Below are 46526 nucleotides of genomic sequence, written 5' to 3' on the forward strand. Positions count from 1 at the left end.
GAATAAAAATCCTACTTTTGAGAAAATATTATAATGAAAAAGTAAACCTATCCTTATCTATTATGACAAAAATTGTAATCATCGATGACGAATTTATCGCCCGTTCATTGTTGACAAATATGTTGGAAGAATATTTTCCGGAAAACTACACCATTGTGGGGTCTTATTCTTCTGTAAAAGATGGGGTAAAGGCTATTCAGGAATTTGACGCCGATTTAGTTTTTTTGGACATACAAATGCCCGAAGAATTTGGCTTTGAACTTTTTAAATACTTTTCAAAAATTAATTTCCAAGTAATTTTTGTTACTGCCTATAACCAGTATGCCATAAAGGCCTTCCGTTGTAGCGCTTTAGATTATCTGTTAAAGCCTATCGATACGGATATCTTTCGCGAAGCCATCCACAAATATTTAAAAAACAGACCTACAAAAGGCTCTCAAGGAGAGCAGATGAAGGTATTATTGGAACACCTAGAAAAGGAAAAGAACACCAATCATCACCACAGAATAGCATTCTATACCTGCAACGGCGTAGAATGCATCCATACCAAGGATATTATATACTGTGAATCGGACGGGAATTACACTACGATTCAAATGATCAAAGAAAATAGGGTTCTGGTTACCAAATCCTTAAAATCCGTAGAAGAATTACTTCCCAAAACCTTGTTCAAAAGAGTCCATAAATCTTTTCTGATTAAAATGGATGCCGTAAAACGCTATAATAAATTTGATAAACTTGCAGAGTTAACGGACAATTTCACTATTCCAGTAGCACATAGAAAAGAAGCCGAATTTTTAAAAGAACTGTTTGGAAAAGATTAACCTTATATTCTTCCTTTTATTCCAATGGGTATGTTTAGCACAAACATATCCTTCTATTCATTATTCGGCCGAAGGGGAACTACCAAATAATACGGTACGGGCGCTATTTTTAGACAGTCAGGATATCCTTTGGATTGCTACTAACAATGGGGTGGCAAAAAAACAAAACAATAATTTCAGCTATTTTTTTACCGAAGACGGCTTGGCCATGAACAGTACTTGGGCCATAGCACAAGACAACCAGGACAATATGTGGTTTGGTAGCTATGGCGGCGGCATCAGCAGATTCGATGGCAAAAACTTTACGACCTATAGCAAAAAAGATGGTCTTATCCACGATGAAATAACCAAAATGCTCCATATTAATGGTTTTCTCTATGTGGGAACGAGCGATGGTATTTCTATCATAGATATCAAAACCATGGCCATACATTCTAAAACCCTGGAAAACTCCGATCAATTATTCAGAATCAGTGAATTCTTTGTTTATAAAGACCAAGTGTATGCTGTTTCTTATAGGTCGGGGACCTATAAAATTGAATTGAACAATGACCATATGTCCATGACGCTGGTTAACGATCAGCAATTTCTTTATGGCGCCCATATCGAAAACGATTCCATATTCCTGAGCAACAAAGGTTTTTTTCAAAAACACCATCTTCTAGACTTTCTATCTCCTGCGAATCATCCCGACCCTAGAGCTTTGGGAACTTCTGTTATTTGGGGTTACCAGAAAACAAAAAAAAACCGACTATTTGCTGCCGCTTGGGGCATGTATGAAAATACTGGTGGGGTGTATGAAATAGTGAACGATTCTATGGTATCCATGACTGCTAAAATGGGCATAGAAAGTCAAAAAATTACCACCTTTGCTTATGATCCAGACCTGGAGAAACTCTATGTAGGAACTTTAAACAATGGTTTTTATGAAATTGAGTTAAATGAATCGGTTCTTTTTCATCCCAAAGAAAATGAAACTGTGTTGGGTTTTGCCCATACTGACCAAAGTAGGGCGATATTATATAATGATAAATTAGAGATTGACACCAAGACTATAACGCCCCAGGAATTAAAAAAATGGTCTCAACAATACGTTGCAACCCACAGCAATAAGCTTCCCAAGTACGAAGACTTTTTTTATGAGTTAAAATATGACACTAAAGCAACCGACATTAAACTATATTCCATTAAGAACCATCTGACAGATTATTGGATCAATACTTCTATAGGAATCTACCGTTTTGATAAACAGGGCGTTTTTTTAGCCTATCTCCCCTTACATACCTTAGAGTTTAACTTTAGCCCAGACAACCAACTTATAGAAACCCACCCCTATCATTCCTTGCGAATTTACTCCAATCTAGCCCCTTTAGAATACACCTATTATTCTGAAGAAGATGTCCATACCCCCACCTCAGTGGTAGGTTCTTATAGAAACGAACACAAAACCTATTTGCTTTCCGTGTTCCATGGTCTTTTTAGCTATGAAAAAAGATTCCGGTCTTATTATAAGGACGGCCTTTGGAATGAAAAAAATTTAAGACACATCACAGCAGTTGGGAATAATTTGGCGATATCCAATGAAGAAGGAGACGTCTATATCGTAGAAGATGGAAAGGAAGATTTTAAGGTTATAGAAAAAATACCACGGGCGAAAATTCATGGAAACAACATTACTTTTTTAAAGAGCTACGGGAATAATATATTGATAGGAACAGAAAAAGGATTGAACATTATCAATCATGGAAGTTTAATCTTTTTAGACCATGAACAGGGACTAAAACCACCCTTACTTTCTGCCGAAGTCATAAATAACAAGTTATATGTTGGAAGCAAAAACGGATTTTATTCTGTTCTTCTTGATAGGTTTACGCACATGAACTCCTCAATCACCAATGTTTACCCTACAACCTTAAAGGTCCGCGATAGTAGTTATAAGCTCACGGCCAACAAAACTCTCGAAAAATTCCTTTTTGATCACGACCAGAATTCTATTCGAATAACCTTTAAAACCAATAAGCACCCCTACCCCAATAAATTACGGTATCAATACAGGCTGCACCCATCTGAAGCATGGAGCAGCCCTTCTACAGAACCAGAATTGTTTTTTCCTTATTTGGAGCCTAACACTTACAATATAGCTGTTAAAATCACCGATGCAAGTACCGGTTTCCATACGGAAAAAGCCCTGCTAGGATTTGAAATATCGCCTCCTTATTATAAAAAATGGTGGTTTACATGCCTTCTTGCCTTGTTTTTTATAGGGGTGATTATAGCCTATTTTAAAAATGAAATCCGAAAAAACAATCGTTTTGAACACCAAAAAAGTCTGTTTCAAAAAAGGGTAGAAGAAACTAAAATGGAAGCCCTATTGGCACAGATGAATCCTCATTTTATTTTTAACACCTTAAATTCCATTCAACATTATATAGCTAGTAATGACAAAGAGAAGGCCATCCGATACCTTGGTAAGTTTTCGCAATTAATCCGTACAAATTTGGACAACTCTAGCCTTCCTTTTATTAGTTTGGAAGATGAGTTGGAGTATTTGACTAACTATATTGAAATAGAAAATATTCGGTATCAAAAGCGGGTTAAGGTTTCCATTACTGTTGACGATTCCGTAGACCTGTACGCCACAAAAATACCAACTATGATCTTGCAGCCGTTCGTAGAAAATGTTTTTGTACACGCTTTTCCAGAACGGATAAAAAATCCTACCCTCACCCTGTCGTTTCAGTATACCGATACTAAACTATTAAAATGTAGGGTTAAGGACAACGGTATAGGCAAGCAAAGTAAAAGAGCCACGCCCCTACACACCTCCAAAGGACTGGCTTTGGTAAAGGAACGTTTAAAATTATTAGGTTATGATGTAGATGCGACCCTTAACCTGATCTATACCAATAGCGGGACTGAAGTAACCGTAATCCTAGACCCAGAGCGTTAATCCAAAAAAAACTGACGTTTATATATTAGGACTTTTTAAGAGTAGAATGATCTTTAAATTACGTTCAAATCTTAAAATTACATCATTATGGCAACCTATAAATGTGTGTCCTGTGGTATTACCAGAAACGACTCTTTAATTTCAAAATTTACTACGCCTCCGATATGTGTGATTACCCATCATACTGCAGCGATGACCTCTCATTCCTGGGCTAAAATTGCGAATGAAGATTATTACTAATACAACTACAAATCTATAGTCCATTAGAGAACGACAGCATACCCTTTTATTATGCTCCACCAGATTAATCCGTTTTCATGGCTGCATCATTTTAGCACTTCAACCAACTTAAAAGTTATCAAGTCTTTTGTGATTTTTACAAGTCGATAGCTCCCAAAAATTCAGTTCACACTTATAATCAATAAGCTTCCCGTAAGAATTGCAAATGGCGAGAGTAGCCTTATAATCGTTGGTTTTAATACTGCCGCACATTTTAGTGCATACTGATGGTGCATTTTTCAAGGCACAAAGTACAACACTATAGAAGTTACTACCATTATACCCCCGAAGATTTTAAACGCGATGGGGAAATCTGACATATCTGCGTACACGATCATAGCAATTGCCGGCAGCAATCGTATACTGATCTCGGTATAATGTATCAGATTTGTACTTGCGGCTTTCTTTATGATTTTCCTGGTATTTATAGGAGCTAAAACCATCAAAAAACCAACCCCTATTAGGAATATCCCAAAAAATATTATTGTCCATTTTGCCAGGATCATCTTTTCCGCTTTCTTTCTTAAATATAATGAATAAGAAATCATAAAGATGTTTTCCCTTTGTTATAGATTTCGAATTACAAGTATTTCTAGTGTTTTTTTTGCCCAATTAACTTTCTTCTCACCAGCTTTTTGGGATAGATTCCTTTGCCTCTTTTCCTAATTGGCATATTACATCAACCCTCCTATGTTACGCGTTAGGGACCGCGGCGGCATCCCCGTAGCGGAGCAAGGGATATAGCCAAGGGCACGCCCGCCGAAGGAGGGAACGCCCAAAAGAGTATCCCAATAGGCCATAGAAATTCCCATGGCCATAGCTTCCTTAAAAGATTCCACCCCTAATTGCCCTTTCTATTATTAAACATCAGCATCTAACACAACACCTCATAATTTCCCCGAAAAGGAGCACGCTTTTCTCAAATAAATCCCATAACTTTAATTACCCCTGGCTTGTAAACAGCGTTTTTATGTATTCCATCGTCGATATAGAAACTACTAGCAACGGTATCCAAGGCAATAAGATTACGGAAATTTCTATTTTCAAGTTTGATGGCCGTGAAATCATCGAAGAATTTACCTCCTTGGTGAATCCGCAATGCCCGATCGCTACTTTTATCACTGGGTTAACTGGTATTGATAACGATATGGTTCGCCATGCTCCTAAGCTAGAGGACATCGCTACAAGGATTTTGGAAATTACACAAGACACTATTTTCGTTGCCCATAATGTCAATTTTGATTATCGTGTCATAAAACACGAGTTTGAGACCATCGGTATTCCTTTCTCCCGAAGAAAACTATGTACCGTACGACTTTCCAGAAAATTAATTCCAGGGTATAATTCCTATAGTCTAGGAAAACTATGCTCTTCACTAAACATCCCCCTAACCAACAGGCATAGGGCCCGGGGCGATGCCCATGCCACGGTACTCTTATTGCAACATTTACTACAGACCAAGAATGCCGAAACGGTATTTGATACCTTCTTAAATGCACGATCTCAGCAAGCCACCCTACCCCCCTCCTTGCCCATGGAGGTTTTTGAAAAACTCCCCAATTTGCCGGGGGTCTATTATTTTAAAAACAACCAGGGCGAAATTATATATATCGGCAAAGCCATTGATATAAAAAAAAGGGTCCTAGGTCATTTTTACAATAAGGCGAACAAAGAAATCCGTTTGTGCCAAGAAACACATGATATCGGATTTGAATTATCGGGTAACGAATTAATTGCGCTTTTAATGGAATCTGCCGCCATTAAGAAACATTTCCCAAAATACAATAGAAGCCAAAAAAACAACGCTCAAGAATACGGTATTTTTACCTATGAAGATAGAAATGGAATATTTCATTTGGCCTATAATAGGCTTAAATTAATCCCCAATCCATTGCTTAGCTTTCCCCATATCACGGAGTGTAGGTTGTTTTTAGAACAACTCTGCCAAGACTTTGAGCTCTGTCCCAAATATTGCCATTTGCAAGAAAACACCAGTAGTTGTTCGCATTACAAAATTAGCAGTTGTGCGGGCATCTGTAAAGGAGAGGAATCTATTTCTGAATACAACAAAAAGGTCAAAGACGCCATTGTTGGAATAACATCTAACCTTCAAAATATTTGCATTAAGGAGAAAGGCAGGCATGCCGATGAGGAAGCATTTATCCTAATTTCCAACGGCTTGTATAAGGGCTATGGCTTTGTTCCAAAAGACCATTCGGTGCAGACTATTGAAGAATTGAATCCTTATATCGCCCCTCAAAAAGACAATAGGGATATTAAAAACATCATTGCTACCTACTTACGGAAATACCCTTCTAAAAACATTATTTAAGAACAGCCTTGGTACAGGAATAAAAAAGTTCGGACCAATCGCGGCCTTATTTTTTCTTGTCACCGTACATTAATAACAGTACTACAGTTACCAATCCGACACATACGGCACCGAAAATAGCGATCATTATTATTCCGTTTCCCCAATTTACCAGTGGCAAGTAATTTACTATCATAGCGATCCTTCTAAAAAATTATAACCGCTAAAATATCGACAAGGCCATCAAAAAAATATGACAAATATCATTTTTCCAATAAAATCAGGAATCATGGTCTCTAAGGTCCTTGCTAGTGTTTTAATCTGCTGACACATATCGTTATTTACGATTCACCTGCCAAACCAGCTCCTTTTCATTGCTTGGTACCGACTGTTCTTAACAGCAACCCGATTTTTAGTGTTACAACAATATACCGCAAAAAAAACCCTCCAATTTTGATTAAAAAGGAGGGGTCTTGGACGTTCAGTCCTTTATAATGACATGGTGTCCTTATGGGGATTAGCCCCTATACTATTGATCAGTATTTACAAGCTTGTTGGGCACACATATTCGGTGACAGCTACCCCTGCTTTTTTAATTGCGGCAAAGCCACCCCCAACATCGATTAGGTTATGGATACCCCTGCTTTTTAATATGGAAGCTGCAATTACCGATCTATAACCACCAGCGCAATGTACGTAGAAGGTCTCTTCTTTGGGAAACTGTCCCATATGGTTATTTAAGAAATCTAAAGGCGTATTGTCGGCATCAATAACATGTTCTGACAAATATTCTGTTTCTTTTCGCACGTCGAAAACCGGAATATTTTTATCGGATAATGTTTCTTTAAGTTCTTCTGCAGGATAGGACGTAATGGTATCATAATCTCTACCCGAAGTTTTCCAAGCCTCAAAACTCCCTTTTAAGTACCCAATAGTACCATCGAAACCTACACGGGAGAGTCTAATTAAAGCCTCTTCTTCCCTTCCCTCCGGGGCTACCAATAAAATCGTTTGGTTTACATCGGCTATTAAAGCTCCTACCCATGGTGCAAACCCACCGTCTAGGCCAATAAAAATAGAACGAGGCACATAGCCTTTTACAAATTCGCTTTGGTGGCGTACATCCAAAATCACCGCATCGGTAGCATTGGCTGCCTCTTCAAATTCTTCTGGTGTAAGTGCTGTGGTTCCTCTTTCGAGCACTTCGGCTATATCTTCATACCCTTCTTTGTTCATTTGAACGTTTAATGGGAAGTATTTTGGAGGAGGCAACAATCCATCGGTTACCTCTTTTACAAACTCTTCCTTGGTCATATCTGCTCTCAGGGCATAGTTCATTTTTTTCTGGTTCCCCAAGGTATCCACTGTTTCTTTCATCATGTTCTTCCCGCATGCAGATCCTGCACCATGTGCGGGGTACACGATAACATCATCTGACAGTGTCATTATTTTATTTCTAAGGCTGTCAAATAAGATCCCAGCCAAATCTTCCTGGGTCATATCAGCAGCTTTCTGGGCCAAATCTGGTCTCCCTACATCTCCTAAGAACAAGGTGTCTCCCGAAAATATGGCATGGTCCTTCCCGTTTTTATCTTTCAATAAATAGGTAGTACTTTCCATAGTATGCCCAGGGGTATGCAATACTTTTATAGTAATATCGCCTAAAGGAAATTCCTGTCCATCGGTAGCAATTATTGCATCAAAAGACGGATTTGCCAAGGGCCCAAAAACTATAGGTGCACCGGTTTCCTTGGATAGGGTTACATGGCCGCTGACAAAATCGGCATGAAAATGAGTTTCAAAAATATACTTTACAACTGCCTTATCTGTTTTTACCCTTTCTAAATATGGTGTTATTTCCCGTAATGGATCTATGATAGCCACCTCTCCTTTACTTTCTATGTAATAGGCGCCTTGTGCTAAACAACCCGTATATATTTGTTCTATATTCATACTATTAACTTTTAATATTTATACTCAGGAATCATATCCCTAAAAAAATCTCTATTTATTTTCTGTACCCCAAAATTACAGCTTCTTTATTACTCTATAAGTAACTTTAGTTGCTTAGGTTTTGGTGTGCTACTCTTGCCCATAAGGAAGGCCCGGAATTAGGATCATCATGATAGGCCACTGCCTCTTTGATGGTAATGAAAAGATTTTCTTTTCCCAAATAATCGATCAGACCACTTCGGAATATAATATCCCTTGTCGGACCGATAGCCCCTGCTATATACAAGTGAAGGTTCTTTTTTTGCATTTCTTCCAAAACACTCATCAGCATATTGGAGGCAGAATCGTCTATATAATTAATGGCTTCGGCATTTAATATCACTGCTCTTAGCGGTTCGCCTTTTGCTTGGATATATTTTAGCAACTTACTTTTAAAGTATACCGAATTGCCAAAATATAGTTGGGCATCGAAGCGTACGATCAACAGGTCTTCGCGAATGATCACATCCTCTCCAAAACGGTTTATATTTTTATAATAATCAGAATCTTTCAGCTTCCCCAAAACTGCAAAATGGGGTTTAGAGGTCCTATACACCATCAATAATAAAGAAAGGAGCGTCCCTATCAGGATACCTTCGACGATCCCCATGGACAGGGTAAAGAAAAAGGTAATTAGCAGCACCATAAATTCATCTTTTCGGGCCTTCCACAGACTTTTAGGGTAGCTTACATCTATAAGGCTAAAAACAGAAACCATTATAATAGACCCTAGGGCAGCATTGGGCAAATGATAAAACAAGGGGGTAAGATACAAAAGGGTCAGGGCTACCATGGCCACGGAAATTATAGACGCTATGGTCGTTTTTGCTCCTGCCTCATAATTTATCGCCGATCTAGAAAAGCTAGAGGTCACCGGATAGGCCTGGAAAAAAGACCCTACTATATTGGAGGTCCCCAAGGCTACCAATTCTTGGTTTGGCTCTATGGTTTCTAACTTGGCTTTTTCCTCTAGGGCTTTCCCTATGGATATAGTCTCTAAATAGCCCACCAAAGCCAAGGTTAAAGCTATGGGCCAAATATCATTAATCAGAGCCATATCAATCATTGGAAATTGGAAGGAAGGAAAACCAGAAGGCACCTTGCCTACCACCTCCACGCCATAGGCTTCGAGCTCAAAATAATATACCGATAATATACTGGCAACGACCACTAATAAAATGGCCGGGAATTTTTTAAACCACTTTTTAAATAGTACTATGGTAAATATCCCCACCATCCCAATGGCCAAATCGTAAAAATTAGTTTCGGGTATTTTTTCAAAGGCATGGAGCACCAATTCGTGGAATTTACTGCTATTTTCCATCTTTAATCCCAGCAAATGCTTTATCTGGCTAAAAATTATAATCAAGGCCGCGGCAGAAGTAAAGCCGCTAATGACGGGTCTGGACATAAAATTGACTAAAAACCCCATCCTAAAAAGTCCCAAGACAAGCTGAAACGCTCCTACCATAAAAGATAATAGTAAGGCTGTTGCAATATAATTCTCTATTCCAACAATGGCCAGGGTTCCCAATCCTGCCCCTACCAACAAAGAATCCATGGCCACAGGGCCGACGGCTACATTCCTAGAAGTGCCTAAAAAAGCATATACAAGCGCTGGCAATAAGGATGCGTAAAGCCCATAAACGGGCGGAAGGCCCGCAATCATGGCATAGGCCATTCCCTGTGGAATTAGGATTACCCCTACGGTAAACCCCGCCACAACATCGTTTCCAAATTTCTGCTTATTGTATTTGGGAAGCCACTCCAAAAAAGGTAAAAACCTGTTCATTCCCCAAAATTAGCATTTAATCCTTAAAGCAAAACCACTATCCCCAGATAATTGTCACATCCTTAACACAAAGCTTGTTTAAAAAACATAGAAATTATGCTAAAAAACTATACCTTGTAAGCTTGTTTTTATTCAACCTATAAATTTATTAAAGACCACTATGAAGAAGCTTCTTTCTATGGCATTTTACATTGCCTGCCTTTTTACCCTATGCCAATGTACCACCCTTAAACCGGTTGCCCAAGAGCAAAACCAAGATTGGGTAAATATGTTTAACGGGAAGGATATAAACGATTGGACCACCAAAATTCACCATTATGAAGTAGGCGATAATTACGGCGACACCTTTAGGGTAGAAGATAGTATTATAAAAGTTCGATACGACAAGTACGAAGGCGATTTTAACGAACGATATGGGCATTTATATTATAACACTCCTTATTCGTATTACCATTTGGTGATAGAATATAGGTTTGTTGGAGAGTTACACCCCGGAGCACCGGGTTATACCATAAAAAATAGCGGGGTAATGTTTCATTCTCAAGACCCAAGAACCATGCTCAAAGAACAAGACTGGCCTATTTCTGTAGAAATGCAGTTTTTAGCCGGACTAGAAGAAGGTTCTCCAAGACCTACAGGAAATATGTGCTCGCCAGGAACCGATGTCGTTTATGACGGTAAAATAGATCCTAGACATTGTATTAATTCTACTTCAAAAACCTATTACGGCGATCAGTGGGTACGTGCCGAAGCGATTGTTTTGGGCGATTCTTTGGTGACCCATATCATTAATGGAGAAAAGGTATTGGAGTATACCCAACCACAAATTGGTGGTGGCGTTGCCAACGGGTATGACCCAGCCGTTAAAATTGATGGTAAATTATTAAAAGAAGGATTTATTGCCTTGCAATCTGAAGGACAACCTATAGATTTTAGAATGGTAAAAATTAAAAACCTAAAAGGATGTATGGATCCTAAAGCGACCAACTTCCGTAAGGATTATATAAAATCGGACCCGGAAGCCTGTATCTACAAATAATAAAAGTTATATAGTATTAAAAAGGGAGATGTCCTTCTTTGGACATCTCCCTTGTCATAAAATCCTATTTCAATAGTTTCTACAATGCAACTAGCCGCTGTAATGCATTCCAAATAGCCCTATAAAAGCAAAACCTTTATTTGGTTTCTGAACAACTTAATTTTCCCTTCATTTTCCATTTTCTTTAAAAGGCGAGACACCACTACCCTAGAAGTATTAAGGTCATAGGCAATCTCCTGATGGGTCGCATATATTAAGTCGTCTTGGGTTACTTTTGCTTTGTCCTGCAGGTGTTTTAATAGACGCTCGTCCATTTTTAAAAAGGCAAGGGTATCTATGGTTTCCAAAAGCTCTTTCATTCGCGCTTGGTAACTATCCAAAATAAATTTTTGCCAGCTTTTATATTTCCCCATCCAGTGTTCCATATACTGTACTGGTATCATCAATATTTCGGCCTTGGTTTCTGCCACCGCCCTTATCTCACTCCTATTTCTTCCCAAGCAGCAAGAAAAGGTCATGGCGCAGGTATCTCCCCTCTCTATAAAATACAGCAACAGCTCATCGCCTCCTTCGTCTTCCCGTAATATTTTTATAGCACCTTTCAATAATAAGGGCATATTGGTAACGGTGTCGCCTATAGCCATTACCACTTCGCCTTGATTCACTTTTTTATAGAGACCGACAGCTTTTATTTCTTCCAACAATTCAGGTTCAAAAAGATACCCATAGTGATCTTCCAAGGCCTCTTTCATACTTATTTCTTTAATTTGTTTGGTTGAAGATATACGGAAAACAACTTTTCTTTTTCTGTCAAAGTCTGAAATCCGGTATGCAGGTTATCATGTGATGCCGCATAGGGATAAAAACTAATAGGTTCTATACAAAGCATATTGGGCACCTCTGTCCAGAGCATAAAATTTCCGAACCCTTCTGTTTTTATGTGGAGTTCTTCGGCATCGGACAAGGTCACTTCTTCGGTATCTAAGACGGCCAATGCTCTATTGCCAACTGCCAATATTTCGGGTAAATCTATAGTTCTGTCCTTTACACGTACGCTAGGGGTCTCGGTATGCAATTTAAAGGCCGGGTGGTATCCTAACATAAATGGCATCTCTTGATCTCCCGAGATGGCAAAAGTAATTTTCAGTCCTTCTTCCGTTATTTCATAAGTTTTTTGAAACCTGAAATTATAAGGCCATGCCAATAATTCCGCTGTAGATTTTGCAGGATATTTAGAATTCTGCACCTGGGTATTGGCAACATAGGTTTTTTCCCAAACTGCTTTTTCTTCCGTTTGTGAAACCAGCTCATACTGTAATTCACGTAACAAACCGTGTTGATCTTGTACTGCTGCTCCCTTAGGAGTACTTACTTTAAAATCGGCCTCATTGGTAGGGCCTATAATTGGGAACATTTCCGTATCCGAACTTCGCCACCCTGGGCTTCCTTTTTGATGAATGTATTCATGGCCATCTACGGTGTAGCCTACTAACTCCCCTGCATCAATCCTTACGGTTTGGTTCAACCCTTTTAAGCTTATCATTATTTTATTATTTATTAAGTGTTCTTTGTCTTCTGGCTTTTATAATGAATGCTGGTCTATATTTATTCTATAAACCCTTTTTCTCTCATCCATTGGTCGTTGTACATTTTACCCACATAGCGGCTTCCATGGTCATGAAACAAAACCACGACCACATCGTCTTTTGTAAAATGTTCTTTTAGCTGTAACAAGCCTTTTATGGCTGCTCCTGCCGAATTTCCCAAAAACATAGCTTCTTCTTTGGCCAAGCGTTGGGTATAAACGGCAGCATCTTTATCGGTTACTTTTGTAAAGCCGTCTATAATATCGAAGTGCACATTTTTTGGCAACATATCTTCTCCTATCCCTTCAGTGATATACGGATAGATTTCATCTTCATCAAAAATTCCGGTTTCGTGATATTTCTTAAATACCGACCCATAGGTATCAATTCCCCATACTTTAATATTTGGGTTCTTTTCTTTTAGAAAGGTCCCTACCCCGGAGATGGTCCCCCCTGTTCCGACGCCAGCTACAAAATGGGTGATTTTCCCTTCGGTCTGTTCCCAAATTTCGGGTCCGGTGGTCTGGTAATGGGCTTTAAAATTACCAGGATTATCGTATTGATTTACATACCAAGAGTTGGGGGTTTCCTGAGCCAACCTCTTGCCTGTTGCATAATAACTTCTTGGATCTTCTGGCGCTACATTGGTAGGGCAAACATGTACTTCACTCCCCACAGCCTTAAGCATATCTACCTTTTCCTTGGACTGTTTATCACTGATCACGCAGATCATTTTGTACCCTTTTACAACCGCTACTAGGGCCAATCCCATTCCTGTATTTCCCGAAGTACTTTCTATGATGGTTCCTCCCGGTTTTAAGAGTCCTTCTTTTTCAGCATCTGCTATCATTTGCACGGCAATCCTGTCTTTTACCGAATTGCCCGGATTAAATGTCTCGTACTTGGCCAATACCAAACACGGCAGTTCCGCAGTAAGTTTGTTTAACTGTACTAAGGGCGTATTTCCTATGGTTTCTAGAATATTTTTAAAATATTTCATAGGCTTCAAAGATAATAGTTTCGGTATTCAAAAATAGCGGCAGCGCCTAAAAAACGGCTTCGTCCCTTCCTTGGAGCCATCGGTTATGTCTACTTTTTGTCATGGGTAGTCCCACCCCTTAAGTTAAGATAATTTTGCCAAACGTTTCTAGTTGTTAATTCTTACAACTAAAGCGATCTACTCAAACTTAATGGCCTTCACGGGCGAAATTTTTGTTATGATATAAGAAGGCACCAATAACATTAACAAGCAAAGCAACAACACGCCAACATTGAGCCCCAATACGGTCCATAGGTCTGTATGCACAGGAATATAATCGATATAATATTCTTCGGGGTTTGGGAATTTAAACAATCTAAATTTGTTTTGGATTCCAATAATCCCCAGCCCGATAACATTTCCGATCAGCAGTCCTATCCCTATCAGGTAGGTGGCATTATATAAAAATATTTTACGGACACTCCAGTTCGAAGCTCCCAAGGCTTTTAGCACCCCTATCATTTGGGTACGTTCCAAGATAAGCACTAAAAGGGCGGTAATCATATTAATACCTCCCACGATAATCATGATTCCAATAATAAGGGCGATATTAAAATCGAATAGGCCTATCCATTCAAAGATCCTATAATATTTGTCTTTGATGGTTTGGGTATCTAGGTCCGAAAGTGTTTTCCCGTAAATTTCTTTTCCTTTTTCATCAATATCATCAAAATCATCCAAGAATATCTCAAAATTCCCCACTTCGTTCTCGGCCCATTTATTCATGCGCTGTATATGTCGCAGGTCTATAAAAATATAAGAGCTATCGAACTCCTCAAAACCACTATCATAGATACCAACGATGGTAAACTTCCGCTGATTGGGCATTTTTGACGGCTGGTCTTCCTTAATAAAAAACGAAAAAAATGAATCCCCGGTTTTTAAATGCAGGCGGTTTGCCAAAATCCGGGAAATAAGCACCTCATCGTTGAGAGCCTCTGTATAATCGGGCAACACCCCATCGACCAAAAACTCTTCAAAGACCTTCCAGTTATAATCTTTTCCAACCCCTTTTGCGATGATCCCTTCGAAGGTATCTTCGGTACGTATGATCCCTCCTTTACTCGCTACGGCCTGTATATGGTTAATACCACTGACCGATTTAAATTCCGGATAAAATTCTTGTTCTATGGATACTGGTACCACAGAGACATCGGAAGTATTGTTATCGTAATTATAGATCTGGATATGCCCATTAAATGCCGCTATTTTTTCGCGTATTTTATGCTTTAGCCCAACGCCCGTTGCTATGGCGATCAACATCATTATGACGCCTATAGAAATCGCTGCAATGGCTATTTTTATTATTGGTGCAGATATACTAACTTTATGCTCTTTGCCTCTAACCAGACGCTTGGCAATAAAAAATTCTAAATTCAATTTATGGCTATTTTATCCGTTTTCAAAAATACAGTTTTATTATTGTTTATTGCACTTTCTTATTGTGGAAACCCAAGCAAAGGCGACAAAAAAAGCCAGACTACCATAGTTTCCCAAGAAGATGCTATGGTAGAAAGTCCTATTCTTGTAGGGGCTAACCGTACCGATCGCTACCTTCCTTTATTAAAGGGAAAGAAGGTGGCGGTGGTCGCCAACCAAACCAGTGTGATCTTTAAAAACACCCCCGCTAGTCCATATACCCATATCGTGGATTCGCTTTTGGCTTCCGGGATAACCATCAAGCAGGTTTTTGCCCCAGAACACGGATTCCGTGGCGAAGCCGATGCCGGTGAAAAAGTCACCGATGGGAAGGACGAAAAAACCGGATTGCCATTGATATCCCTCTACGGAAAAAACCGCAAGCCTACGAAGGCCCAATTAAAGGACATAGAAGTAGTCTTGTTCGATATACAGGACGTAGGCGTACGTTTTTATACCTATATCGCCACCATGCAACTGGTTATGGAAGCCTGTGCAGAAAATAATATTCCGGTAATTGTTTTAGACCGTCCTAATCCAAATGCACATTATGTAGATGGCCCAAGCATGGAAACTGAACACCAAGGCTTTTTAGGAATGACCAATATTCCCCTAGTGTACGGTATGACCATTGGCGAATATGCCAACATGATCAATGAAGAAGGCTGGTTGGACCAACAATTAAAAGCCGATCTTACCGTGGTGACCATGGAAAACTACGACCATAACAAAGACTATGAACTTCCTATAAGGCCTTCACCAAACTTGCCTAACAATACGTCTATTTATCTATATCCTAGTTTAGGATTCTTTGAAGGGACCAATATTAATGCCGGTAGGGGAACGGAGTTTCAATTTCAACGGTATGGCGCCTCATTTTTAGATAAAAGCAAATACGATTTTACCTATACTCCCAAGCCTAATTTTGGATCAAAAGACCCTAAGGAAAACGGCAAGCTATGCTACGGAAAAGACTTGTCCAAAACCCCTAAATTAAATAAGGTAGACCTCAGTTACTTGTTGGACGCCTATAAAAACACCAAGGACAAGAGTCTATTTTTTAATACCAGCGGATTTACCAAACATGCCGGAACTGCCGTTTTACAAAAACAAATTGAGGCCGGATTATCGGAAAAGGAAATAAAAGCAACATGGCAAAAAGACATCGAAGCCTTTAAAAAAATTAGGGCCAAATATGTAATCTATGATTGATTGGAAGAAGTCACTTCTTCCTCCTGGTGCGAAATATATTTCTTAAGGGGAATTCTCAACAAGCTCGAAATATTAGAATTCTCCTTTTCATTAGGGTAGGTATCTACCCCGTAAATAATTTTGTCGCTAGGAAGTTTTAAAAATGTTCCGAAGAGCCTATCCCAGAGCGAAAAAATATTCCCGTAATTACTATCTGTATACGGCAATTTATAGTGATGGTGAACTTTGTGCATGTTTGGAGACACGATAATCCAACTCAATACGGTATCAATTTTCTTCGGCAGCGAAATATTGGCATGGTTAAACTGAGAAAAAACCACCGACAAGGCCTGGTAGATCATAATAATGGCCACCGGAGCCCCAACCACAAAAGTTCCCAAGCAGGTAAAGGCAAAACGCAGCACACTTTCTCCGGGGTGATGCCTATTGGCCGTTGTAGTATCTACTTGGTGATCGGTATGGTGAATGATATGAAAGCCCCATAACACTTTCACTTTATGTGCTACCCAATGAGCCAACCAAGCGCTGATTAAATCTAAGAGCAATACTCCGAGCAGCACTTTCGCCCATAGCGGCATTGGAGACAACCATTGTAATACCCCAAAATTATTGGCAAGGGTCCAATCACTGGTTTTTAACAACAAAAAAGCCAAGGGGAAATTTACGAGAATGGTCGTAATAGTAAAAAATATATTGATCCCCGCGTGCTTAAATTTTTGGTACTTAAGCCTAAACAAAGGAATTACATATTCCAGGATCCAAAAAAACACGATCCCAGACACTAAAATAAGACTCCTATGGGCCGAGGGGATGGTTTCAAAATAATTATAAAAAGCCTCCATAAACGATTTTAGTTTTCGGAGATATCCCCGATCACTATTAAAGGTACTAATTCTTCCTTATTCCCCCGCGCTCTATTTTTTACATGGCCACATCGTTAAGGCACCCTTAGTCTAGCAGGGATCGCCTTACATAGGGAGCTTTTTTTTCATGGCCTCTACTATATTAAAGGCAGCAGGGCAAATGGCCACGTTTTTCATGGTGAGGTTACTAATTTGCTGAAACTTTTTACGATCGGTATGAGGAAACTCACGGCAAGCTTTTGGACGTACCTCATAAATGGAGCAATAATTATCGGCTCCTAAAAAAGTACAGGGCACACTCTGCAGCACATAATCGTTGTCCTCATCGATACGCAGGTATTGATCGATGAATTTTTGCGGTTTAAGCTTAAAGTGTTTGGCTATCCTTTCTACATCTATATTGGTAAACAAGGGGCCTGTAGTTTTACAGCAATTGGCACATTTTAAGCAATCGGTTTTTTCAAACTCAGCCTCGTGAAGCTCCTGCATCAGATAATCCAAGTTCTTTGGCGGCTTCTTTTTAAGCTTGGTAAAATACTTTTTGTTTTCTGTTTGCTTTTCCTGAGCGCGCTTGGGCAGCTCCCTAATTACCTCATCCATTCTGCAATAAACTTTTAAAAGTTCGCTAAAAGTCTCACATTTGCATGTAAAATACAAATTTAAATGGAGAAGGATATTTTTGGCAAGGCCATAGCAGATTACCAAGCGGGTAATTATTCCGAGGATATTATAACCTATTCTTCGTTGGAAGAAGAAGATACGATACCCCTGCCCTACTTATTTAGGGATTACAAAAAAATGCCCCCTGTAGAGCAAAAGGCCCTAAAGTTATGCAAAGGCTCTGTCTTGGATATCGGATGCGGAGCGGGGAGCCATAGCCTTTACCTACAAAAAAATGGACTTCAGGTAACCGCCCTGGACCACTCTAAAGGCGCTATTGAAACCTGCATCAAGAGAGGCATTACACAAACCGTATGTAGCGATATTTATGCCTATAAGGACCAAAAATTCGATACCTTATTAATGCTGATGAACGGTATAGGGATTGTGGGCAAGTTACAGAATATCGATGCCCTTTTTACCCATTTAAAGACCCTCCTAAAACCAAACGGACAGCTATTGTTAGATTCTAGCGATATCATTTATATGTTTGAAGAAGACGAAGATGGTGGCTATTGGATTCCGGACAATACCAAATACTATGGCGAAGTAGATTTTGTGATGGAATACAAAGGTGAAAAAAGCGATTCCCTCCCATGGTTGTACATAGATTACAACACCTTACAACGGGCCGCAAATGCCAATAATTTAAACTGTGAACTGGTATACGAAGGCGAACATTACGACTATTTGGCAAAACTTACCCTGATAAAGGAATAGGAAATATTGCATAAACGTCTTACCTTATACAAGTTTAGCACAGTAATTGCAGCTTATAAAATTCAAAATAGGGATACTCCCCAAAAAAAACACCCATGAAAAGATTCTCCTTGGTACTGCTCTTAAGTTTTGTTTTCTTCCTAGCCTGCTCTAAAGATACGGTTAACGAAACCCAAGAAGTACAGATAACTCGGACCGCAAACCTAAAGAACGCGGGAGATTCTGCCCGTGACTTTCTTTCGAGCGAGAAATTCAAAAATCTGCTTATTGAAATTGGGTATGTAAAAGGCTTTAACCCTACCCAAGAAACCATCAGTAATTTTACGGCTTTTTTAGGAGAACGCATCAATAAGGATAAGATAGATTTTGTGTTTAAGGAATTGCCTTCTTCGGGCAAGGACAGTCTCAGCATTCAGGAGATAGTCGATTTGGAAAAGGAGCACAGGAGCTTTTATAATGACGACGACACCCTGTCCTTATATATCTATTTTTCGGACGCCCCATCGAGCGCCGACAAACCAGAAGAAGATTTGGTGACCTTGGGAGCCGTTTATAGAAATACCTCCATGGTCATTTACGAAGCTACCATCCGTAATATCGCCAGCAAAAGCATCCTTTTATCGAATACCACTGTAGAAACGGCCACGCTCCATCATGAGGCCGGCCATTTATTTGGTTTGGTAGATTTAGGGAGTCCGTCTGTTAACGATCATACAGATCCGGAAGCCGATAGCCATTGCAATGTTGATGGGTGTTTAATGCGTGCCGAGCTTCAATTTGGTAGTGGGATGCGAAAAATGTTGGCCGCGAAAAACGGTGCTATTCCAGATTTTGGAGCAGAATGTCTAAGAGATTTAAAAGCGAACGGCGGCAAGTAATATTTAACGGCCACGATCAAAAAATCACGAAACCCTCCTTCAGTATCCTTTCTCGTTGGGGCATGTCCGCATAGGCTGCAATCTCTCTATTGTGAATTCTTTTCGCCTTTTGAATTTTATGTTGGGCGTTCCCTCCTACGTCGGGCGGGCTCTTGGCTATATCCCTTGCTTTGCTGCGGGGATGCCGCCGCCATCCCTAACGCGGAACCATGACAGCATCTACTGTTATAACCAGTAGTAAAAGCAGGAATAGGATGGGACAGTCACCTTTAGAAACAGCTATTATCAAAATGCACCCTGCCGTATGGATGCCATTTGATAGCAGGTGTCAAGAATAGAATACATTCTCTACAACCGATACTGATCCTTATTTAATCAGATCTAATAGAACAAAAATAGTAGTCGCAAACAACAATACCATTCCACTGATCCTTATAAAAACGAATCAAAAAAAAACTAGCGGGGCTTGGCCCCGCTAGTTTTTTTTACTGATACCTTTAAAGTCCGTTAAGGGATATTCAAATATTTATGGGTCTGTAAGGACACTTTCCATTTTGGATTTTTCATCACATAATCAACAATCCAAGGTGTAACCTTATCCTTTACGCTCCATTCTGGCTGAAGGTATAGAATGCAATCTTTATTCGTTTTTGCTGCCTGTTCTTCGGCAAAAATAAAGTCGTGCTTATTATACACGATCATTTTTAGTTCGTGTGCCTTATCATAGATAATGCCTTCTGGCAGCTTATTTTTTTTAGGGGAAAGACAGATCCAGTCCCATTGCCCAGAAAGCGGATAAGCCCCGGAGGTTTCTATATGTGTTTTTAGATTTCTCTCTTTTAAGGCCGCTGTCAAAGGCCCCATATCCCAGGTCAATGGTTCGCCCCCGGTAATTACAATGGTATCCGAGTATTTGGCGGCATTGTTTACGATATGTTCTATTCCCGTTGGGGGATGCGTTTCTGCATTCCAGCTTTCCTTTACATCACACCAATGGCATCCTACATCACAACCTCCTACACGAATAAAATACGCGGCCGTTCCTTTGTGGAATCCTTCGCCTTGGATGGTATAGAACTCTTCCATAAGAGGAAGCATAAGTCCTTTGTCTACCAATCCTAAAATTTCATCTTTTACCATGCTGCAAAGATAGAAAATAGACCGCTGCACCACTAGTAATTAGAAAAAAGATATTTTTAGTGCTTTTACCTAGATCCTAATGTAGGCTTAGCCTTGGAAAACCCCTATAAAACGGACATATTTTATAAAGAACAATGGCAGTAGCCCACCTACTTTCTATACTAAAAATAATCCCCTCTTCCCTATTATAATCCCCCCACTTCAATAAAAAGACACCAATCTTGTAGGATCACCCAAGTTTTTGGATATTTACCCTGTTCCTTATCTTCTGTACAGACGAGTGGAATTACACCTTAAAACCATTTCAATTTAATAAAAAACTATCATGAGAAACCTTTGGCTCCTAAGCAGCATTCTTTTATTTAATCTTGCGTCCTGTTTTGCCCAGGAAGAAAATAAATCTCCCTTAACGATTAAAGAAATTATGCAAGGAGACGATTTTGTAGGACAGCTTCCTTCTAGTCCACAATGGTCTTTGGATGGCGAAACCCTATACTTTAAATGGAACCCCGAAAAAGCTTTCAGCGACTCCCTTTATGGTTATAATCTAAAGCAATCCCGAATTGAAAAAACGGATTTTGAAACGGAATACGCCTTGCCCAGCGCTAGGGGAGTTTTTAACAAGGACAATACCTTAAAACTATATTCCAAAGGCGGCGATATTTTTATAGTCAACCTTTCCACCAATGCCATTACACAAATTACCGATACGGAGGCGTATGAGGGCAACCCACATTTTACCGATCATGGTTCCAAAGTAGCCTATATAAAAGACACTAATATTTATACTTGGGACATTGCCAAGGGTACCACCGCACAGCTTACCAAATTTAAGGCAAAGGATACTGAAAAAAAGAAAAGCACTAAGGATGAATGGTTATACAATGACCAATTAGCGTTATTTGATGTACTTCGCAGCCGTAAGGCCAAAAAAGACGAAGCCGAAAAACTAAACAAGCGCTATGAGGCAAAAGCCCCTTTATCTATAGACCCGGAAGGGAAATCGATAAGCAATCTAAAAATAAGTCCAGATGGAAAATACATCACTTATTTAACTATAAAACGCCCAAAGGAATCAAAAGGTACTATTGTTCCCCATTTCGTGACCGAATCGGGCTATACAGAAGATCAGAACACAAGGTCCAAGGTTGGTGATGTGCCTAGCGAATATGAAATGTTTGTCTACGATATTGCCAACAGAAAAGTATATCCGGTGGTGCTCGACAATCTTAAAGGATTGGATTATGTACCGGAATACACCAAGGAGTATCCGGACAAACCTTATGAAAACAAAAATCGCATTGGCTATATCAGCGGCCCGGTTTGGAGCCAAGATGGTAAACATGGTGTTTTAGATATTAACACCAACGATTATAAGGATCGATGGATAGTACTTTTAAATGCTTCAGACGGCACGGTTAAAAACTTAGACCACCAGCACGATGAAGCATGGATTGCAGGCCCTGGCATCGGCGGATACGGCGGTGGAGAACTAGGCTGGTTGCCAGATAATAAAACTATCTATTTCCAGTCCGAGAAAACAGGCTACTCCCATCTGTATGTTATGGATATTACATCTAAAAAGGCCAAGGCCCTTACCTCCGGAAATTTTGAAATATACAATCCCGAGATTTCAAAAGACGGTACTCGTTGGTATTTTACTGCCAATAAAAATCACCCTGGCGACCGTCAGTTTTACACCATGCCTATAGGAGGAGGGAAATTTACCCAACTGACCCAAATGACGGGGAACAATGAGGTGTTACTATCTCCGGACGAACGCAACATGGCTATTTTGTATTCATATTCTAATAAACCTACAGAGCTTTATCTACAGCCCAATCCTATTGGGAACGATACTAGGGAATCTGCCAAACAGCTCACCTTTTCTACGACCGAAGAATTTAAGGCTTACGATTGGAGAGACCCCGAAGTAATTACTTTTAAGGCCCAGGATGGCGCCAATGTCCATGCCCGTTTATACCGTCCCAAAGCCGAGGTAAAAAACAATGCCGCCGTTATTTTTGTCCACGGGGCCGGGTATTTACAAAACGCCCATAAATGGTGGAGCTCGTATTTTAGGGAATTTATGTTCCATAACCTATTGGTAGATAACGGGTATACCGTTTTAGATATCGATTACCGCGGCAGTGCCGGTTATGGTAGGGATTGGCGTACCGGGATCTACAGACATATGGGCGGAAAGGACCTTTCTGACCATGTTGACGGGGCCCAGTATTTAGTAAATAATCTAGGGATCGACCAAGAGAAAGTAGGTATTTACGGAGGTTCTTATGGAGGATTCATCACCCTGATGGGTATGTTTACGGCCCCTGACACCTTTAAAGCAGGTGCGGCGATAAGATCTGTAGGAGACTGGGCGGCGTATAACCATGGCTATACCGCACGTATATTAAACACCCCGGCTACCGATAGCTTAGCGTTTAAAAGGAGCTCTCCCATTTATTTCGCAGACGGACTAAAAGGCGATCTATTGATCTTACACGGAATGGTAGATGACAATGTTCATTTTCAGGATATGGTAAGGCTCTCCCAGCGATTGATAGAACTAGAAAAACATAATTGGGAAATGGCCCTCTACCCAGTAGAAAGACATGGTTTTGTTGAACCTAGTAGCTGGACGGATGAATATACCCGTATCTATAAACTATTCCAACAAAGTCTGCTAAAGGATTAAAGGCTATTACAGCATGTTCCCTAAGGCTTGTTTTACGGCCACCATCGCTGCGCTGATGTTCGCATCTGCTGTAAATACGGTGGCCGTAAAAGAAGTGTGACCAAGATTCATGAATTTTTCGAAAAAATGAATTTAAGGCGGATTACCATGCAGATCTGTTTTACTTTGAATAATATTAGTCTATTTTTATACTAAATATAGATCTCAATGGATACTAAAGACCAATTCATACAGCATATAGAAGAAGGATACAGCACCAAAGGCGACTTTATTACCATGGGGTCGGCAATATTAAATGAGGAAACCATCACCAATGCCTTTGTAAAGATCCCTTTAAAAACCCTAAACAGACATGGACTTATTGCAGGAGCTACTGGTACGGGTAAAACCAAAACCCTACAGGTAATTGCCGAAAATTTATCCGAGAAGGGGATTCCTGTTTTATTGATGGATTTAAAAGGCGACCTCAGCGGCTTGGCACAACCGAGTCCTGGACACGCCAAAATTGAGGAGCGCCATGCCAAAATTGGATTGCCTTTTACCGCTAAAAGTTTTCCAGTAGAAATACTCTCGCTTTCGGAACAAGAAGGTGTAAAACTACGAGCTACGGTATCTGAATTTGGTCCGATATTGCTATCGCGAATATTAAATCTTTCGGTTACCCAAGAAGGCATTGTAGCGGTCGTTTTTAAATATTGCGACGACAACCATTTTCCTTTGTTAGATTTAAAAGATTTTAAAAAGGTACTGCAATACGCTACCGGAGAGGGCAAAAAAGAATTTACCGATAGTTACGGCCGTATTTCTACCAGTTCTACCGGTACAATTCTTAGAAAAATTATAGAATTGGAACAGCAAGGCGCCGAACTCTTCTTTGGCGAAAAGTCGTTTGATGTAGAAGATTTAACCCGTATCGACGAAAAAGGCATGGGCTATATCAACATTCTTCGGCTAACCGACATACAAGACAGGCCCAAACTATTCTCTACCTTTATGCTAAGCTTGTTGGCAGAAATCTATGCTACTTTTCCGGAACAGGGAGATAGTGACAGGCCAGAGTTAGTGCTCTTTATAGATGAGGCCCATTTAATTTTTAAAGAAGCTTCCAAAGCATTATTAGACCAAATAGAGAGTATTGTAAAACTAATACGCTCTAAAGGCATTGGCCTATATTTTGTGACTCAGAACCCCACCGATGTTCCAGATGCCGTACTATCGCAATTAGGATTAAAGGTACAGCATGCCTTAAGGGCTTTTACGGCCAAAGACCGAAAAGCCATAAAATTGACCGCCGAAAACTACCCTATTTCCGAATACTACGATACCAAGGAGGTATTAACATCCTTAGGTATCGGGGAGGCCCTAATTTCGGCCTTGGACGAGAAAGGAAGGCCCACACCCTTGGCAGCAACCATGCTAAGAGCTCCTATGAGCCGTATGGATGTATTAACCGAGCAAGAACTGAAAGCTGTTATAGGCGGCTCTAAACTAGTTTCTAAATACAATGAAACTATAGATCGTGAAAGTGCCTATGAAATCTTGAACGAAAAAATAGATAGGGCCGAAAAAATGGCCGAAAGGGAAAAAGACAGCCCAAGTCGCAAAACTACCAGCAGAAGAACCAGTACCAGACAAAATCCGGTTATTAAAGTGCTGACCAGTGCCACATTTATTAGAGGTGTATTGGGCGTATTAAAAAAAGTGATGCGGTAATTTATTACTTTAGCCCGCAATAGAAATAAAACAACCAACAGTATAACAATTTTACCTACTTAACAAATGACAAAAATTATAAGCTTCTCTTTGGTTTTGGCTTCCTTATTATTTATTCAATGTAATTCTGATAAGGATAAATTTTTAATTGCCAAAGACCATGTAGGCAGGCTCAACAAATTCAGTATTGTAGACGAATTTGACAATATTTACGCTTCGGATTCTATAGTTAAGGATACCGTTTTTACCAATATTGGGGTACGCACCCAAAAAATTCAAGTCTTTGAAAAGGGAGGCAAGCATTTACTCTCTATTACCCCCACTACCGATAGTATTCAAAAGGTCGATATTGTCCGTATTTTTGACCCGCGTTTTAAAACCGAAAAAGGCGTAGGCCTCAACAGTACTTTTAAGGATATTAGGGACAAGCACGAGATTAAAAAAATTGTGACTTCTATGAATAATATTATCGTTTTCCTAAAGGATTCTGACGCCTATTTTACCATAGAAAAAAAGGAACTTCCTGCCAATTTACAGTACAGCAATACTAGTATCGAAGCAGTCCAAATTCCAGACAATGCCAAAATAAAGTATATCATGGTTGGATGGGAATAATCGTTTCCCATCCAATTACAAGGTGTATTGTAAGGACTCAAGATGAAACGTTATATCAATAAATTATTACCGCTCGCATACGGGGGCTACTTTAATGTACTCGCTCAATTTTCGGAGAAAACAGCGGCCCAAAAGGCGTTCGATTTATTTAGCACCCCCAGAAAAGGGAGGGTATTGCCCAGTCAGGCCGATTTTTTAAATCGGGCGCTAAGCAACAAAATATATGTAAACGAGCTAGCAGTACAAACCTACCACTGGCAAGGCTCCAAGGAGACCGTCTTATTATTGCACGGTTGGGAGAGCAATGCCTTTCGGTGGCGCTTGCTCATTGAAAAACTCCAGGAAAAAAATTACAACATTATTGCCTTTGATGCCCCTGGCCATGGGTATTCGGAAGGCAACAAAATGAATGTGCTCACTTATTCCAAGAGCGCCCAGCAATTGATAGACCTTTTTAATCCATCGTATATGATCGGTCATTCTATGGGCGGACTCACCACCATATACAACCAATACCTACACCCACACTCGTCCATTGAAAAAATAGTATCCCTGGGTGCCCCGGCGGAACTCTCCGAGCTGATGGAGCACTACCAAAACCTATTGCAGTTTAACGACAAGGTTCTCACGGGGCTGGACAACTATTTCTTTGACCATTTTAATATTAGGATCCACGATTTTTCTACTTCTAAATACGCGGCTACCTTTACCAAACCCGGATTGATCATACATGATGAGCTCGATACCATTGCACCTTTCAGCGCTTCGGAACGACTTCATAAAAGTTGGAAAAACAGCACCCTGATCAAAACTACGGGCTTAGGACATTCGCTTCACCAAGAGCATGTAAACCAACAGATCTTGGATTTTTTAAAAGCCTAGACTTTTACTGTTCAAAGAGGGATAATTTTGAAAAAATAAAGTATTTTTAATCTCCATACGGCATCTTTTGGAGCCCTATTTTGATTTTCTAATGAACCCTTAAAAAACACCTTTTCTATGGCTGCTTTAACTCCTTTTCATATAGCGATACCTGTTCATAACCTGGCAGAGTGCCGTCGTTTTTATAGAGATGTTCTTAATTGTGAAGAAGGCAGGAGCAGTGATCATTGGGTAGATTTTAATTTGTTTGGCCATCAACTGGTCATTCATTATAAGCCCAAAAGTGAAGACCACCCCTTACATGCCAATCCTGTCGATGGCAAGGAGGTGCCGGTTCCTCATTACGGTGTCGTATTGCCATGGGATACTTTTGAAACTTTTTCCCAATCGCTAAAAAATAAAGGGGTAGTATTTGTAATAGCCCCTTACATACGCTTTAAAGGAGAGGTTGGCGAACAGGCGACCATGTTCTTCTTGGATCCGGCAGGAAATGCCCTCGAATTCAAGGCCTTTAAAGATATGGGACAGTTATTTGCAAAATAACCGCCCTTCTCTTTATTATTATCCTTACATATTATTCATATATGCCATATTATGGGCCATACTTTCAAAAGGAGTACTACTGTATTCTTCTTGTTCTATAAATATATATTGTAAACCCGAAGCTTTTTTATGGCGTAACATTTTAGGGATATCCAAGCCACCCTTTCCAAATTCGGTACTTTCTTTTTTGGTCATATCCATATCCTTAAGGTGCCATAACGGAAAGCGGCCTTCGTATCTTTCAAAATAATCTATCGGATCTTTACCGGCTACCACGACCCAACCTAGATCTAATTCCATATACACCAAATCGGGCTGCGTATTATCTAGCAGTACGTCGAACAAGACCTTGCCCTTATGGGTATCAAATTCGTAGTCGTGATTGTGGTACCCAAATTTCAGGTTGCGTTTTTTACACTCTTCCCCTGCCTTGTTAAAAGCTTCTGCCACTCTTTTATAATTGGAAATAGTTTGGCCTTTAAAGGGCAGGGAAGAACAAAGCAAGTATTCTTGTCCAGATTCCGCTGCCTCGTCCATGGATTGCTGCCATTGATCGTCCAAGGCGACGTGGCCGCTTCGTAGGGTCATCCCCAAGTCTTCACAGACTTTCTTCATTTCTTTGGGCTGTAGGCCGTAATAGCGTCCGTTTTGGCTCAAGGCCGTTTCTATCTGTTTAATCCCTAAGGCCGCTATTTTTTTGAGCGTTCCAACGGCATCGGCGGCCATTTCATTTCTAAAGGTATACAATTGTACCCCTAAGTTTTTTTCTTGGTTGTTGGGCAACATGGTAAAAGAAGGCAATAAAACGGTACCTGCCGCCAGCAGGCCCGTTTGGATTAAAAAATCTTTTCGTGTGGTCATTGGTTGTTATTTTATATGTTATTGGGACCAAGAGGTAGGAACCCTATCCCATCTATGTCCTTTTAATTCCCGATACAGTTCTGCAGGCAATCCCTTTCCATCGCTCAATGCCGTGTTCATTAAAACATTGCGTTGTTTCCGCATCCCTGGAATAATGGTACTCACCGATGTATTCATGGTTATAAACCTAAGGGCCATTTCTGCCATCGTCATCCCTTCTGGTACTAGGGGCCTCAGCAAATCGGCTTTCTCGGCACTGGCGAATAAATTTTCGGGGACAAAATAACTCCCTCGCCAATCTCCTTCTGCAAAAGTAGTTTCTTTGGTGATTGCTCCTGTCAAGGTACCTTCATCGAACGGAACACGGGCAATTATGGCAATATCCAAGGCTTCGCACAAGGGAAAAAGGGTATCTTCTGGCGCCTGATCAAAAATATTGTATATCACCTGAACGGCATCGAAGTGTCCGGTTTTTAACGCCTTGATCCCATTTTCTGGTTCCCATCGGTTTACACTAAGCCCCATGGCCGCTATTTTACCAGCTGCCTTTAGGTCTTCTATGGCCCTTTGCCACTCTTCCCTATCCGACCAACTGTCGTCCCAAGTGTGAAATTGCATAAGATCTATTTGTTCTACCCCCAAGTTCTTGAGGGTCTTTTCTGTGTATTCCTTTATATGCAAGGTAGGATAAGAGTCCTCAAAACGATATTCGGGTTTTGCGGGCCATTGAAAGTTTTTTGCCGGAATTTTACTGGCGGCATATATTTTTTTGTGAGGATACCTTTTTAGCAAGTCCCCTAATAGCTTTTCACTATGACCATGCCCATATGCCCATGCCGTATCAAAAAAATTCACGCCATTTTCTACTGCCAAATCCAAGGCCTTCCCCGACAATAGGTCGTCTGATTCCTTCCAGCCCCCCATGCCCCACATTCCATATCCTATCTCTCCAACCTTCCATTGGGTTCTTCCAAATATTCTTTGCTCCATCTTTATTTACAGTGGTTTTTTATGGTGATCCTTCTGTTGTTATAAGAATTCCGAAGGCTATGATGCCTTTGGAACCTCAGTTTTTAAATTTAGGAAATAATCTTTAGTTTCTATTGGCTGCTGAAGTATTTATAGCGCCAACCAGGGGCCATTGGGATTAGAAAAATTTATAGTGATGCATTGACTCATTTTTGAGACCAATTTTCGCCATGATCCTTTGCAATCATCTTATTAATCCATTGTTCGGCTGCTCCGTTCTGTCGTTATTCCGCGTTAGGGACCGCGGCGGCATCCCCGCAGCGCAGCAAGGGATATAGCCAAGTGCCCGCCCGACCTAGGAGGGAACGCCCAAAATAGTACGATTGAAGAAATAAACATTTTGAATGGGGTGGACCTAGGTACTACACCCCTAAACGTCCTATGCCATAAAGCAGAAAAAGCCCCCAAAAGGGAGCTTTTAAAATATTGTCACTACGGACGGGCTTATAAACAAAAACGCCTATAAGCTGTTTTTATTGCAATCCAGGGATGGCCACTACTTCGTTGACATCTGCGTCATAATCTACACCAGGCACTTTAAAGCCGAATAAATTAAAGAAATCAGTATCGTAGCCTTTTAAATCGCCTATCTCTGGCAAAGTTTCAGTAGTTGCCTCTTTCCATAATTCGGCAACTCTGGCCTGCACATCATCGCGCATTTCCCAATCGTCAATACGGATTCTTCCCTGCTCATCGGTAGGAATAGTATCTGCGTATAAACGATCGCTGAACAAACGTTGGATCTGCTCTATACAACCTTCATGAATATCCATTTCCTTCATCACCTTATACAGCAATGAAATATACAAAGGAATCACAGGAATGGCAGAACTTGCCTGGGTAACCAAGGCCTTGTTTACAGAAACATACGCCTTACCGTTAAGGTCCTTAAGGGTATCGGTGATATCGAATGCCGTAGCTTCTAAATGGTCCTTGGCACGACCAATGGTACCTTTTCTATAGACAGCTTCCGTCAATGATGGCCCTATATAAGAATAGGCTACCGTATTGAAATCTGGCGCCAACAGGCCTTCTGCTTTTAAGGCATCGATCCACATTTTCCAATCTTCACCGCCCATTACGGCCACGGTATTCTCAATATCATCGCCTTCTGCAGGAGCTATACTAACCTCTGTTACTTTACCTGTATGGAAATCGACTGTTTTATTTTGAAAAGTATCGCCTATAGGCTTTAATACCGATTTATACTTCACCCCTGTATCTGGATGTGTTCTTACCGGAGAGGCCAAGCTGTAGATCACCAAATCTACCTGTCCTAAATCTTCTTTTATTAAGTCTAGGGTCTGTCTTTTAATCTCATTTGAAAAAGCATCGCCGTTGATACTTTTAGCATATAGGCCTTCTTTATGGGCTTGTGTTTCAAAAGCGGCTGTGTTGTACCATCCTGGAGACGCTGGTCTACCTTCTGATGGTGGTTTTTCAAAATACACACCAATTGTTGACGCATTGGCTCCAAAAGCGCTTGTTATCCTTGAGGCCAAACCAAATCCGGTAGAAGCGCCAATAACCAACACTTTTTTAGGACCGTCTATGGCTCCTTTAGATTTTATATAGTCAATTTGATTGATTACATTCTGCTCACACCCTTTAGGATGAGAGGTTAAACAAATAAATCCACGTGTTCTAGGCTCTATTATCATCTTGTAATTTTCTGTTTTTGGCCCTGTACCATCCTAGGAGTTGCTACAAGTACCTATTATATTTTTTGCTACCAAATATCGAAGATATATAAAAGATTTAAAAGAGAAAGTGACTGCTGCTAAAATTGCGTCATATTAAATAAAGAAAACTACTTACAAACCTCTATATACCAGCTCATATAAGAACAAAGTTCTTTAAAAAAAACTTTGCTTTTAGGGATGGTACTTCTTTATTTTATCTTTCTAATTCCTCTTCAATATGCTTCTAATCCAATGGTATTTTTCTAAGATTCAACGGTGGGACAAAACCGAAAAGTAATCTTGTTATGGTTGCCTTCTCCTCTTTTAGCAGACACCAACACCGTTGTTTTCTAATTTTTACCTTAGGGCGCCCTTTAGAATTAGGCATAAAAAAAGCCCCATTTAAAACGGGGCTTTCGTTTTTATTTTTTACTTCTGTGACGTTCTCTTGCCAACAAAGTATTTTTTAAGAGCATGGCAATGGTCATTGGCCCTACTCCACCTGGTACCGGAGTTATAAAAGAGGCTTTTTTACTGACGTTTTCAAAATCGACATCTCCAGTAATATAATATCCTTTTTCTTTAGTTTCATCTGGAACACGGGTAATACCAACATCGATAATTACAGCGCCGTCTTTCACCATTTCTGCCTTTAAAAAGTTTGGCACTCCCAAGGCAGAGATCACGATATCTGCTTGTGATATGATCTGGGTGATATTTTTTGTATGGCTATGGGTTAAGGTTACCGTAGAGTTTCCTGGCCATCCTTTTCTTCCCATTAGGATACTCATAGGTCTACCTACGATATGGCTTCTACCAATTACGACGGTGTGTTTACCTTGAGTTTCTACTTTATAACGTTCTAACAATTCCAAAATCCCGAATGGCGTTGCTGGGATAAAAGTACTCATATCCAGGGCCATTTTACCAAAATTGGTAGGGTGAAATCCGTCTACATCCTTATCAGGATCTATGGCCAAAAGAACGCGTTGTTCGTTAATTTGCTCTGGCAATGGCAATTGCACGATAAAACCATCGATATCAGCATCTTGGTTCAGCTCTTCGATCTTTTTCAACAATTCCTGTTCGGAAGTGGTACTTGGCAATTGCACCAAGGTAGATTCGAAGCCTATTTGCTGGCAAGATCTTACTTTACTCCCCACATAGGTAAGGCTAGCTCCGTCGCTTCCGACTATAACAGCAGCCAAATGCGGTACTTTTTCGCCACGGTCGCGCATTTTAGCCACCTCAGCGGCAATTTCCGTTTTAATCTGATTTGATACTTTTTTACCGTCTAGTAATTCCATTTCTATCTATATTCTATTCCCTAATATACTCCCTACTTAATAATTGTTGCAAAGGTTTATTTCATCCCTTTCATTGCCCCCATCATCTGCATCATTTTTTTGCCGCCACCGCCTTGCATCATTTTCATCATCTTGCTCATTTGGTCGAATTGTTTTAGCAATTGGTTGATTTCCTGAATGGTTCTACCGCTACCTTTGGCAATACGTTTTTTTCTACTAGCATTTAATTTTGTTGGTGTGGCCCTTTCATCTGGGGTCATGGAATAGATAATGGCTTCTATATGTTTAAAAGCATCATCTTCGATATCCAAGCCTTTTAGTGCTTTTCCTGCACCGGGAATCATCCCCATAAGATCTTTAAGACTACCCATTTTTTTAATCTGCTGAATCTGACTTAGGAAGTCATCAAAACCAAATTTATTTTTGGCAATCTTCTTTTGTATTTTACGGGCTTCTTCTTCATCGAACTGCTCTTGGGCACGTTCTACCAAAGAAACAACATCTCCCATCCCCAAAATACGATCGGCCATACGCGAAGGGTAAAACACGTCGATGGCATCCATTTTTTCACCGGTACCGATAAATTTTATCGGTTTATTAACCACTGATTTAATAGATATCGCTGCTCCACCACGGGTATCCCCATCTAATTTTGTTAGGATAACCCCATCAAAGTTAAGGACATCGTTAAAGGCTTTTGCTGTATTTACGGCATCTTGCCCAGTCATAGAATCTACTACGAACAAGGTTTCTTGCGGCTCGATTGCCTTATGGATATTGGCAATCTCGTTCATCATTTGTTCATCCACGGCCAAACGACCCGCGGTATCTATGATCACCACATTAAAACCATTGGCTTTTGCATGGGCAATACCTGCCTTGGCAATGGCTACCGGATCGGTATTTCCCCTATCCGAGAAAACCTCTACTCCTATTTGCTCCCCTACCACATGCAACTGATCGATTGCTGCAGGACGATAGACATCACAAGCTACCAATAAGGCTTTTTTAGATTTTTTAGTTTGAAGGAAATTGGCCAACTTTCCCGAGAAGGTAGTTTTACCAGAACCTTGAAGACCCGACATTAAGATTATAGAAGGCGCCCCTGATAGATTGATGCCTTCGACATCACCACCCATTAATTGGGTAAGCTCGTCCTTGACCAGTTTTACCATTAATTGGCCCGGCTGCAACGAGGTAAGTACGTCTTGCCCTAAAGCTTTCTCCTTTACCGTATTGGTAAACTCCTTGGCTATTTTAAAGTTAACATCCGCATCTAATAATGCCCTACGAACCTCTTTCAAGGTTTCGGCCACATTTATTTCGGTGATTTGCCCATGCCCTTTTAGAACATGTAGTGCCTTATCTAACTTTTCACTTAAATTATCGAACATAGTCTTACTTTATTATCAGGAATGTGCAAATTTAAGAATAAGTACGGGAAGTGTGAACTTTGAGGTCGAAAATATAAATGCAAAAAGGGCAACTTCTATAAGAAATTGCCCTTTTCATGGAATTTGGGGGGAAATTTTATTCTTTTTCGAAGACTAAAACCTCATCAGAATCATTTTCTAACTCAATTCTTGTGCTACTTATCGCTTTAATGCTCCATCGTTCTGACAATACCCTCAAGGAAGCATCTAATCCAAAATTAAGGTAACATTTTAATTCTCCCTCGCTATTTCTAATCACTCGCCATAAGCCACTTACCCCTGAAACCCCACTATTGGTTGTTCTTATCAAAGCATTGGCGGCAAAGGAAAATCCAAAGTTTGCATAGGCAGCCGTTTTATCTTCCCCATCGTCCTTATACTGGGCTACCATCCAACTCCCGACCTTTAGAATATCGCGAATTTCCATCACGTCGTCGTCATCCTCATCGTTATTACAATTCCTTTCCAAGATGAGTTCAAAATCGCCTACCTCAAATTTCAATCGCTTGTCCCTAAGGTCAGACAACGGCCAGGAAAAATTTACGCCGGGCTCTTGCCCCATAGTTATGTCCATGATTAAGCGTCCTTGTGCATTGGAAGTAATAGCCCAAGTGCCTTCGGATGTGTTGGTACCATTGCTTAAAGAAACGATCCCTTCGGCCATAAATTTAAACTCGTACCCTAAAAGTCTATCTATTTCTTCACCATCCTTTTTCACCTTCCTGATGATCCAACTACATTCCTTCAATACTTCTCTAAGGGTATCGGGCTTGTTGTCTATAATATCACAGGCATTCCTCATAACAATCTTATTCCCTTCCCCAGAGAACAGTTTTATTTTTCCATCCTCCAAATCGTATACCAACCATTCTAAGGTAAAATCTGTCAGCACGTCAAACTCGAGCTTTAATAAAACTCTATGATTACCTACCCTGGTGGTCCATGTTCCCGCTAAACTATTGCCTAGCCTATCTTTCACTACTACACTACCATCTTGTTTAAAGTTCATTACATACTCAAAGTACTGATCTGTTTGGTATTGACCATCTCTTTTAATTTCTTTGATCAGCCATGGACATTTTACCAGGTATTCTTCTAATTCTTCTTGAGAAAAATCGTCATCGTTATAATCGTCATCATCATCCTCATCACATGCATCTTTCGCCATTTCTATCGCATCGGCAAGTTCTGCATTGTTAGCAACATTTATTTCAGTACCATCGTACAGGGTTAAAGCCAATGGAAAATCGAAACTAATCATGGAATTGTCATTCAACCCTTTAAAAAACCGTCTTAATTGCAGATCATTTTGTACGGTTACCGAATTGGTTTTTTGAAGGTTTATATTAAAAGAATACACTGTTAGCGGGTATGAAAAGTCTATACATTCAATATCATCATCGTCTCCGCCTTCGATACATTTACTTGCTTGTTCTCTTAGTTCTTGCTGATTGTTGATCGTTATTTCGCTATAATCTGCCATAGTAATAGTTACCGGAAACACAATTTCCAAAATATCGTTATCGTCTTCTAGTTCGTCCAAGACTCTCTCGATCAATTTTAAATCGGCCTTGGCATCTATTTTAATGTCCAACCCATTAACATTCACCACATAGGGGAAATTAAGGGAAAAACAACTTGCCTTATCAACTATATTATCATAGGAACCATCCTTTGAGGAGACTTTTTGAATTAATTTGGCGGTATTGGAAGTTGCCAAAATTGCTTCTTGATTTTCTCCTTGCGGGGTATCATCAAACTCTTCTTGACAAGAATTAAGACTCAGTCCCAACAAAAGCAAGCCCGAGTAGACTAAAAATGACATCAGCTTTTTCATAACGATTTGAATTTTATTGTTTCTATATAGCTAAAACAACTCACTAAAAATAAACCCTACCCAATATTATGTTTATTTTTAAAATATCTTTGATAAAAAACCACAAATAGATTGAAAGCTACTAAAAATGATCACGTGTGTGAAGATGAAGTCTATGCTTCCATCTTTAAGACCCATTCCAAAACTGTTTATAATTACATCTATTATAAGTTTGGCAATGAAGAAAAAGCCTATGACGCCGTTCAGGAAGCCTTCGTTAAGCTTTGGGAGAACTGTTCCAAAGTCGCCCCCGAAAAGGCAAAATCTTTTGTCTACACAGTTGCCAATAATTTATATTTAAATGTAATTAAGGCAGAAAAAGTACGATTAAAATATGCCGAATATGCCGCTCCTATAGAACATGAAGCCCCAGATTTTATTTTGGAAGAGCAAGAATTCAAGGAAAAACTAGATCGCGCATTACAAAATTTACCGGAGATCCAACGCACCACCTTTTTACTCAATAGGATTGATGGTAAAAAATACGCGGAAATAGCAGAAATGGAAGGTGTAAGTATAAAAGCCATTGAAAAAAGAATGCATTTGGCACTAAAAACACTTAGGGAGAATATCGATGGTATCTAACATAATTCTCTTATAAAAAATACTTGAATTTATCTTAAAACTATAAAATCTAAAATAATAACAACGGCAAGGTAGGGTTTTGCCCTATTCGGTTGTTATACTGATATAAAGCTAAAAACCATGCAAGAAAATTACTTAGCAAAATGGCTCAACAACGAACTTTCTGAGGAAGAGGTCATCAAATTTAAGGCAACTAAGGAATATGCCACCTATCAAAAGATAGTAGAGACCACTAAAGGTCTTAGTGCCCCTAAATTTGATATGGATAAGGCTTGGAAAGATCTTAAAAAAGCAAAAACGGTGGTGTTGCCAGAAGAGGGAACCAAGGTTATAACCTTAAATCCGTTTAAAAAATACTTGAGAATCGCCGCTGTAGTAGCATTAATCGTAAGCGTTACTCTTTTCTATAACAACTCCTTAGACGAAAGAATAAGTACCCAGTATGCCGAACGGGCCGAGGTAATTTTACCGGACGCTTCTGAAGTAGTACTGAATGCGGAATCTAAAATTAGGTATAGCAAAGAAAAATGGGCAGAAAAAAGGTCCCTTTCCCTAAGTGGTGAGGCATTTTTCAAGGTAGCCAAAGGAAAGCGTTTTTCCGTTAATACTCCCGATGGAACCGTAGCTGTTTTGGGAACCCAATTCAATGTAGAAAGTAGAAAAGGATATTTTGAGGTAAGTTGTTACGAAGGCTTGGTTAGTGTAACCTATAAGGACAAAGAAATAAAACTACCGGCTGGCAACTCGTTTTTAGTGATTGATGGGCAAATAACCCCTACCCAACATCCTTCTACCACCGAACCAGCGTGGCTTAGCAACGAAAGTACTTTTAAAAGTATTCCTTTAAAATTTGTTTTTGAGGAATTCCAAAGACAGTACAATGTTAAGGTAAGCACCGAAAACATTGATGAATCGCAATTATTTAGTGGTAGTTTTAGCAATCAGGATATAGAATTAGCCCTACAGAGTATTAGTGTTCCTTCCCAAATAAAGTTTAAATTTGAAGGAAACAAAGTACTATTTTATGCTAAAGCCCCCTAAATTAGGTAGTGTTTATTTTTTGTGTATGCTGCTCTTCCTCTCCATTGTCGGAAGGGCGCAAGAAATACCCAAAAACACGATTGGGCTTATTCCGTACATCCAGCAATTAGAGAAAGAATTTAATATTAAATTCTCTTATGTAGATGAGGACCTTGCTTCCCTAAGCATGCGTATTGATCCGCAAAAAGTATCTCTAGAGGCCATATTAGAAGGGATTCGCAATGAGACCCAACTACAAATCAAGAAACTCAATGATCGATACTACACCCTATCGAAGAGTAATCTTGTCACTATTTGCGCCTTTTTAGTAGATCTCAGCGATAACAACCCGCTTATCAATGCTACGGTAGAAGTGACGGGTAGTAGTATTCGCAGGATCAGCGATTTTGAGGGACAGTTTATCCTTGATGAAATTCCAAGAGAAGCCAATATAGCCATTAGACACCTTGGCTACAAGACCGTCTATATAAAGGCCCAGGACTATGTTTCTCAACGTCCATGCCGCACTGTTATAATGAGTCCTAACGTCCAAGAACTCAACGAGGTAATCGTTTACAACTATCTTACAGAAGGACTTAGCAAACAAAAAGATGCGAGCATCAGTTTAAACACCGAAGAATTTGGCATTTTGCCTGGACTTATAGAACCCGATGTTTTACAGACCATTCAGGCCCTGCCCGGCATTAAGAGTGTAGACGAGACTGTCTCCGATATCAATATCAGAGGGGGTACCAATGACCAAAACCTTGTACTTTGGGACGGTATTAAAATGTATCAGACCGGACATTTTTTTGGGTTGATTTCTGCTTTCAACCCTTATTTGACCGAAAAAGTAACCATTATAAAAAATGGTACTAGTGTAGAATATGGAGACGGCGTCAGCAGCGTCATCGCCATGGAAACTAAAAATAAGGTCAACAAAACGTTTATTGGGGGGGGCGGATTTAATTTGCTCAATGGTGATATATTTGCGCACATACCGATTGCCAACAACCTTTCGGCACAATTTTCGGCAAGAAGATCTACTACGGATTTTGTTAAGACCCCTACTTACAACCGTTTTTTTGACAAGGTTTTCCAAGACAGTGAAGTCAAGGAAAACAACGGTACTTCAGAAGATGAAGACATTGTAAGGAACGAAGAATTTTACTTTTACGACTTTACGGGAAAAATACTTTATGACATCAATGAAAAACAAAAAATAAGACTCAATTTCATTACCCTTGACAACAATTTACAATATTCCGAACAATCTAAGAATAGCGATAGCGAGAGTCTTTTAGACCAAACCAACCTATCTTTTGGGGGCAGTCTAGATAGTCAGTGGTCGCCTAGACTAGGCAGTTCATTAGCTGTTTTTTATACCCGCTACAACCTAGATGCCCAAAACACCTCATCGGAATCGCAACAGTTATTCCAAAATAACCGGGTGTTAGAAACCGGTATTAAATTAAATACCCATTACCAGCTATGGCAAAACCTGAATTGGTTAAACGGCTACCAATTTAATGAAGTAGGTATCACTAACACCGCAAACGTTACCCAACCTCCTTTTAAAAGCAATGTTAAAGGGGTAATCCGTACCCATGCCCTCTTTTCCGAATTGGCCTACCAGAGCGACAATAGAAAATTGGTCGCCCGTGCAGGGGCCCGTTTAAATTATATAGAAAACCTCAACACTTTTACCGAATTTATTTTAGAGCCCCGACTAAATATCAATGTTTTAATAGCACCCTTTTTCAGGGCCGATATTTTAGGAGAATACAAGAGCCAGACTACGAATCAAATCATAGATTTGGAACAAAATTTCTTAGGGATAGAAAAACGTCGTTGGATACTCTCGAACGAAAAATCACTGCCTATCACCAAAAGCAAACAAGCCTCCTTTGGCCTTAATTATGATAGAAGAAGCGTGTATATAGGGATTGAAGCATTCTATAAAGAAGTAACTGGTATTAGCACGGCAACCCAAGGTTTCCAAAATGAAGACCAATTCAATGGAGAAATAGGCAGCTATGATGTAAAGGGAATAGAATTCTTAATCAACAAAAAAACTAACAAATACAGTACTTGGTTCAGTTATTCCTTTAATGACAATACCTATACTTTTAAAGATATAAGCCCTAACCAATTCCCAAACAATCTGGACATAAGGCACACCATTACTTTTGCTGGAACCTATACCTATAAAAAAATTAAATTTGGCCTAGGCGCCAATTACCACACGGGAAAACCATTTACAAAACCGCAACAAAAGGATAACATTATAGACTTGGGTATTTTTCCCAACAAAATTAATTACGAATCGCCCAACAGCAGTAGGCTACCTGATTACCTGCGTATAGACAGCTCTTTTATGTACGAATTCGCGCTCGCGAAAGGCATTAAATCTTCCATGGGCATCTCGGTATTGAACCTGTTGAACAAACGGAATCTTTTAAATACCTATTACCGGATCAATGAGAACGATGAGATTGAAACTGTAGAAAGGATATCGCTAGGGATAACCCCAAATTTTAGTTTTAGGTTGAAGTTTTAAAAGAAAAAGAGGCTGCTTTAAAATCTTAAATGACAGCTTTTTAAAACAAAAAGTCGGAAGCCTTGCGATATTGCTATCCAAAACTTCCGACTTTAAAGAAGACTGTTTTCAGTACTACTTACTTAGGTCTTTGATTCTAATATTACGAAAAGCCAGTTCCGATCCATGCCCCAAGAATGCAATATGTCCTTTGCTTCTCAATAAGCCTGGATGATCTTTCTTATCTAAAGTACCGTTTTTAGAAGCTTCCTTAATATTACCATCGAGGATTACTTTTCCGTTCAGGGTAATTTTGATGTGATCGCCCTTTACAATAACCTCTTGGCTGTTCCATTCCCCTACCGGATTTAACGCACCTCTTTTAGCGGCGATTATACCGTAGACAGAACCGTGATATTGGTGGTCGTCCAAATTGGCGTAAATCTGGGCAGTATTATCCAAGATCTGCAATTCTTTCCCCATATAGGCCACATCACCTTCTAGGGGAGCGTGAATACCCAATCCGTTATTGGCACCAGGTGTTAGTTTAAAATCGAATCTAAATACAAAATCGGAATATTCCTCAACCGTGTACAAATTACCGTGTCCACCTTGTTTTGGCTTCACCAACAACTCATTGTTTTCAACGATATAATCTGTTTTATTCCCAATCCAATGATCAAGATCTTTTCCACCTAGTAAGGATTTAAAACCTTCCTTCTTTTCGGCTTGCGTCAATTGATCATCACCGGTACTAATTTCTCTAACATATATATTCCTAAACCCTAAATCTTCACCATGGGCCTGAAGTTCTATAGCTTCCTTAGCAAAAATTGCCTGTTTGCGATCCCAATAGTTATCCATAACCACATTATCGGTTACCAATACTCCGTTTAAATAAACAGTTACCCTATCGCCTACCATTTTAATACGGAAGGTATTCCATTCATTAACTGGGTTATCGGCTACTAGCAAAGGTTTACTTTCGTGTTTTTGGTTATTGTACAATCCACCAGATCCTACTTGAGCCCCTACTTCAACCAAAGCGACGTCCCAAATTTGAACTTGAGGAGTACCTCTTAGATAAATACCGCTATCGCCGCCATTGGTAATCTTCCAATCGACCAACATTTCAAAATCGCCGTAATCTTTTACAGTACATATGTTATTGTATCCTTCTCCTTTAAAGCCAATAACGCCATCTTTCACATACCAATCCCTCATCATTTGGGCATTGGCTTTTGCTTGTTCCCTGGCCAATTTAGCAGGGGACATTTTAGAACGTGCTATTGGGTTTGCTACCAATCCTTCCCAGCCGGTAAAATCCTTGCCATTGAAAATAGAGACGAAACCTTTATCTTTTGGCATCTTATCCAAAAACTCTTTAACATCAATCTTTATATATTGACTGTCCGGGCCTGTAAGGTTGTCGACACTTCTAGAAACGATATCCCTAACAACATCTCCACTCAAGCCATTTTTCACGCCTGGTGTTGGAAGCGCAATTGCGATCGCTGCATTTGAAGCAGTAGTCAACAATTCCTGATCGTCCAAATATTCTGAAACAAACACCAAAGAAAGGAAGGTCTTTATTTTTTGTGCAGCCATAAGCACTAGTTTCTTCTCCTGTACATTTGTAGCTTCTGGCATTATTTTACGGACTAAAAGTAATTTTTGATCCTCTGGATAGTTAGACCTTACCACCTTTGTCAGGTAGTTTTCAAAAGCTTTTTTACGGATTTCATTGTCTGCTCCATTTTTTGCAGTTTCCAACAAATACGGGATAGCATCGTTGTTTTTCCAATTCGTCAAAGCTCTTAAGGCCAATGCTTTTTCATTCTTATTTCCTGTCGAAAGTCTATCCGAAACCATCTTTAAGGCTTCCTCTGAACTCAAAGCCGCTAAAATTGGCAATAACTTAGATTTATCGTCTGCGCCTTCATAGGTAGAAAGGATTTTTCCTGAAAAATCGCTATCGCTACCATTAAGCACGTTTAAGATAGCTCTTTGGTTGTTTTCTATGTATTCTTCCTTTTCCGTTTTCCCTAAAAGCACCATTAAATCGGACAAGTTATTTCCGGTAGCTATCGATGGCAATGCCTTATAAATGGCAGCATCTACTTTATCACTTCCTTTATTGACAAGTCCCAAAAGGGTATCGAATTGATTATTTGCCTTACGAGCTGCCAATACATTTACAAGAACTACTTTTGCATCTTCGGCAACCTTGTTCAACTGAAAAGCCAATACCTCATTGTCTTTAGTATCTACAACTCTTAAAAAGGTTCCTTCAAGAGCAGAAAATTCCTCAGTGGTCGAAGCTTTGTTTAAGCTTTTAAACAACTCTGGCAACGCCTTTACTTTATCTTGATATGCCAAGGCTTTAATCCCTGCCACTCTTACATTGGCATTCTTATCATTTAAGGCTTTTAAAATTACCTTTTCAAAAACCACGGCATCTTCCCTGGTCTGCAACATTCTAATAACCAAGGGCTTGATATCTGTACTAGATTTCTTGTACAATTTAGTCCATTTGGCCACTTCTGCATACCCAAGTTGGTCAGAAGCCGCATCCAATACTGCTCCAACATACTTGCTATCCTTGTTTTTAGCCTCCTTCAATAAGGTTTTAGTCATTCCCTTTCCATCGTTTGCAGCTAGTATATGTACCCCAGCTGACCTAAAATGTAATTGTTCTTCGTCCTTACAATTCTTTAACAATTCATTGGCTAGCGCTGTACTAAGCTCCTTATTGCCTTCTTCTTGCAACCTATTACCGTAATGAATAAAAGCCAAAATACTATTGGTATCGTCCAGCTTATAGTTGGATTTTTCAACAGCATTCGCTAAAACATCATAAGAACTTACCCCTGCAATATTGGCCAAGGCCATTAGGGCTTTTTGCTGTACCGTTTTTGATGACGAAGCAGCTAATTCCTTAATTACGGTTTCACCTGCAGCATATTTTAACTCTCCTAACGCATCTACCAAGGAGGCTTGTTTGTGGCTATCCGCACCTTTTACGGCATTTAAGATCGCCGCAGCAGCTTCATTGGTCCCTATAGCGGTTAGGGCAGCTAGTGCCGGGTGAAACAAAGCTTCTTGGGACAGATAGTTCTTTAAGGTAGCAATACTAGCATTGGTACCACAAAACATCAGGCGATCGATCAAAAAGGTCTTTACCTCTTCGTTCGATGCTTTTTCCAAAGCCTGTAAAATGGCCTTTTCTACAACACCTTCTTTAATTGTAGCCTGGGTTCCTCCACTGTACACCGCTACACTCTGCATGGCGTAACGAGCTTTGGTGTCATCGCCGCTTCCTAAGGGTATTAACATATCAGAAAATTTAAGTACCCCATCGGTACCCAAATCAATGATTTCTTGCATCAATCGATCAGCATGTTCCAAATCTTCGGTTGGCAATTGTGCTAAAATATCGGCTACCTTAGTATCCAATGTTCTATTGTCCTGAGCATTCATGGCAAAGGCGCCTATAAATAGCAAAAGCACCGACAGCTTTTTATATAGTGTATTCATTTTTAGTATCCTTTAATTTTAATTAATAAGCCCAAGAGGCCCTCATTGGTTGATCTATTAATCTGTTTGCCTCTTCATCGTTAATGAATTCTTGCTTAACAGGGTCAAATTCTAACGTCCTTCCTAAACGAAGTGCTATAATCCCCATATTCACCACTGTTGCTGAACGGTGACCGTTTTCTTCATTAAGGGCAAATTTTTGACGGGTTTTTACAGATTCCGAGAACACGGTTATTTGCTCTTCCGGATCTGGCATACTATCTATGAGTCCTTCGATATTAGGGATAGTCGATTTAAATCCGTTGTATATTTTCCCATTAGGACCTTCAATATAGGCAGCATCCTTATCCTTATTTTCGCCATCTAAAATGATCTGACAACCATCGGCATAGGTATAGGTAATTTTTCTCCATGTACCAATAGCGTCATAATGTTGTTGCGGGGCATCGACCTCAACTTTTACAGGACTGGTATTGTCTTTTCCCAAGAAATACTGAACAGGGTCTATATAATGTTGTCCCATGTCCCCTAATCCACCTCCGTCATAATCCCAGTAACCTCTAAAGGTACCGTGTACCCTATGAGGGTTATAAGGTTTCTCCGGTGCTGGCCCCAGCCACATATTATAGTCTAATTGTGCTGGTACCGGCTGAGGGGTCAAGTTTTCTTTCCCTACCCAGTAAAACTTCCAGTTAAAACCAGTAACCCCACTAATGGTTACTTTTAACGGCCACCCTAGGGCACCGCTATCGACCACTTTTTTAAGTTTCTTAACCGGGGTTCCCATTCCATAAAAATTATCTTTAAAACGGAACCAAGTATTTAAACGGAACATCTTTCCGTGCAACTGCATAGCTTCGACTACCTTTTTTCCTTCCCCTATGGTTCTGGTCATCGGTTTTTCACACCAAACATCTTTTCCTGCCTCGGCGGCCATAATAGACATAAGCCCGTGCCAATGCGGAGGAGTTGCTATATGTACTATATCAATATCGGGTCTTTGCAAGACCTCACGGAAATCTCTGTACCCAGTTACTCCACTACCTACTTTCTTAAGAGTATTGGCCAAATGGTTTCCATCGGCATCACAAATGGCCAACAACCTTGTTCCCTCATATGTAAGGTGTCCTTGTCCCATTCCACCAACACCAATAACGGCCTTGGTCAATTGATCACTGGGTGGAATAAAATTAGCGCCCCCCATAACATGTCTTGGAATAATGCTGATTCCTGCAGCTGCCACTAACGATTTTCTTACGAAATCCCTACGGCCAGTTGAATTTTTCTTCATTAAAGTATATTCTATGGTATTATTAAATAAATTGATGTATCTCTTAACAAAGAAAGATGGTAGTGCGTAAAAAAAGGGGTAATGTTTGGGGTAATACTTTTAAAATAAGGCGATTTGAAGAAAAAAATAATACTAGTGCCTTCTATACGGGTTCATTGGCCACTACATCTTCGAACCTGACCAGATATGAATCACCGTATAATTCCTCGTACAGTTTCGTAAAATTATTATACACCTTGCGCGCCAAGCTAAGTTTACCTTGCTTGATCAAGATTTGAAGTTTTATTTTAAGCGCTGTTTCATTCAACTCATCATAGAGATACATCACTTCGGCCAGGTCATACAAGACTGCTGCATGCTCATCGATCTCCAAAACAGTGGACAGCTCGGTACAAACTTCTATAATTTGGTGACTAAATCGCTCTAAAAAAGGATCGAACCACGAATCCCTGATATTGGTTAAAAATCTATCTTCTTTTAAAATATTAAAAAATGAGGGTAACTGCTTCTCTAGGTCCTTTTTTTGAAAACTACCTTGCCCCAGATCTCCTATAAATTTTTGAACTTGTTGATAATCGCAATAGCTATTTTCTCCTAATTCCAACATCCAGGATTTATCCTTAAAGCTTAATTGTATTCCTGTACTGGCAGAAAGAATCGTTCTTAAATTCTGAATATTGGTCCCCCGGGTATTCTTGGCTTCCTGAACGCTCATTCCAGGCCATAACAATTCGGTCAGTTTTTTAGTACTGATACCTTTTTTCCCTTCAATGCTGTTTAATAGCACTACAACAAAGAGTTGCTTAAGTTTCGGCGAAAGCTTTTTAGCTACATCTTCGCCCTGGGCGGTAAGAATGCGGAGAGCGCCAAAACAAAGAATTTTTTCCTGGAAATCTTGCTTCTCAGACACTATTTTCACAGGGTTTTCTACAATCTCCTGGGACGTTACGGCAGCTTTAGGCGGCAATGTTTTGTATCTCTTAAAAAACCTATACCCTAAAAATCCGAAAACTGCGATTAGGCCCAAACCTACTACCAGAAGGTAATAGTGGTATGAAAATCTATTAGCACTTGTATTTTCATAGTCTTTTTGAATTTCTGCTGCATTCAGTTCTCGTTCCCAAATTTTAATATCCGTGATATAGCCCGTAAAAAACTCTTGCCAAAGGTTGCTGCCTATTAAAATATTGAAGTCGGAAGTATCGTAATTTTCTATTAATTTAATTTTGTCGGTTTGTCGACCATTGAGGTAAAAATAAAGTTCATCCTTTACCTTGGAATGCACCAAGCCCACATGGGTCCACTCATTTAAGGGAACTTTTGAAGTATTGGAAATATAATCCTTAATACCAGCCATGGTAAAGGTTAAATATCCCTTATGAAGTTTCAGCACAAAATTATCGCCCTTTCCTAAAATACTATTGTTATTACTAAGTTCTGTTGGCTTAATCCATCCCGAAATCGTAAAACTCCCCTGCAAGGAGTTTCGGCTGTTTATTCCGGCATCGACAAAGGCTCCTTCACTTAAATATCCGACGGCCCCCCGAACAGGATCATTGTACACCTTAATATTATTGGATAAAATCTCCTTATTGTTTTTTCTAATGGTATTCTTTACGGCCGTATCAAAACTAAAATGATCGGTGAGCCCGTATTCAAAATCCAAGGGAAAGCCAACAAATTCCTTAATATTATCACGATTTTCGGGAGTCGTAATAATAATATCCGGAGAGAAATAATACCCTGGCTTATGAGGTATAAAGACCGGCAAACTATTCTCTTTAGACAGTGGAAAACTAAACAGGCCTTGAACAAGAATATCTTTTTTATCCTTAAAGCTTATATTATACAATAGCCCTTCTTTTGATTTGAGAGTCCCATAAACCTTTCTTGTTGCATTCAGCGCACCTACCAAACTATCTGCCGAGGGCAGCAATTCTGGTGCTACTTGAACAAAAGTCGGTTTTCGACCAGAATTTTTCCAAATATTGAACAAGGTACTATCCTTAAGACTACTGGCCTTTTCGACCGTAATAATCCCTAATTCCTTGGCTGTTTTGAACATGGGTAAAACCGTATCCAGAGTCTTGCCACTTATAATTAGTTAGCCATCCCCTGAAAAAAGAGTTGAATAACTGTTGAAGTATTGATTTTGCTAGTGTTTTGAGGTGATTTAAAATAGGAAAACTGTTTAAAAAGCTGTAATTTATT

The 46526-nt window shown here is 39.8% G+C and carries 35 protein-coding genes; 16 read left to right on the forward strand and 19 right to left on the reverse strand.

Annotated elements, in window-relative coordinates; all coding sequences use genetic code 11:
- The first annotated feature begins 17 nt into the window (after positions 1-17).
- The 4 genes from HCG49_RS15650 to HCG49_RS15665 all read left to right on the forward strand — a co-directional run bounded on the left by HCG49_RS15650 (position 18) and on the right by HCG49_RS15665 (position 6385).
- A complete protein-coding gene (locus HCG49_RS15650) occupies positions 18-824 on the forward strand; it encodes a LytR/AlgR family response regulator transcription factor (RefSeq protein ID WP_168470466.1) in 807 nt (268 codons plus the stop codon).
- Positions 811-3774: a histidine kinase gene (locus tag HCG49_RS15655; protein WP_168470467.1), complete on the forward strand. Its 2964-nt coding sequence runs from the start codon at positions 811-813 to the stop codon at positions 3772-3774. The genes HCG49_RS15650 and HCG49_RS15655 overlap by 14 nt, the downstream gene beginning before the upstream one ends.
- A gap of 87 nt (positions 3775-3861) precedes the next feature.
- Positions 3862-4014, forward strand: a complete 153-nt coding sequence (locus HCG49_RS15660; protein WP_168470468.1) for a hypothetical protein — start codon at positions 3862-3864, stop codon at positions 4012-4014.
- A gap of 1009 nt (positions 4015-5023) precedes the next feature.
- Positions 5024-6385: an exonuclease domain-containing protein gene (locus tag HCG49_RS15665; RefSeq protein WP_168470469.1), complete on the forward strand. Its 1362-nt coding sequence runs from the start codon at positions 5024-5026 to the stop codon at positions 6383-6385.
- Positions 6386-6431: 46 nt separating this feature from the next.
- On the opposite strand, the gene HCG49_RS18700 is transcribed toward HCG49_RS15665, so the two are convergent.
- The 3 genes from HCG49_RS18700 to HCG49_RS15675 all read right to left on the reverse strand — a co-directional run bounded on the left by HCG49_RS18700 (position 6432) and on the right by HCG49_RS15675 (position 10148).
- Positions 6432-6560: a hypothetical protein gene (locus tag HCG49_RS18700; RefSeq protein ID WP_262482966.1), complete on the reverse strand. Its 129-nt coding sequence runs from the start codon at positions 6558-6560 to the stop codon at positions 6432-6434.
- Positions 6561-6907: 347 nt separating this feature from the next.
- Positions 6908-8317, reverse strand: a complete 1410-nt coding sequence (locus tag HCG49_RS15670) for an MBL fold metallo-hydrolase (RefSeq protein WP_168470470.1) — start codon at positions 8315-8317, stop codon at positions 6908-6910.
- 106 nt (positions 8318-8423) lie between these two features.
- Complete coding sequence (locus HCG49_RS15675) at positions 8424-10148, reverse strand: SulP family inorganic anion transporter (protein ID WP_168470471.1); 1725 nt, start codon at positions 10146-10148, stop codon at positions 8424-8426.
- Positions 10149-10308: 160 nt separating this feature from the next.
- On the opposite strand from HCG49_RS15675, the gene HCG49_RS15680 reads away from it, so the two are divergent.
- Positions 10309-11187 carry a DUF1080 domain-containing protein gene (locus HCG49_RS15680; RefSeq protein WP_168470472.1) on the forward strand — a complete coding sequence of 293 codons (879 nt, stop codon included), beginning with the start codon at positions 10309-10311 and terminating at the stop codon, positions 11185-11187.
- Between the two features lie 119 nt (positions 11188-11306).
- Here the strand turns inward: HCG49_RS15680 and HCG49_RS15685 are convergent, their stop codons facing one another.
- The 4 genes from HCG49_RS15685 to HCG49_RS15700 form a co-directional block, all read right to left on the reverse strand.
- Positions 11307-11939 (reverse strand): Crp/Fnr family transcriptional regulator, encoded by a 633-nt coding sequence (locus tag HCG49_RS15685; protein ID WP_168470473.1) that lies wholly within the window; start codon positions 11937-11939, stop codon positions 11307-11309.
- A gap of 2 nt (positions 11940-11941) precedes the next feature.
- On the reverse strand, positions 11942-12730 hold the full coding sequence (locus HCG49_RS15690; protein ID WP_168470474.1) for an aldose 1-epimerase: 789 nt from the start codon (positions 12728-12730) through the stop codon (positions 11942-11944).
- Between the two features lie 62 nt (positions 12731-12792).
- Positions 12793-13773 carry a PLP-dependent cysteine synthase family protein gene (locus HCG49_RS15695; protein ID WP_168470475.1) on the reverse strand — a complete coding sequence of 327 codons (981 nt, stop codon included), beginning with the start codon at positions 13771-13773 and terminating at the stop codon, positions 12793-12795.
- A 177-nt stretch (positions 13774-13950) separates the two neighbouring features.
- Positions 13951-15192 carry an ABC transporter permease gene (locus HCG49_RS15700; protein ID WP_168470476.1) on the reverse strand — a complete coding sequence of 414 codons (1242 nt, stop codon included), beginning with the start codon at positions 15190-15192 and terminating at the stop codon, positions 13951-13953.
- 3 nt (positions 15193-15195) lie between these two features.
- On the opposite strand from HCG49_RS15700, the gene HCG49_RS15705 reads away from it, so the two are divergent.
- On the forward strand, positions 15196-16443 hold the full coding sequence (locus tag HCG49_RS15705) for an exo-beta-N-acetylmuramidase NamZ domain-containing protein (protein WP_168470477.1): 1248 nt from the start codon (positions 15196-15198) through the stop codon (positions 16441-16443).
- Here the strand turns inward: HCG49_RS15705 and HCG49_RS15710 are convergent.
- Both HCG49_RS15710 and HCG49_RS15715 read right to left on the reverse strand, forming a co-directional pair.
- Positions 16434-17285: a sterol desaturase family protein gene (locus HCG49_RS15710; protein ID WP_168470478.1), complete on the reverse strand. Its 852-nt coding sequence runs from the start codon at positions 17283-17285 to the stop codon at positions 16434-16436. The genes HCG49_RS15705 and HCG49_RS15710 overlap by 10 nt on opposite strands.
- Positions 17286-17411: 126 nt before the next feature.
- A complete protein-coding gene (locus tag HCG49_RS15715; RefSeq protein ID WP_168470479.1) occupies positions 17412-17906 on the reverse strand; it encodes a YkgJ family cysteine cluster protein in 495 nt (164 codons plus the stop codon).
- A 63-nt stretch (positions 17907-17969) separates the two neighbouring features.
- Here HCG49_RS15715 and HCG49_RS15720 point away from each other — a divergent pair, with 63 nt between their 5' ends.
- Both HCG49_RS15720 and HCG49_RS15725 read left to right on the forward strand, forming a co-directional pair.
- Positions 17970-18686 carry a class I SAM-dependent methyltransferase gene (locus tag HCG49_RS15720; protein ID WP_168470480.1) on the forward strand — a complete coding sequence of 239 codons (717 nt, stop codon included), beginning with the start codon at positions 17970-17972 and terminating at the stop codon, positions 18684-18686.
- 95 nt (positions 18687-18781) lie between these two features.
- Positions 18782-19564, forward strand: coding sequence for a hypothetical protein (locus HCG49_RS15725; protein WP_168470481.1), 783 nt, complete (start codon positions 18782-18784; stop codon positions 19562-19564).
- 507 nt (positions 19565-20071) lie between these two features.
- Here HCG49_RS15725 and HCG49_RS15730 read toward each other — a convergent pair.
- Complete coding sequence (locus tag HCG49_RS15730) at positions 20072-20704, reverse strand: 7-carboxy-7-deazaguanine synthase QueE (protein ID WP_168470482.1); 633 nt, start codon at positions 20702-20704, stop codon at positions 20072-20074.
- Positions 20705-21029: 325 nt separating this feature from the next.
- Between HCG49_RS15730 and HCG49_RS15735 the strand changes: the two genes are divergently transcribed.
- From HCG49_RS15735 to HCG49_RS15755, 5 genes are all read left to right on the forward strand, one after another.
- Positions 21030-23402 (forward strand): S9 family peptidase, encoded by a 2373-nt coding sequence (locus tag HCG49_RS15735; protein ID WP_168470483.1) that lies wholly within the window; start codon positions 21030-21032, stop codon positions 23400-23402.
- A 207-nt stretch (positions 23403-23609) separates the two neighbouring features.
- On the forward strand, positions 23610-25115 hold the full coding sequence (locus HCG49_RS15740; RefSeq protein WP_168470484.1) for a helicase HerA-like domain-containing protein: 1506 nt from the start codon (positions 23610-23612) through the stop codon (positions 25113-25115).
- 66 nt (positions 25116-25181) lie between these two features.
- Positions 25182-25730, forward strand: a complete 549-nt coding sequence (locus HCG49_RS15745; protein ID WP_168470485.1) for a hypothetical protein — start codon at positions 25182-25184, stop codon at positions 25728-25730.
- A gap of 42 nt (positions 25731-25772) precedes the next feature.
- The gene (locus HCG49_RS15750) at positions 25773-26612 is read left to right on the forward strand and encodes an alpha/beta fold hydrolase (protein WP_168470486.1); all 840 of its coding nucleotides are present in this window, start codon (positions 25773-25775) and stop codon (positions 26610-26612) included.
- Positions 26613-26729: 117 nt separating this feature from the next.
- Positions 26730-27155, forward strand: a complete 426-nt coding sequence (locus HCG49_RS15755; RefSeq protein ID WP_168470487.1) for a VOC family protein — start codon at positions 26730-26732, stop codon at positions 27153-27155.
- A gap of 24 nt (positions 27156-27179) precedes the next feature.
- Here HCG49_RS15755 and HCG49_RS15760 read toward each other — a convergent pair whose 3' ends face one another.
- From HCG49_RS15760 to HCG49_RS15785, 6 genes are all read right to left on the reverse strand, one after another.
- Positions 27180-28016 (reverse strand): sugar phosphate isomerase/epimerase family protein, encoded by an 837-nt coding sequence (locus HCG49_RS15760; RefSeq protein WP_168470488.1) that lies wholly within the window; start codon positions 28014-28016, stop codon positions 27180-27182.
- A gap of 18 nt (positions 28017-28034) precedes the next feature.
- Positions 28035-29006 (reverse strand): aldo/keto reductase, encoded by a 972-nt coding sequence (locus HCG49_RS15765; protein WP_168470489.1) that lies wholly within the window; start codon positions 29004-29006, stop codon positions 28035-28037.
- Between the two features lie 512 nt (positions 29007-29518).
- Complete coding sequence (gene fabV / locus HCG49_RS15770) at positions 29519-30706, reverse strand: enoyl-ACP reductase FabV (RefSeq protein ID WP_168470490.1); 1188 nt, start codon at positions 30704-30706, stop codon at positions 29519-29521.
- Between the two features lie 443 nt (positions 30707-31149).
- Entirely contained in the window at positions 31150-32034 is an 885-nt protein-coding gene (locus HCG49_RS15775) for a bifunctional 5,10-methylenetetrahydrofolate dehydrogenase/5,10-methenyltetrahydrofolate cyclohydrolase (RefSeq protein ID WP_072763959.1), read from the reverse strand.
- 56 nt (positions 32035-32090) lie between these two features.
- On the reverse strand, positions 32091-33428 hold the full coding sequence (gene ffh, locus HCG49_RS15780; protein ID WP_168470491.1) for a signal recognition particle protein: 1338 nt from the start codon (positions 33426-33428) through the stop codon (positions 32091-32093).
- A gap of 136 nt (positions 33429-33564) precedes the next feature.
- Positions 33565-35304 (reverse strand): hypothetical protein, encoded by a 1740-nt coding sequence (locus tag HCG49_RS15785; protein WP_168470492.1) that lies wholly within the window; start codon positions 35302-35304, stop codon positions 33565-33567.
- 111 nt (positions 35305-35415) lie between these two features.
- Here HCG49_RS15785 and HCG49_RS15790 point away from each other — a divergent pair, with 111 nt between their 5' ends.
- The 3 genes from HCG49_RS15790 (at position 35416) to HCG49_RS15800 (ending at position 39508) form a co-directional block, all read left to right on the forward strand.
- Entirely contained in the window at positions 35416-35928 is a 513-nt protein-coding gene (locus HCG49_RS15790; RefSeq protein WP_168470493.1) for an RNA polymerase sigma factor, read from the forward strand.
- A 120-nt stretch (positions 35929-36048) separates the two neighbouring features.
- Positions 36049-36969, forward strand: a complete 921-nt coding sequence (locus tag HCG49_RS15795; RefSeq protein WP_168470495.1) for a FecR family protein — start codon at positions 36049-36051, stop codon at positions 36967-36969.
- 25 nt (positions 36970-36994) lie between these two features.
- Positions 36995-39508 carry a TonB-dependent receptor plug domain-containing protein gene (locus tag HCG49_RS15800; RefSeq protein ID WP_240938720.1) on the forward strand — a complete coding sequence of 838 codons (2514 nt, stop codon included), beginning with the start codon at positions 36995-36997 and terminating at the stop codon, positions 39506-39508.
- Between the two features lie 114 nt (positions 39509-39622).
- Here the strand turns inward: HCG49_RS15800 and HCG49_RS15805 are convergent, their stop codons facing one another.
- From HCG49_RS15805 to HCG49_RS15815, 3 genes are all read right to left on the reverse strand, one after another.
- Entirely contained in the window at positions 39623-43024 is a 3402-nt protein-coding gene (locus HCG49_RS15805; RefSeq protein WP_168470498.1) for a DUF1080 domain-containing protein, read from the reverse strand.
- Positions 43025-43046: 22 nt separating this feature from the next.
- Positions 43047-44315 (reverse strand): Gfo/Idh/MocA family oxidoreductase, encoded by a 1269-nt coding sequence (locus HCG49_RS15810; protein WP_168470499.1) that lies wholly within the window; start codon positions 44313-44315, stop codon positions 43047-43049.
- A 142-nt stretch (positions 44316-44457) separates the two neighbouring features.
- Positions 44458-46380 carry a LamG domain-containing protein gene (locus tag HCG49_RS15815; RefSeq protein WP_168470500.1) on the reverse strand — a complete coding sequence of 641 codons (1923 nt, stop codon included), beginning with the start codon at positions 46378-46380 and terminating at the stop codon, positions 44458-44460.
- Between the last annotated feature and the right edge of the window lie 146 nt (positions 46381-46526).

The sequence above is a fragment of the Arenibacter sp. 6A1 genome (assembly GCF_012272855.1).
Taxonomy (GTDB): Bacteria; Bacteroidota; Bacteroidia; order Flavobacteriales; family Flavobacteriaceae; genus Arenibacter.

Excerpts from the sequence above, each read along its gene's own strand:
- HCG49_RS15660 (WP_168470468.1), top strand. The coding sequence starts at position 3,862 with ATGGCAACCTATAAATGTGTGTCCTGTGGTATTACCAGAAACGACTCT.
- HCG49_RS15665 (WP_168470469.1), top strand. The coding sequence starts at position 5,024 with ATGTATTCCATCGTCGATATAGAAACTACTAGCAACGGTATCCAAGGC.
- HCG49_RS18700 (WP_262482966.1), bottom strand. The coding sequence starts at position 6,560 with ATGATAGTAAATTACTTGCCACTGGTAAATTGGGGAAACGGAATAATA.
- HCG49_RS15670 (WP_168470470.1), bottom strand. The coding sequence starts at position 8,317 with ATGAATATAGAACAAATATATACGGGTTGTTTAGCACAAGGCGCCTAT.
- HCG49_RS15675 (WP_168470471.1), bottom strand. The coding sequence starts at position 10,148 with ATGAACAGGTTTTTACCTTTTTTGGAGTGGCTTCCCAAATACAATAAG.
- HCG49_RS15680 (WP_168470472.1), top strand. The coding sequence starts at position 10,309 with ATGAAGAAGCTTCTTTCTATGGCATTTTACATTGCCTGCCTTTTTACC.
- HCG49_RS15685 (WP_168470473.1), bottom strand. The coding sequence starts at position 11,939 with ATGAAAGAGGCCTTGGAAGATCACTATGGGTATCTTTTTGAACCTGAA.
- HCG49_RS15690 (WP_168470474.1), bottom strand. The coding sequence starts at position 12,730 with ATGATAAGCTTAAAAGGGTTGAACCAAACCGTAAGGATTGATGCAGGG.
- HCG49_RS15695 (WP_168470475.1), bottom strand. The coding sequence starts at position 13,773 with ATGAAATATTTTAAAAATATTCTAGAAACCATAGGAAATACGCCCTTA.
- HCG49_RS15705 (WP_168470477.1), top strand. The coding sequence starts at position 15,196 with ATGGCTATTTTATCCGTTTTCAAAAATACAGTTTTATTATTGTTTATT.
- HCG49_RS15710 (WP_168470478.1), bottom strand. The coding sequence starts at position 17,285 with ATGGAGGCTTTTTATAATTATTTTGAAACCATCCCCTCGGCCCATAGG.
- HCG49_RS15715 (WP_168470479.1), bottom strand. The coding sequence starts at position 17,906 with ATGGATGAGGTAATTAGGGAGCTGCCCAAGCGCGCTCAGGAAAAGCAA.
- HCG49_RS15720 (WP_168470480.1), top strand. The coding sequence starts at position 17,970 with ATGGAGAAGGATATTTTTGGCAAGGCCATAGCAGATTACCAAGCGGGT.
- HCG49_RS15725 (WP_168470481.1), top strand. The coding sequence starts at position 18,782 with ATGAAAAGATTCTCCTTGGTACTGCTCTTAAGTTTTGTTTTCTTCCTA.
- HCG49_RS15730 (WP_168470482.1), bottom strand. The coding sequence starts at position 20,704 with ATGGTAAAAGATGAAATTTTAGGATTGGTAGACAAAGGACTTATGCTT.
- HCG49_RS15735 (WP_168470483.1), top strand. The coding sequence starts at position 21,030 with ATGAGAAACCTTTGGCTCCTAAGCAGCATTCTTTTATTTAATCTTGCG.
- HCG49_RS15740 (WP_168470484.1), top strand. The coding sequence starts at position 23,610 with ATGGATACTAAAGACCAATTCATACAGCATATAGAAGAAGGATACAGC.
- HCG49_RS15745 (WP_168470485.1), top strand. The coding sequence starts at position 25,182 with ATGACAAAAATTATAAGCTTCTCTTTGGTTTTGGCTTCCTTATTATTT.
- HCG49_RS15750 (WP_168470486.1), top strand. The coding sequence starts at position 25,773 with ATGAAACGTTATATCAATAAATTATTACCGCTCGCATACGGGGGCTAC.
- HCG49_RS15755 (WP_168470487.1), top strand. The coding sequence starts at position 26,730 with ATGGCTGCTTTAACTCCTTTTCATATAGCGATACCTGTTCATAACCTG.
- HCG49_RS15760 (WP_168470488.1), bottom strand. The coding sequence starts at position 28,016 with ATGACCACACGAAAAGATTTTTTAATCCAAACGGGCCTGCTGGCGGCA.
- HCG49_RS15765 (WP_168470489.1), bottom strand. The coding sequence starts at position 29,006 with ATGGAGCAAAGAATATTTGGAAGAACCCAATGGAAGGTTGGAGAGATA.
- fabV (WP_168470490.1), bottom strand. The coding sequence starts at position 30,706 with ATGATAATAGAGCCTAGAACACGTGGATTTATTTGTTTAACCTCTCAT.
- HCG49_RS15775 (WP_072763959.1), bottom strand. The coding sequence starts at position 32,034 with ATGGAATTACTAGACGGTAAAAAAGTATCAAATCAGATTAAAACGGAA.
- ffh (WP_168470491.1), bottom strand. The coding sequence starts at position 33,428 with ATGTTCGATAATTTAAGTGAAAAGTTAGATAAGGCACTACATGTTCTA.
- HCG49_RS15785 (WP_168470492.1), bottom strand. The coding sequence starts at position 35,304 with ATGAAAAAGCTGATGTCATTTTTAGTCTACTCGGGCTTGCTTTTGTTG.
- HCG49_RS15795 (WP_168470495.1), top strand. The coding sequence starts at position 36,049 with ATGCAAGAAAATTACTTAGCAAAATGGCTCAACAACGAACTTTCTGAG.
- HCG49_RS15800 (WP_240938720.1), top strand. The coding sequence starts at position 36,995 with ATGCTGCTCTTCCTCTCCATTGTCGGAAGGGCGCAAGAAATACCCAAA.
- HCG49_RS15805 (WP_168470498.1), bottom strand. The coding sequence starts at position 43,024 with ATGAATACACTATATAAAAAGCTGTCGGTGCTTTTGCTATTTATAGGC.
- HCG49_RS15810 (WP_168470499.1), bottom strand. The coding sequence starts at position 44,315 with ATGAAGAAAAATTCAACTGGCCGTAGGGATTTCGTAAGAAAATCGTTA.
- HCG49_RS15815 (WP_168470500.1), bottom strand. The coding sequence starts at position 46,380 with ATGTTCAAAACAGCCAAGGAATTAGGGATTATTACGGTCGAAAAGGCC.